Genomic DNA, 48,516 nt, shown 5'->3' with positions numbered 1-48,516 from the left:
CCAAAGCCCCAGTCCCTCGTTTATAAATAGTTGATCGCGGTTCGGCGGCGAACACTTCCAAAGCCCCAGTCCCTCGTTTATAAATAGTTGATCGCGGTTCGGCGGCGAACACTTCCAAAGCCCCAGCCGCGAGGCGGGCGCACGCTCGCTGCGGTCCTCAGTCGCTCGTTTCACTCGCTCCTTGCGGTCCTTGCGTCGCCTGCGCCCGCCTCGCGGCTGCCCCTTTGAGTCCCACCCCGCACAGCACCGCAACCGCACCTCACACCTCCCCAGCCTCGTCGGCCTCCCTCCGGTCGGCCGACTCCCTCGCGCGTGCTGCTCGCGGCCAAGGGCCGCTCGCAGGCACGCGCCACCGCCTCGTTTATCTATAAATCGTGTCCACGCAGGGTCAAGGACGCATCCGGCTACGAATCGACCACGCTCGACGGATCGCTCGCACCCGCCTCGTCCGCGACGCGCCCGGGGAGGAACGAGCCGGTCTCCCGGCGGACGCCGAGGAGGAGGACGCAGCCGGCGAGCAGCGGGAGGACGGCGCAGGCGGCGTAGATGGGCGTGAACCCGACCGCCTCGATCAGCGGGAGCGACACCATGGGGCCGAGGCCGCCGCCCACGTCGCCGAGGACGTTGTTCGTCCCCGAGGCGCGCCCCATCCGCTCGTCGGGGGTCAGGTCCGCGAGCAGGGCCATCATCGGGCCGCTCGTCCCGCCCTGCCCGGCGCCGATGAAGACGCAGGCGAGGCCTAAGGAGACGACCGACCCGGCCCGCGCGAGCAGCAGGAACCCGACGAACGAGACGGCGAGGAACGTCAGCAGGATCGGCGTCCGGGAGTCGCGGGTGTCGGAGATCCGGCCGCCGGCGAGCATGAAGACCGCGGCCGAGACGACCGTGCCCGCCATGAACAGCCCGGAGGTCCCCTGCGGGGCGAGCCCGAACAGCGAGATGTCGTTCGCGCCGAGGAACAGGACGAGCGTCGAGAACAGCGCGCCGATGTACGCGAACATCAGCCCGAAGTTGACCAGCCCGACGGTCACGGCGGGCACGGCGGTGTCGACCTCCCACGGCTTGATCGAGTCCCCGGAGCGGTCGCTCGTGACGTGCGTCTCCGGGACGTAGCGGTGGGCGACGACGCTGGCGGTGAGCGCGAACGCGGCCGCGACGACGAACGCCGCGACGTTGCCCGCGATCGCGGAGACGATCCCACCGAGCACGAGGCCGGCCGGGAACCCCATCGTGATCCCGCCGCGGACGATCCCCATGTTCGTCCCCCGCGAGCCGCCGTCAGAGAGGTCGGCGGCGATGGTGTACGCGGTCGCGAACACCGCGGCGGAGCCGAGCCCCCACAGGATCCGTGCGATCAGGAACCAGGTTTCCGGCGCGACGGCCGCCGCCAGCGGAGCGAACCACTCCTCGGCGCCGACGGTCACCGGGCCCGCCGCGAGCGTCGGTAGCGAGGCCGCGAGGGGACGGAGCGACTCCGCGGGCGGCATCACGAGCGCGACGACGTAACCGAGCGTGGCGACCCCCTCGACGAACAGCCCGACCACGAACGGCTTGCGCGTCCCGTATCGGTCGACGAGGGCGCCGGCGGGCGCGTTCGCGACGAGCCGGACCCACCGGTTCGCGGAGAGGATCACGCCGACCATAAACGCCGAGATACCGAGGACCGCACCGAGGTTCGGCAGGATCGGAAAGACGACGCCGCCGCCGAAGCCGACGAAGAACGTGCTCGCGATCACCGCGAGCAGCACCGGCGGCGGCCGCTCGAACCCGAAGCGGGTCATTCCGTGTCTCCCGCGGCGCCGTCGCTCTCCGACCCGTCCCGGTCCCGCCGTATGGATTCGATCCCGGCGTCGAGCGGCGGCAGCTCGACGCCATCGACGAGCAGCGGCCCCACGGTCCGCCGGAGCGCCGCCTCGGCGACCTGGCGGGTGTAGCCGTCGGCCTCGTCGCCGCGTTCGGCGCCCGCGAGGGTGATCTGTCGGGTCCGCGCGCCGTCGAGAGTCGCCACGAGCAGCGCCGCCGTCTCCTCGACGTCGACGTCGCGGAAGACGCCGGTCTCGATGCCGTCCGCCAGGATGTCGGCGACGGTCCCGCGGAGCAGCCGGTCGCTACGCGCCAACTGCTCGCGGATCCGTTCGTTGAACGGCCCCTGCGTGCGCAGTTCCAACAGCGCGATGTGGAACGCCTCGCGGTCGGCCTCGTCGGGGGCGAAGACGAACCACCCGACGAACTGGACCAGTCGGTCGACGGGCGGGTCGTCGGCGCGGGCCGCGATCCGGTCCTCGGAGTCGGAGATGACGTACTCCAAGAAGGCGACGAGCAGGTCCTCTTTCGTGTCGTAGTGGTAGTGAAGCAGCGACTTGCTCTTCGAACACTCGTCGGCGATGTCCTGCATCGTCAGGTCGGCGTAGCCGTGAGCGCGGAGGGCGCTGTACACTCCGTCCATGATCTCCTCCGCCGCGCTCGGCGCGTCGCTCATTGACTGACTAGTCAGTCAACGATCGGTAAATCCCTATCGGTCGGAGCCGTTCCACCGGACCCGCTCGCCGCTGCCGCGGCCCCGCCGCTCGGCGGCCGAACGCGCTCCGGCGCGGCCGCTCCGGGAACGGGTACAGTCGAAAAGCCGATTCGCCTCGGTGTCGTCGCCGACTTACAGACGGGTGAGGTTCGTGGCGCGCGGACCCTTGTCCGCTTCCTCGATGTCGAACTCGACTTCCTGACCCTCCTCCAGGTCCGGACCGCCGACGTCCTCCATGTGGAAGAACACGTCCTCGTCCGCGTCGTCAGTCGAAATGAAACCGTAGCCGCCCGTGTCGTTGAAGAAGTCAACTTCGCCTTTCGCCATTGCGACCGTAGAAGCGGGAGTGGGACATATAAGGCTTCCGCGACGGGCCGCGGCGTGGAACGGTGCGGTCCGACGGCGGGACGACGCCCGCGGGCGGAGTCGCGACACCTCCCGCGATCCGGCGTCGAGACGCCTTTCCGGCCCGACGGAGCGCTCCCCGGATTTCCGAGACGCGGGAGCGAGCGCCGCCGTGTTAGTAACTACTATACGACCCCGGTTCAGAACCGTTAGTATGAGTCAGTCGTACAATCGAGGCCTCATCGAGGACTTCGGCCGTTGGCGGGAGTTCGAGGCGGGGATGTGGGCGTGGATATTCCACAAGTTCACGGGATGGGTGCTCATCGGGTACCTGTTCACGCACATCGCCGTGTTGAGTACGGGGATTCCGGCCGCCGGTGCGAGCGAAGCGGCGATCGCCGCGGGGAACGACGTGTACACCCAGACCATCGTCTCGCTGGAGGGGCTGCTGCTGGTTCGCATCCTAGAGGTCGGCCTGCTTGCCGTCGCCGTCTTCCACATGCTCAACGGGACCCGACTACTGCTCGTCGACCTCGGTATCGGGCTGGACGCACAGGACAAGAGCTTCTACGCGTCGCTAATCTTAACCGGAGCGATCACCGTCGCGTCCGTGCCGACGTTCATCGCGGGGGCGTTCTGAGATGGCCGAGCGCTACTCCTCGTTCCAGTCGGGCGGTCGGATGTGGCTGCTCCAGCGGGTCACGGCGGTCTTCCTCTTAGTCGTGTTGGCGTTCCACTTCTTCCTGCTTCACTTCGTCCACCACGCCGACGAGGTGTCCTTCCTCGCCAGCTCCGCCCGGATGGAGCAGCTGAGCTACTACTCGCTGATGATCCTCTTCCTCGTGACCGCGACGTTCCACGGGGTCAACGGCGTCTACAACGCCTTGGTGAACCAGGGGCTCACCGGCACGAAACGCACCGTGATCAAGTGGACGCTCGTCGCCGCGAGCGTCGTGTTGATCGCGCAGGGAATCCGCACCGCGAACGCGTGGGCGGGAATCGGACTCTACTGACCCGACAATGAGCACGCAAATTCCGAAGCAGACCGAGGAATCGAGCGAGACCGACGCCGAGACGGAGCCGGCCTCGAAGGGCGACGAGCGCCGCGCCGAGAAGCGGCGCCGCGCGGCCGAGCGCCGCGAGCAGCGGCAGGCGGAGGAGGCCGAGAAGGCGGCCGCCGACGAGAGCACGGTGGAGCTGAAGGTGTTCCGCTACGACCCGCAGGTCGAGGGGAAACAGGAGCCGCGGTTCGACACGTTCCACGTCCCGTTCACGAAGGGGATGACCGTCCTCGACGCGCTGATGTACGCGCGCGACACGTACGACTCTTCGCTCACGTTCCGGCACTCCTGCCGGCAGGCGGTGTGCGGGTCCGACGCGATGTTCGTCAACGGCGGCCAGAAGCTGGCGTGTAAGACCCAGATCTCGGACCTCGAAGAGCCGGTCCGCGTCGAACCCCTCCCGCACGCCGAGGTGACGAAGGACCTCGTCGTCGACATGGAGCACTTCTACGACCAGATGGAGGCCGTCGAGCCGTACTTCCAGACGAACGAGTACCCGGACGGCGAGCTCGAAGAGCAGCGTCAGGACCGGGAGAACCGCGAGAAGATCAAGATGTCCACGCGCTGTATCTGGTGTGGCGCGTGTATGTCCTCGTGTAACATCGCCGCGGGCGACAACGAGTACCTCGGGCCGGCCGCGATCAATAAGGCGTACCGGTTCGCGATGGACGAGCGGGAAGGCGAGGATATCAAACAGAAGCGCTTGGAGATCATCGAGCAGGAACACGGGGTCTGGCGGTGTCAGACCCAGTTCTCTTGTACGGAAGTGTGCCCGAAGGACATTCCTCTCACCGACCACATCCAGGAGCTGAAACGCGAGGCGGTCAAGAACAACCTGAAGTTCTGGTGAATCGAATCTAAAACGACTCCCGGTGATCCCGACAGACAGTATCAAGGGACTCCGGAACCTACGAAATTACATCCCAACAATGTACGAACACGACGTCGTCGTCGTCGGAGCCGGCGGGGCGGGACTCCGGGCGGCGATCGCGGCACAGGAAGCGGGCGCGGACGTGGCGATGGTGTCGAAGCTCCATCCCGTCCGGTCGCACACGGGCGCGGCAGAGGGCGGCATCAACGCGGCGCTGCGCGACGCCGACTCCTGGCAGGACCACGCCTACGACACGATGAAGGGGTCCGACTACCTCGGTGACGCGCCCGCGGTCGAGGCGCTCTGTCAGGAGAGCCCCGAGGAGGTCATCCGCCTCGAACACTGGGGGATGCCGTTCTCCCGCGAGGACGACGGCCGCGTCTCCCAGCGGCCGTTCGGCGGCCTCTCGTTCCCGCGCACGACCTACGCGGGCGCCGAGACCGGCCACCAGATGCTCCACACGATGTACGAGCAGGTGGTCAAACGCGGGATCACGGTGTACGACGAGTGGCACGTGATGGACCTCGCCGTCACCGACGAGGACGACCCCGCGGAGCGGACCTGCCACGGCGTGGTCGGGTACGACATCCAGAGCGGCGAGATCAGCGGCTTCCGCGCGAACGACGGCGTCATCCTCGCCACGGGCGGGATGGGGCAGGTGTTCGACCACACCACCAACGCGGTGGCGAACACCGGCGACGGCGTCGCGATGGCGTACCGCGCCGGCGTCCCGATGGAGGACATGGAGTTCATCCAGTTCCACCCGACGACGCTGCCGTCGACGGGCGTTCTCATCTCCGAGGGCGTCCGCGGCGAGGGGGGTATCCTCTACAACAGCGAGGGCGAGCGGTTCATGTTCGAACACGGGTACGCGAACAACGACGGCGAGCTCGCCTCCCGCGATGTCGTCTCGCGCGCCGAACTGACCGAGGTCAACGAGGGGCGCGGCATCGAAGACGAGTACGTCCACCTCGACATGCGGCATTTAGGCGAGGAGCGCATCCTCGACCGGCTGGAGAACATCCTCCACCTCGCTGAGGACTTCGAGGGCGCCGACGGGCTCACGGAGCCGATGCCGGTCAAACCCGGCCAGCACTACGCGATGGGCGGTATCGAGACGAACGAGTTCGGCGAGACGGTGATCGACGGGCTGTACGCGGCCGGCGAGTGCGCCTGCGCCTCCGTTCACGGGGCGAACCGTCTCGGCGGGAACGCGCTGCCCGAACTCATCGTCTTCGGCAAGCGCGCCGGCCGTCACGCCGCCGGCGAGGAGATGGGCGAGGCCGAGGTCACGACCGGCCGGTCCAGCGACTGGGAGCCGGCCGACTACGAGTTCGGCGTCGAAGTCGGAGACACCGGCGGCTCGGGCACGGCCGCGGCCGACGGCGGCGCGGTGGCGACCGACGCCGAGGGCGTCCTCGGGGCGGCCGTCGACCGCGCGCAGGAGCGCGTCGAGGAGCTGCTCTCCCGGAAGGGACGCAACCACGCGGAGATCCGCTCCGCGGTCCAGGAGACGATGACGGACAACGTCAACGTGTTCCGCGAGGAGGGCCGGCTCGAGGAGACGCTGGCGGACCTCCGCGAGGCCCGCGAGGCGTACGAGGAGGTCGCGGTGTCGGACCCGTCGCGGACGTTCAACACCGACCTCATCCACACCATCGAGACGCGGAACATCCTCGACCTCGCGGAGGCGCTGACGATGGGCGCGCTCGCCCGCGAGGAGTTCCGGGGCGCTCACTGGCGCAAGGAGCATCAGGAGCGCAAGGACGAGAACTGGCTGAAACACACGCTCATCTCGTGGAACGACGGCGAGCCGGAGCTGTGGTACAAGCCGGTCGTCCTCGAGGGCGAGAACAAGACGTACGAGCCGAAGAGTCGCTCGTACTGAGCCGGTCGCCAACGCCGGGCAGCTCGCGACGCGGCGGTCCCGGTGCGGGCCTCGCCGGGCGCCGTCGCGGGCTCCGCCGCGCCTCGCCCGATCGATCCGGATCGTTCACGGTTTGCTATCCGTCGACGATCGAAATCTGGCGTCGATATTCGTCGATTGAGCGTTCGTCGATCGACGTACTCTCCTCGAATATGCCGTTTTCGCCGGAGGCAATCGCTTTTCGAGCCCCTTCTGGAGTTTCGACGAACGTTGAAATGGGGGTTTATTATCGTCGAACTCAACGGATCGGACAAGATGTTAGAAACCGAAACCGCGTCCGCGACGGCCCCGGCGCTCCCCCGGGAGCTCCAGTCGCCCCGCGCAAAGCTCGTGTACCTCTACCTGACCACGAACGGCGACGCCACGGTCTCGGAGATGGGCGAGTCGCTCGGGATGAAGAAGCTCTCCCTGTACAGCATCCTGAAAACCCTCCGCAGCGAGGGGCTCGTCGACTGCGACGGCGACTGTTACGTGCCGAACTGACGCGGCCGCTTTCTCGACGCGGGATCGACGGGGAGACCCGCCTCGCGTCGGAGCGTTTAGGGGCGCGGAACGCTCACACCGACCGTGGACGCGAACCAGACGGAGTTCGAGAACCCGTTCGCGATGGACCCCGACTGCGAGAACTGCGACGAGCTGTGCGGCGCGCGCGAGCGCGTCGTTCACGGCTACGGCGACGTCGGCGCCGAGTTCCTCGTGGTCGGGACGGCGCCGACGGCGGCCGCCGAGCGCAACGGCGTCCCCTTTACCGGCGAGGGGGGCGGCGAGCGCGTCCAGTCGATCTTCGGTGACCTCGGCTTCGTCCGGTCGGAGTCGGACGCCGCGGAGCCGGACGTCCGGAACGTCTTCTTCACGAACCTGACGCGGTGTCGACACCCGGACCGCGACCCGACGGATCGCGAGGTGGATACCTGTGAGCCCTTCCTCAACGCGGAGATCCGGATGATAAACCCGCAGATCATCGTGCCGGTCGGCGAGCGACCCCTCCGCGAGCTGGCCGTCGAGTACACGACGCGCCGGCCGGACTCCTTCGACGTCGACGCCGAACACGCGACGACGGTCCGCGGGCGCGGGTTCGAACTGGTGCCGATGAAGGAGCCGGCGGAGATGAGCGACGCCGAGGCCGACGCCTTCCGCGATCACATGCGCGAGAACGTGTTGAGCCGCGACTACCGGCAGACGAAGGGACGGCAGAGCCGCTGAGCCGGCGGAGCGTCGTTCGCCGCCGCGCGCCGTCGTCGTTCAGTCGTCGAGGTCGACGTCGTCTAAGATTCCCTCGGTCGCCTCCTTGCTGTCGGCGCCGAACGCGCAGTCGACGAGGATGTGCCCGCCGAGCGTCGACGGCGAGATCACCTGATCGGCGCCGGCGCGGCGGAGCTTGTCGACGTTCTCCCGCTGGGTCACCGCCGCGACGATCCGCACGTCCGGGTTGAGCTGACGGGCGGTGAGGATGGCGAGCGCGTCGCGCGCGTCGTCTTCGGTCGCGGCGACGACCGCGCGGGCGCCGTCGAGGTTCACCCGTTCGAGCGGATCGACGTCGCTGGGGTCTGCCGTGAACACCGGGATGTCGCGCTCCGCGAGCCGCCTCGCGGCGGTCTCGTCGGGCGTCACCACCGCGTAGTCGACGCCGTCGCGGGCGGCGAGCTCTTCGAGTATCGGTTCCGTCAGGTCCCCGTAGCCTAAAACGAGGACGTGGTCGTCGAGGAGGTCGATCTGTCTGTCGGTCATTTTTCCGAGCGCCTTGGAGAGCTGCGCCTCGATGGCGGGCGTGAGGAGGACCCCGAGCGCCACCGCGAAGGCGGCGACGTTCATCACGAGCGAGGAGAGCACGAACAGCTGCGCGATGTCGGCGGCGGCGCCGGGTTGGGGGTAGACGTCGCCGTAGCCGACGGTCGAGGCCGTGACGACGGTGAAGTAGAACGCGTCGACGATGGTCTCCACGTTGGTGAACCGGTCGCGTAGCGCGTACGTCCCGACCGTTCCGTACGAGACGGCGGTCACGAGCGCCGCGCCGGCGGCGAGCTGGGTCGGCGACGGCGAGAACTGCCTGTCGAACCGACGACGGTTGTAGACCAGCGCGGGCACCGAGAGGACTGACAGCGCCACGAGCGGGAACGACAGCACCGACGCCTGCATCAGCCCCTGAAGCGCGGTCAGCGGGAGCAGGATCGCCGTGGAGTACCAGCCGACGCGGTAGCCGTTCTTCAGCGCGAAGCCGCTCCCGAGCATCGAAAAGCCCGTGATCGTCCCCGTGAAGCCGACGGTCTGGCGGACGAAGTCGGGGACCAGCGGGGCGAGCGGGCCGGAGACCCCCAGCCCGCCGATCTGGGCGAGCCCGGCGAGGATCGACAGCACCGCGACCGCGAACGTCAGGAGGATCGACGCTCGGACGGTCACCCAGTCCCGGGTCAGCTCCATATCCCCGCGTCGCCGAGACCGGACTTAAGCCCCGCGAGGCGCACGTGGCGGTGAATCGTCGCGTCGTCGGACCCCCGCGCCGACACACGTTTAACCGCGCCGCCGGTTGGGGGGCGTATGTCGCTGCCCGTCGAGATCGTCTTCGGCGTCTACCTCGGCGTCATCACCGGGATCGTTCCCGCGCTGGTGGCCGGAGTCCTCGGGTTCGTGTTCAAGTACGTCACCGACGTGACTATTCCCGGGCTCGGGGTCGTCGTGTTGTCGCTCGCGATCGCCGGCGTCAACGGCGGGCTGCTCGCGCTCAACGACGAGACGATCCGGTCGTCGGAGCGCGCGCCGGCGATCCTCACGGCGATCGTCGTGGTGCTGATGCTCTCGATGTACGCCCACGCGCAGGGGGACCGGCTCGGCGCTACCGTCCCCAAGCGGATCTCGCTCAAACAGCTCCGCGACCGGACGCTCTCGACCGACGTGATCGAGCTCGTCGGGGGCCGCGGGCGGGTCTCCGTCGAGGTGACGGGGGAGGTGAACGACATGGAGGGGTACCCGTCGCTACCGGCCGACACGCGCCGAGCGATCGTCGACGGCGACTGGACGTTCCCGGCCGACCTCCCGCTCGCGGAGCTCGAAGCCCGGCTCGCAGAACGGCTCCGGACCGAACTCGACCTGGCGGACGTGGCGGTCCGGATCGACGAGCAGGCGCGGGCGACCGTCTCCGCCGCGCCGCCGGCCGGAGCGCTCTCGAAACGGGTGCCCGACGGGAAGCGCGCGGTGTCGGTGTCGGCGCTCGTGCCGACCGGTATCGCCCGCGGCGACGTGGTCCGGGTGATCACTCCGGACGCCGACGTCGAGGGGGCGGTCCTCGCCGCGCGATCGAGCGGGAAGCCGGAACCGGGGGCCGCCGCGACGCCGGAACCCGCTCCCACCGCGGGCGACGACCCGGACGCGGACGACGACCTCCGGGCCGACGGCGGCGAGGCCGCCGTCTCCTCCCCGCCGGCCGCGACCGCGCCCACGACGACCGGCGGTGAGGGGCGAGTGACGCTCGCCGTCGACCGCTCGCAGGCGACGGCGCTCCTCGGCGTCGACCGCGGGCGCGTGCTGGTGCTGTCGCGAGGCACTCGCCGCGAGTACGAGCTCACGGCCCTGCTGCGGCGGGCCGGGAAGCGGTTCTGGAAGGTGTCTGTCGTCGACGGCGGGCCGCTCGACGGCCACACCATCGGCGAGGCCGAGGTCCGCGAGGCGTACGACGTGGCCGTCCTCGCGGCCCGTCACGAGTCGTGGACGATCGCGCCGAGCGGATCGCAGTCGCTGTCGGCGGGCGACGCCCTGTTCGTCGTCGGGAGCCGCGACGCCCTCGACCGGTTCACGGAGGCGGCGGCGTGACGCTCGCGCTCGCCGCCGCCGCGGACGCGGTCGTCGCGGGGGTCGACCTCGGCACCGCCGCCTCCCCTCTCGCCGCCTCCCCTCTCGCCGCCTCCCCTCTCGTCGCTTCCCCCCTCGCCGCCTCCCCTCTCGCCGCCTCCCCTCTCGCCGCCTCCCCTCTCGCCGCCGCGGTCGACGTCGGCTTCGCACGCCCTCGACAGGCGGCGGTCACCCTCGTCACGTTCGCGGTCGTCGCCGCTCTCGTCGCGGGGGGCGCGGCGCTGGCCTACCGCTGGTACTTCCGCGCGGAGATACCCGAGGGAGTGACCGGTCTGATCGGCGTCTCCGTCGTCGCGTTGTACCTCAACACGACATCGCTTGGGTCGGTCGCGGTCGGCGACAACCCCGCCCTCCTAGCGCCCGAGAGCGTGTTCTTCAACCTCGTCTCGCTCGGCGTCGCGGCGGTGACGGCCCCCGTCGGCCGGTACGCGGGCGACCGGCTCGCGGTCGACGTGTTCGCGCTCTCCGGGGCCAAGCAGCTCGAAGGGGAGCTGAGCGGCATCGTGCGCGCGGTGGGGCGGTTCACGGCGGTGACGCTCCCGCCGGCGGACGACATCGCCGACATGGACACGTACGACCCGGTTTCCCCGGAAAAGAAGGCGGAAATCGCCGAGACGACCCTGCTCTTCCCGCGAAAGCTGTCGGCGGCGGAACTCCGCGAGCGGCTCGTCGCCCGGCTCAAAGCCGAGTACGGCGTCGGCTACGTCGACGTCGACCTCGACGCGGACGGGTCGGTCGAGTACTTCGCGGTCGGCTCTCGCGCCGCCGGGCTCGGTCCGACGCTCGCGCCGGGTTCGGCGGCGGTCGCGGTGGCGGCCGACCCCCCGAACAACGCCACCGCCGGCGACACGGTCCAGCTGTGGCGCGACGGTCCGGAGCCGAAGCGCGTCGCGACGGGCGAACTGCGGGGGGTCGCCGGCGACGCCGTCACCGTCGCGCTCGACGAGTCGGACGCCGAACCGCTGACGGACGAGGGCGACTACCGGCTCGTGACGCTGCCCGCGGAGCCGCGGGCGGACCGGGAGTTCGCCTCGCTGCTGCGGAACGCGGACGAGACGATGGCCTCCGTCACCGTCGGGGCGGGGAGCGACCTCGACGGCAGCACCGTCGGCGAGGTCGGGGCCGTCGTCGCCGCGGTCCGTCCGGCCGACGAGTCGGTCAGACCGATCCCGCCGCGCGCCTACGCCTTCCGCGCCGGCGACCTCGTGTACCTTGTCGGCCGCCCGGACGCGATCCGTCGGTTCGAGACGGCCGCAACGGCGACCGCCGGGAGTACCGGGACCGAGGGCGCGGACCCGGCGACCTCCGCGGACGGACCCGTCGGGGACTCCCGCGACGCCGACGTCGCCGCCGACTCCGACGGGACGCAACGCTCTTGAGTCGCCCGCGCGGGGATCCGCGTATGGAGTGGAAGCTGTTCGCCGACCTCGCGGAGATCGCGGGCGACCGCGCGGTGACGGTCGACGCGGAGCCGGGCGACACGGTCGGCGACGCGCTCGACGCGCTGCTGGACGCGCACCCCGACCTCCGGGACCGCGTTATCGAGGACGAGACGGTCGCCGACCACATCAACGTCCTCCGGAACGGGCGCAGCGTCCGCCACGACGAGGGGTTCGACGCGACGCTCGAAGCGGGCGACGAACTGGCGCTGTTCCCGCCCGTGAGCGGCGGGACCGTCGGGCGGTAGACCGGTCGTTTCAAACGCACGCCGCCCCCATCGGGAGCCATGACCGACAGCGACGAGGGGACGCGAGGCGAGACCGGGGACGCGGGCGACGACCACGCCGCGGACGCCCACGGCGACCACGGCCCGCACCGCGAGGAGTTCCACGAGGACCCGATGGGTCACACCCGCGCGACCGCCGGGATGACGGTGAGCGAACTCGTCGACGGCTACGGCGACGCGGGGATCGGCGCCGCCGCGGTCAACGAGGCGGGAGACGTGCTCGCGGAGATGTTCGCGAACGAGGACTGTACCGTGTTCTGCTCGCTCGCTGGCGCGATGGTCCCCGCCGGCATGCGCCGGATCGTCGCCGACCTCATCCGGGACGGCTACGTCGACGCCCTCGTGACCACCGGGGCGAACCTCACCCACGACGCCATCGAGGCCATCGGCGGGAAACACCACCACGGCCGGACCCACGATCCGGAGAAGAGCGCCCGCGAACACGACGAGGGGCTCCGCGACGAGGAGGTCGACCGCATCTACAACGTCTACCTTCCCCAAGAGCACTTCGCCGAATTCGAGGGGCACCTCCGCGAGGAGGTGTTCCCGGCGCTGGAGGCCGACCGCGGCGCCGACGCCGAGGGCGGCGGCGAGAGCGACGGACCGAGGGACGGCGCGGTCTCGATCGCTGACCTCACGCGCGAACTCGGCCGCGCGAACGCCGCGGTCAACGAGCGCGAGGCGATCTCGGAGGGGCCGGGCGTCGCGGCCGCCGCCTACGAGTGCGACGTGCCGATCTACTGCCCCGCGGTTCAAGACTCCGTCCTGGGGCTTCAGGCGTGGATGTACGCCCAGACCGCGGAGTTCACGCTCGACGCGCTCGCGGACATGACCGAACTGACGGACCTCGCGTTCGACGCCGACGACGCCGGCTGTCTGCTCGTCGGCGGCGGCGTCCCGAAGAACTTCACGCTCCAGACGATGCTCGTCACGCCGCGTGCCTACGACTACGCCGTCCAGATCACGATGGACCCGGAGGCGACCGGCGGGCTCTCCGGCGCGAGCCTCGACGAGGCGCGCTCGTGGGGGAAACTGGAGAAGGACGCGCGCAACGCCTCGGTCTACGGCGACGCGACGGTGATGCTCCCGATGCTCGTCGCCGCCGCCCGCGAGCGCGTGGAGTAGGAGCGCGAGCGCAATTCTGACCGCGTCATTGATTATAAATCGATCCGCGGTGGCGCGTGCCGGTGAGCGGCCGACAGGCCGCGAACCGCACGCGCGAGGTCGTCGGGCTTCGCCCGACTGCCAGAGGCGCGTCGCGCCTCGCTGTCGCCGGCGCGACGCGCCGGCTGCCAGCGGGACCTTCGGTCCCTCGCTGGAGTCGGCCGACCGGAGCGAAGCGGAGGGAGGCCGACGAGGCTGGGGAGGCGTGAGGTGCGGTTGCGGTGCTGTGCGGGGCGGGACGCAAAGGGGCAGTCACCGGCGGCAGAGCCGCCGGTTGCCCATGGCGCGTAGCGCCACGCTGTCGCGAGGGCGAAGGCGCGCGACGCAAGGACCGCAGGCGCGAACGGAGTGAGCGCCGAGGACCGCAGCGAGCGCACCGAGCTCTCGCGACTGGGGCTTTGGCGGTGCCCGTCACCGGCGATCGGTTTCCCTATCCAACTAAGCGGTCGAAAACGTCCACCACGTCGGAGCCGAGTTATCCTCGCGTGTCCAGATCCATCGCCTCGGCGAGCAGCGCGTGCGACTCCAGGGCGGCCTCGTGGTCGGGAACCGTGTGCTGGATCATCACCTCGTCGACGCCGACCCGGTCGGCCAGCTGCTCCAACAGCCCCGAAATCGTCTCCGGGCTCCCGGAGATCGACCGCGGCCACTCGTCGTCGTCCAGCGTCGCGGGCGTCGGCTCGGGCGCGCCGCCGAGCTCGTCGACCGCCTCCGCGACGGTCGGCGTCTCGTCGCCCAGTTCCCCCCGTTTCATCCGGCGGAACGTCGCCTCCGCGGGGGCGCGCCGCCGGGCCGCGGCCTCGTCCGTCTCCGCCGCGACCGCGTTGACCGCCACCAGCCCCCGCGGCTCGTCCAGCCCCCCGAGCCCGCCCTCGGGGTCGAACGCCTCGCGGTAGGCCGCGAACGCGCGCTCGGCGAAGCCGGGGCGGATGAAGCCGGCGAAGCAGTAGCGGAGCCCCAGTTCGCCGGCGATCTCCCCGCTCGCCGGGCTCGACCCCAGTACCCACGGGACGGCCGGCCCCGAATCCGAGCCCGGCACCGAGAGGTCGGCGTACGCGTGGTCCTCGGGATAGGCGTCCCGGAGGTGGTTCACCACGGCGGTGATCCGCTCGCGGTGGTCCTCGTTCGGGCTCTCGACGCGCCGGTCGGTGCCGAGCGCGCGGTCCGAGGCGGGCGAGCCGTTCGCTCGGCCCATCCCGAGGTCGACGCGGCCGGGCGCCAGCCCGTCGAGGACGCCGAACGACTCGGCCACGTTGAACGGGCTGTAGTGGTTCAGGAGGACGGCGCCCGAGCCGATCCGGATCGAGTCGGTCGCGCCCGCGAGCCGCCCGAGCAGCACCTCGGGCGTGGTGCCCGCGAGGCGGTCGCCCATTCCGTGGTGTTCGGCGACCCAGAACCGTTCGTAGCCCAGCCGCTCGGCCTGTTTCGCGGCGTCGACCGTGTTCGCGAACGCGTCCGCCGCGGTGCCGCCGCGGGGGACCGGCGAGAGGTCGACGACTGAGAGGTCCATGTCCGCGGTCGGCGACGGTCGCGGGAAACGGTTTGGGTGCCGGCGGCGTCGTGGCGGACCGCAACTGGATCCGGTGCGGTGGCGCGTGCCTGCGAGGCCGCCCCGCGGCCGAGCGGCACGCGCGAGGGACGCGGTGAGCGCTCGAAGAGCGCGAACCGCGAGGCTGGGGAGGCGTGAGGTGCGGTTGCGGTGCTGGCGGGGCGGGAATCAAAGGGGCAGCCGCGAGGGCGAACCACGGCGACGCAAGCACCGCAAGGAGCGAGCAGCGCGAGCGACTGAGGGGCGCAGCGAGCCGCGCGAGTCCTCGCGGCTGGCGCTTTGGAGGCGGCCGCCGCCTCGTCGCCGACTAGTACCCGACTACCAGACGCGCAGCTGCGCGAGTAAAAGCGAGAAGAAACCGGAGAGACCGCGTCGTCAGTTGTCGCCCGTCTTCGACTGCCAGGCGTAGTCGCGCCGGGAGGCGGACTCGCCGAAGCCGCACGAGGAGCAGCGCTCCTTCTTGACGTGGTAGGACTTCTCGCCGCAGCGGCGGCACTTCACGTGGACCGTCTTGTTCTTCTTTCCCTGAGAGGGCGTACCTGCGCCGGTCATGCTTTGATGGTGACGACGTTATCGCCGCGTATAATCGTTGTGTCTTCGATCGCGACCGCGAACTCGCCGTCGAGGTCGTCGTCGACGCGGTCGTCCACGTCGGACTCGGGCTCGATAACGACGTTCATGTGCTGGTCGTAGCCGCCGAGGACGCCGTAGTAGGTCGTGCCGTCCTTCAGGTGTACCGTCACGGGCTCCTCGAGCGACGCTTCGAGCACGTCGAGGGGTCGTCCACTCATTGTCCGTACCGCGGCACCTCGCGGTAATAAAAATACCGGGACGCGGGCCTCGAGGCCCGTCGGTTCGACGCGAGTCGGTCGCCACGCCCCCCGGTCACTCCAGCCGCTCCCGCACGAACTCGGCCGCCGCCGGGACGGCGCTCGCGTACAGGTCGACGTACGCCAGCTCCGCCTGCGTCCGCCGCACCGAGCCATACCCCTGCTCGATCCGGTCGTCGACGTACTCGACCGCCTCCAGCCCGGGCCGGACGAGCCGCGTCGCCAGCGGATCGCTCGTCTCGACCGCTTCGCGCACGGCCGATTTCGCTCGTTCCGCGGCCGATCGCACGGCGGTCTCCGACGGGACCTCGCGGTGCTGTCCGTCGCGGATCTCGTCGACGGCTCCTCGCAGCGCCTCGATCGCGGCCAGCGCGACGCCGGCCTCCACCACGGCGGTGGCGTGGTCGCCGGCGTCGGCCGCCCGCTCGACGTCCTCGACCGCCCGCTCGACGCGTCCGTCGATCGCGGTGTACAGCTCCTGTGCGACCGTCCCGCTCAGGTCCCCGTCGCCGGGCGCCTCCTCGCCCCCGACGCGCTCGCGGACGGTCGCCCGCGTCCGGATCACAGACCCTCTCAGCTCGTCGGCGGCCGCGACCAGCGACGCCCACCGCGGCGACGGCTCGTCGCGCTCGTTCAGGAACGCCTGGCGGAAGGAACCGGCGTCGGTCACGGCCGCTCGCGCGCGCTCGACGCGAGCGACCGCTTCGCCGGCTCGGAACGGCTCCGCGATCGGGTCGGCGGGGTACGTCACGCGAGGTTCGACGTATCTCGCGCACTCCGAGAGCAGCGACTCGACCGGCTCGTACGCCAGCACCGCCTCCGCGGTCGATCCGGCCCGGTACGCCAGGTCGGTCGCGAGCGTCCCGCGGTCGTCCCGGACCGCCCGGCGCCGAGCTGCCAGGGCGGGGGCGTCGTCGCTCCCGGTGGCCGCCCGGTACTCCCCCCGGACGGCCGCAGCGTCCTCTCGCCGCCGTCGCCAGGCTGCGAGGGTATCGACCGGCCAGCCGTCGGGAATTTCGGCGTTCGCGCGCCGGAGCGCGCGTTCGCGGTCGCCGCCGATCGCGGACGCGACCGCGGCGTTGGGGAGGTTCGGTTCGGCCGGGACCTCGGCGAGCATCTCGCGCGTCCGCGTCTCGTGGGTCTCCGCGAGCGATTCCGGGACGGTCACGGGGAACGGCGACGCCGGCCAGTCGACGGATCCGACGACGTCCGACGGAAGCGACGCCGGGACCTCGTCACGCGCTCCGTCGTCGGTGAACGGGAGCCCCGAACACCCGCCGATCGCCGCCGCGCCAGCGGTCGCGACACCGGCGAGGAACCGACGGCGCGAGCTCGACCGTCCCGTCATGCGTCGTCACCGGATTCGGACGCGGTCGACGCGTTGAACACGGTCGGCGGTTCCCCTCGCCGGCAGGACCCCCTCATGCCGCTGCCGCTCCCGGTCGAGCGCTCGGCGGCGACCGGGAGCCGGATCGCGAACCCGACGGTGTGGACCTCGTCGCCCTCGCACTCGACGTCCGCCGGACGGTACGTCTGACAGAAGTTCGCGTGGGGGTGGAGGTCGCCGTCCGCGAGCTCGTCCGGCTCGACGGAGACGGACCGGAACCGGACCTCCCGACAGGCCCGCACCGGCATCGCGAGGAGGTACGCCGACGCCGACTCGAAGTCGGTCGCGGCGAGGAACGACCGGAGCCGCTCGCCCGGGTCCGTCTCGGCGAACGTGAGCTCCGCGAGGTCCTCGTCGGCGACCAACACCCGGCGTGCGCTGCGGCGCTGGAACGCGCGCTCGTCGGCCGAGAGCGACGGGAGTTCGCCGTCCGACGCGACCAGCGCGCGGCCGTCCTCGTCGCGCGCCTTCGCGAGCTCGTAGCCGTCGATCGGTCGGTCGCTTCTGCTCGGATAGCTGTTCGACGCGGAGTCGCTGCCGGCGCAGCCGGCCAGGGCGGCGAGCCCGGACGCGGCCGCGAGGAGGGCGCGGCGGCGGGGAACGTCTGGCATCGTCGACGATCCGACCGAAAGCGTGAAACGCTTTGTGGGTCCCGTCGCGCCCGCTGGCCCCGGCTCCGACGCGAACCGCGGCCGCGCGACCGAACCCGGGAGTTTTTAACGTGGGCGGGAGTACGCCGAGGTACCACACTCCCGCGGGACACGGTGAGTCGCGACGACTCGGCCGTAGCGGGGCCTCAACGACGCACGGTACGACGCAGCGCTGACGGCTCCTTGCGGGGTTTCAGTGAACGACGCCGATCACGGCGTTCGACACGCACACACCATGGAAATAGAAATTGCGACACTCGGCGGTTACGAAGAGGTCGGTCGACAGATGACGGCGGTCCGCGCGGGCGACGACATCGTCATCTTCGACATGGGCCTGAACCTCAGTAAGGTCCTCATCCACGACAACGTGGAGACCGAGAGCATGCACAGCCTCGACCTGATCGACATGGGCGCCATCCCGGACGACCGGGTCATGAGCGAACTCGAGGGCGACGTTCAGGCGATCGTCCCCACCCACGGCCACCTCGACCACATCGCGGGGATCCCGAAGCTCGCCCACCGCTACGACGCGCCGATCGTCTCCGCGCCGTACACGATCGAGTTAGTCCGCCAGCAGATCGAAGACGAGGGGAAGTTCCAGGTCGACAACGACCTCGTGAAGATGAAGCCGGGCGCCTCGATGGCGATCGGCGACTCCGAGCAGGTCGAGATGGAGTTCGTCAACGTCACCCACTCGATCATCGACGCGATCAACCCGGTCCTCCACACGCCCGAGGGGGCCATCGTCTACGGCCTCGACAAGCGCCTGGACCACGACCCCGTCATCGGCGACCCGATCGACATGGAGCGGTTCCGCGAGATCGGCCGCCAGGACGAGGGCGTCCTCGCGTACGTCGAGGACTGTACGAACGCGGGCCGCAAGGGCCGCACGCCCTCGGAGTCGTACGCGAAGAAGCACGTCGAGGACACGTTCAAATCGATGGAGGATTACACGGGCGGCATCGTCGCCACCACGTTCTCCTCCCACATCGCCCGCGTGAAGACCCTCGTCGAGTACGCCCGCGAGATCGGCCGCCAGCCGGTCCTCCTCGGGCGCTCGATGGAGAAGTACTCCGGCACGGCCGAGCGGCTCGACTTCGTCGACTTCCAGGGCGACGTCGGCATGTACGGCCACCGGAAGTCGGTCGACCGCGCGTTCAAGCGGATCATGAAGGAGGGGAAGGGGAACTTCCTCCCGATCGTCACGGGCCACCAGGGCGAGCCGCGCGCGATGCTCACCCGTATGGGCCGCGGCGAGACCCCGTACGAAATCGACGACGGCGACAAGGTCGTCTTCAGCGCGAGCGTCATCCCGGAGCCCACCAACGAGGGCCAGCGCTACCAGTCCGAACAGCTGCTCCGGATGCAGGGCGCGCGCCTCTACGACGACATCCACGTCTCCGGCCACCTCCGCGAGGAGGGCCACTACGAGATGCTCGACGCGCTCCAGCCCCAGCACCTCATCCCCGGCCACCAGACGCTGAAGGGCCGCTCGCCGTACGTCGACCTCGCGAAGTCCCAGGGGTACAAGCTCGGACGCGACGTCCACGTCACGCAGAACGGGAGCGTCATCCAGCTCGTCGAATGACGAGCGAGACGAAGGAGGCGCGGGTGCTCGACGCCATCCGCGAGCGGCGTGATCTCGTCAACGCCGCTATCGACGAGGAGCTGCCGGTACAGGAGCCAGAGCGGCTGTACGAGGCGACCCGGTACATCCTCGAAGCGGGCGGGAAGCGACTCCGCCCGACGGTGACGACGCTGGCCGCGGAGGCGGTCACCGGCACCGAGCCGTTGGGCGCCGACTTCCGGGCGTTCCCGTCGCTCGACGGCGACGACGTCGACGTGATGCGCGCCGCGGTCGCCATCGAGGTGATCCAGTCGTTCACGCTGATCCACGACGACATCATGGACGAGGACGACCTGCGGCGGGGCGTCCCCGCGGTCCACGAGGCGTACGACGTCTCGACGGCGATCCTCGCCGGCGACACCCTCTACTCGAAGGCGTTCGAGTTCATGACCGAAACGGGTGCGGACCCGCAGAACGGGCTCGAAGCGATGCGGATGCTCGCGTCGACCTGTACGGAAATCTGCGAGGGGCAGGCGCTCGACGTCTCCTTCGAGAGTCGCGACGACATCCTCCCCGAGGAGTACCTAGAGATGGTCGAGCTGAAGACCGCGGTGCTGTACGGCGCGTCGGCGGCGACGCCGGCGCTGCTGCTCGGCGCCGACGAGGAGGTGGTCGACGCGCTCTACCGGTACGGGATCGACTCCGGGCGCGCGTTTCAGATCCAAGACGACGTGCTCGACCTGACGGTCCCCTCGGAGGAGCTCGGCAAGCAGCGCGGCTCCGACCTCGTGGAGGGGAAAGAGACGCTCATCACTCTCCACGCCCGTCAGCAGGGGATCGACGTCGACGGGCTCGTCGAGGCCGACACGCCCGCGGAGGTGACCGAGGCGGCCATCGAGGAGGCGGTGGCGACCTTGGCGGAGGCCGGATCCATCGAGTACGCCCGCGAGACGGCCGAGGACCTCACCGCGCGGTCGAAAGGACACCTCGAAGTACTCCCCGAGAGCGGCTCTCGGAGCCTGCTCGAAGACTTGGCGGACTACCTCATCGTCCGCGGCTACTGATCGGTTGGGTCGCTGAGCGGTCGGGTCGCCGGACAAGCCGGTCACGATTCAAGTGCCGGCGGTTCGGGCCGCGACGGACACGGCTTTACCCGCGGCCCGCGTTCGGCCGACCGTGTCACGGTACCGAGACGCCGCGCTGTTTTTCACGCTCGCTCTGCTGTGGGGCGGCTCCTTCGTCGCCATCGAGGTCGGCCTCGCCTACTACCCGCCGGTGTTGTACGCCGCGTATCGCTTCTACGTGGCCGCGCTCGCGCTGATCTCGTACGTCCTGCTCACGCAGGAGGACCCGTTCCCGCGGACCCGCGGGGACCTCGCCGCGATCGGGTTCAGCGGCGGGCTCTCGGTGGCCGCGAACAACTCCCTGCTGTTCGTCGGCCAGCAGTACACGACGAGCGGCATCGCCTCGATCACCTACAGCCTCGTCCCCATCGCGACCGCGGCGGTCGCGACCCTGTGGATCGGCGGCGCGGACCTCGACGCGCGCGGCGCGGTCGGTGTCGTCCTCGCGTTCCTCGGCGTGGGGCTCGTCGCGCAGCCGGACCCCGCGACCCTCGGCGGCGGCGTCGCGGTCGGCGTCGGGCTGATAGCGATCGGCGTGGTCGCCGTCGCGGTCGGCAGCGTCGGCCTCCGGACCGTCGAGACCTCGTTCTCCAGCGTCGCGCTCACCGGGTGGGCGATGGGGTTCGGCGCGCTCGCGATCCACGCGCTCAGCCTCGGTATCGGCGAGAGCCAGCGGCTCCCGTCGACGGTGCCGCGCGCGCTCCTCGCGCTGGCGTTCCTCGGACTCTGCTCGTCGGCGGTGGCGTACACCATCTACTTCACGCTGCTCGACCGGCTCGGTCCCTTCGAGATCAACCTCGTCTCGTACGTCGTTCCGATCGTCGCGACCGTCGCGGGCGCCCTGCTGCTCGCCGAGCCGGTGACGCCGTTCACCGTCGCCGGCTTCGTCGTCATCGTCCTCGGATTCGGCCTGCTGAAGCGCCGCGAGATCGCCTCGGCGGCGGCCGGGATCCGGTTCCCGGGGTGAAAGAGAAGCGTCGCGGCCGCAGCGCGTCGAGTTAGCCGTGTCGAGCCGCACGGGCCGCACCGGATCGCATCGCGCTCCGCGGGGCCGCGGAGCGCTACGCGGTCGCGTTCCCGGACGGATCGGTCGGTTCGGGCGTCGGCGTCGCCCCGCCGGGCGGGACCGCTCCGCCGGGCGGGACTGCCCCGCCCGGTCCGGTCGGCGGCCCGAACGACACGTCGGGGTTCTCGCCCGTCACGAGGAAGTCCGCGACGTTGCCGATCAGGACCCCGTTGTCGGCGCGACCGGCGTTCTCCGGTTCGAGGAAGCTCGAGTCCCCGACCACCGCGAGCGAGTCGCTTCTGACCGCGACGCCGTAGGAACCGGCCTCCCGAGTCGTCGACAGCCGGGACGTCTCCGCGGTGGCGAGCGACGCCGACCCGTCGGCGACACCGACGGGCGCGGCGCCGCGGAGGACGACGCGTTCGACGCCCTCCGTCAGCGCCCCCGGCCCGGTCGGCTCGACGAGCACGCTGAGGTAGTTCGCGTCGTTGTTCACCATGTCGTACACGTAGCCCGCCTCGCCGTAGACGCCGAACGGCGAGCCGAAGTCGGTGAGCGCGCCGGCGCCGCCCGGATCGCTCGCCACGAGCGTCCGGCCGCCGGCCTCGACGAACGACTCCACCGCGTCGGCGTCGGGCCCCGACAGCGCGCCGGGGTTCGTGGTGACGAACGCGTCAGCGTCCGAGAGTATCGTCGAGAGTCGCTGGCGGCTCGTGACTCCGCCGTAGAACCGGACCTCGTGGCCGCTCTCGACGAGCGCCGCGGTGAGCGGCGCGACGCCTCGTCGGACCCCGCCGAGCGTTCCGATGTCCGCCTCCGCGGGCCGATCGGCGTCTTCGATCGGCAGGATCGACGTGCCCCCGCCGAGCCCGGCCGTTCCGCCGCCGAGGTGGACGACGACCGTGTTCGACGGCTCGTCGCTCTCCATCTCGACCGTGCCGCCCTCGCTGACCGTCTCCGGTTCGACCGCGTCCAGCTGCCAGTGTTCGCTCGCGACCGGCTCCGTCTCGGGCGGCGCGTCGTCGAGGACGACGCCCCCGACGGCGGCGGCGCCGACGACCGCGAGGAAGACCAGCGCGAACGCGCCGACCGTCGTTCGCAGGTCGACGCTCATACGCCGTCACCTCCGTTCGCCGCGGCCGCCGCACCGATTCTTTCGGTCGCCGCGGCCGAGCTGTTGCCGGTCGCGGTCGCTTCGTCCCCGACCGCCGCGTCGCCGGTCGTCGTCCTCGCGTCCGCCGCGTCGCCGGCCGCGGGCAGCCGCCCGGTGTAGCTCGTCATCACGATGTCGTCGCCGACGGTCTCGTCCCACGCCTCCGGTGCGACCGCGAGGATGAGCCCGTCACCGAGCTCGTCGTTCGCCCCGTCGGCGACGACGACCGTGCCGTCGTCGCGCCGTAGCAGCGACAACCCGCCGGGGATGCGGCTCTCGGTGCGGCGGGTGTCGACCGCGTAGTCGTCGAGCCCCGCTTCGGCGGCGGCGTCAGCGACCGCCCCGTCGACGAAACCGAACCGGTCTGCGAAGCCGTTCGCGACCGCCTCGGTGCCGAGGTACGCGTCGGCGTGCGCGATCGCCTCGCGGTCGAGTTCGATCTCGTCGCCGCGCTGTTCGATCACGTTCGCGATGAAGAGGTTCGCGAGCGTCTGTCTGCGCTCGCGTTGCGTGTCCGGGTCGCTGCCGGCCTTGTCCGGGCCGGTCGTCCCCGCGTTCGGCCCGCTCGGAGCCGGCGCGGTGCCGGCGACCCCGACGCTGCCGACCGCCTGGGCGGAGGGCGCGACGTAGATCCGGTCGGCGGGCGAGATGGCGAGGTACGCGCCGGACGCGCCGAGCGTGTCGACGGCGGCGTACACCGGCATCACCGACGCGGTGCGGTCGACCGCGGCGTACATCCGCTCGCTCTGCGCGGGCAGGCCGCCCCCGCTGTTGACCTCGAGGACGACCGCCTCGATCGACTCGTTCGTGCGGGCGTCCCGCAGGTTGTCCTCGACGTGTTGGGCCGTCCCCGAGTCGATGGTGCCGTCGATCTCGATCACGGCGACGGTCCCGTCCGGCCCGGTCACGGCGCCGTACACGCCGGGCGCGACGAGCAGCCCCGCGGCCACCGCGAGCGCCGCGGCGATCCCGACCGCGTGTCGGGTCTCGATCCGGTCGAGCGGTGACGCGGGCGGATCGGCCGCGGTCGGTCGGTCGGTCGCCGGCGTCGAGCGCGTGGCGGTCGGTCGGTTGCCCGTCGCATCCGCGTCGTCCGTCGCATCCGCGTCGCCCGTCGCATCCGCGTCGTCCGTCGGTTCGTCAGGCATCTTCGAAGGCCCGTCTTCGGAGCTCATCGATTCGTCCTCGTTCGATACCGCTGTCGTGGCGTGGTGTGTTGTCGCGTCGTCATCGTGGGTTCGCCCGCGCGTCGGTCACCGCTCGATACGTCCGCATCGCTTTCGGGGTCGGCGCCCCCGCGGTCGACGGCGTCGCTCACGCGTCGGCCACCTCGATCGGATCGCCGACGGTCCCCCCGAACAGCGAGGCGTGAGCGGCGAAGAGGTCGCCGTCGGCCGCGGCGTCGACGATCACGGTCCGCCCGTGTCGCGTGACGGTCGCGTCCGAAAGCGAGGCGTCGCCCTCCCGCGCGGCCCGCGCGACCGCCTCGGCCGTCTCCCTGTCGAGTCGTCGGGGGTCCGCGACCGCGCCGTACCGCAGCGCGACGCTCGGTTCATCGGGGTCTTCGTCCCCGTCTGTGCGTCCCTCCGCGGACTCTCCGCCGACCACCCGGAGCGACGCCCCCACCGCGCCCGCCGCGTCGACCGCGGTGCGGAGTTCGTCGGGGCCGTCGGCGAGCAGGCTCAGCAGGCGGTCGCGAGCGTCCGGCCCGAGGTCGACGCACACCGTCGCGTCGCCGCCGAGCAGCGAGGGGAGCGGCCCGTAGCTCGCGGTCGCGCCCGCTCGTCGCCGCGGTCCGCCGTCGATTCCGGCGTCGCGGTGCGTCGCGGCGACGGCGGGGGTCGGACCGTACGCGCCCACGAGTTCCCCGCGCCTCACGGCCACGGCTGCCCCGAGGCCTCGCGTCCGAAACCGGACGAATCCGGAACCGTCGTCCGCCTCGCGAACGACCTCTGGATCCCCGTCGAGCTCCGCGACGAGCGCGGCCGCGTCGACGTCGCCCACGGCGACCGCGCACCCTTCCGGGCCGTGCGCGGTGAGCGCGGCGCCGCCGGTCGCCTCCCGCAGCTCACCGAGAGAGACGCTCTCGTATCGGTCGAGGAGTCGACGGACCCGGCTCCCGACGCCGCTCGGGAGGCCGGTCGCCGCCAGGACCGCCGGATCGATCCGACCGGTCGCGACGGTGTCGACAGCGGCTGACGCGACCGCGGCCGGGTCGTAGGTCCCGGCGGCGACCGCCGAGCGCGGCGCGTCGGCCCCCGCGCCGGTGCGGTCGCTCGTCGGGTCTCGGTCGGTCGCTCCGCCGTCGCTCGGTCCGCCGCCGATCGCGGCCGGTTCGACCCCGAGGGTCGCGTCGGGCGGCGGCCGGCCGACCAGCGCGTCGATCGGGTTCCCGACTCCCAGCCCGGCCGTGACGAGCGCCGCTAGGCGCTTCGCGAACGTTCGCTTGGAGGGCATCGTTTCGTCTGCTTCGTGACAGGTAATAATAGTACCGGACAGCGGCAGTCGGCGGTCGGTCCGTCGTCGGTCGTCGCTCAGTTCCGGTCGTCGCTCAGTCGTCGAGCGCGCGGACGTCGTCGAGTATCTCGACGGCGTGGTCCTCCGGAGAGGCTCCCTCGTACGCGAGGACGACCGTGCCATCGCCGTCGAGGACGTACGTGTTCCGGAACACGCCGTCGAAGGTGTTCCCGAACATCCGCTTTTCGCCGTAGGAGTCGTACGCGCTCGACACCGTTCCGTCGGGGTCCGAGAGCAGAGTGAAGGGGAGGTCGTACTCCGCGGCGAACGGCTCGAGATCGTCGACGGGGTCGTCGCTGATCCCGACGACGGCGACGTCGGCGTCCTCGAACGCGTCCCACTCGTCGCGGAAGCCACACGCCTCGGCGGTACAGCCGGGCGTGTCGGCGCGCGGGTAGAAGTACACCACCGTGTGGCTGGCCGCGGTCGGGTCGACGGTGACCGTCTCGCCGCGGTGGTCGGTGAGCGTGATCTCGGGTGCGGAGTCGCCCGGCTCGAGCATACGGATCGACGCCCCTCGAACGGGTTAGGCGATTCGGTCCATTTTTACCGGATACCCGCATCCTACCCGTATCGATGACGTGGCAACCGACGCCGTACACGGCCCCGTTGCTCGTCGCGGCCGTCGCGTCGTTCGGATTCGCCGCGTACGGGGTCGCCAACCGCTCGCGAGGCGGTCGCGCCCTCCTGTGGAGCTTCGTCGGCGTCGCGAGCGCCGGCGGCGTCTGGTCGCTGGCGTACGCGGCGCAGCTGTCGGCGACCTCGCTCGGCGCCACGCTGTCCGTCAACCGATTCGTCTGGCTCGGCGCCGCCGGGCTGGCGGTCGCGTGGCCCGCCTTCGTGCTGTCGTACGTCGACCGGGCCGCGTGGCTCGGTCGCCGCCGCTTCGCGCTCTTCTGGGTCGTCCCCGTCGCGGTCGCGGTCGCCGTCTGGACGGTCGGCGTCGACCCGCTGTTCTACGCCGACCCGGCGCTCGTCGACGCCGGCGGCTACCGCGTCGTCGAGTACGAGCCGACGCCGGCGCTGCTCGCGTTCGTCGGCTACACCTACGCGGTCAACCTGTTCACCTTCGCCGTCCTCGGCTACGCCGCGGTCTCCAGGGACGGCGTGTTCCGCCGGCAGGCCGCCGTCCTCTTCGTCGCCGGCGTCGCGCCGCTGGCGCTCGGAGCGGCCGGCACCGCGGGAGTCGTCGGTCCGGAAAACGGGTTCGTCGACTTCACGCCGGTCGCGTTCAGCGGGACCTCGGCGCTCCTGGCGTGGGTCGTGTTCCGGTACCGGCTGCTCGACATCTCGCCGATCGCCCGCGACGCGGTGTTCGCGAACCTCTCCGACGCCGTCGTCGTCTGCGACGCCGACGGCCGGGTGGTCGATCGAAACGACCCGGCGTCGGCGCTGTTCCCCGACGTCGAACTCGGCGCCGGGGCCGAGGAGGCGTTCGACGACCTCCCCGCGGTCGCCGAGGCGGCCACCGGCGAGGCGTCGGACGACGAGTTCCGCGTGACGCTTCCCGGGGACGATGCGCCGCGGTTCCTGACGGTCGACGTTCACGACATCACCGGGCCGGGGACGGTCCGCGGCGGGACGGTCCTCCTGTTCCGCGACGTCACCGAGCGGGAGACGCTCCAGCGGCGCTACCGCGCGCTCATCGAGAAGTCCCCGAACGTGATCGCCGTCTGCGGCGACGACGGCCTGCTCCGATACGTGAGTCCGTCGATAGCGCGGTTGCTCGGTCACGAAACGAGCGAGGTGGAGGGACGCCCGGTCATCGACTTCGTCCATCCGGAGGATCGGCGCGAGGCGCAAAAGGCGTTCGAGCGCGCGTTCGAGGACGCCGAGCCGCAGTCGCTCACGCACCGAATCGCCCACGACGACGGCAGTTGGCGACGGTTCGAGACGGTGATCGAACGGCTGTTCGCGGACGGCAGCGAGGTCGTCATCACCGCGACCGACGTCACGGAGACGAGGCGGTACGAACAGCGGCTTCAGGTGTTGAACCGCGTGCTTCGACACGATCTCAAAAACGACACCAACGTCATCGGCGGGTACGCGGACCTCCTGCGCGACCACGTCGACGAGGAGGGCGACCCGTACCTCGACATCATCGACCGGAAGGTCAAGACGCTGACCCACCTCAGCGATCAGGCCCGCGAGATCGACGTCGCGCTCCACAGCGACGCGGGGCGGACCGATATCGACCTGGCCGCGCTCGTCGACCGCCTCTGCGACTCGCTGGCGTCGTCGTTCCCTCGGGCGACGGTGACGGTGTCCGTCCCCGACTCCGCGGTCGTCTCGGCGGACGAACTGCTGGAGTCGGCCGTCCGGAACGTGTTGGAGAACGCCGTCGTCCACAACGACGGCGACGACCCGCACGTGGAGGCGACGGTCGTCGCCGACGGCGACCGCTTCCGGATCGACGTGGCCGACGACGGGCCGGGGATCCCGCCGATCGAGCAGACGGTGTTCTCGGAGGCCCGCGAGACCGCGCTCGAACACGCGAGCGGACTCGGCCTCTGGCTCGTCCACTGGATCGTCACGGAGTCCGGCGGCGACCTCGAGTTCGACACCCGCGAGCCGACCGGGACGGTAGTTCGGATCTGGCTCCCGCGAGCGAACGGCGAAAACGGATAACCGGGCTACGCGTGGACGCGCACGACGTGCCCGCCGCAGCCGCACTGCTCGACGTACTCCCAGTCGACGTCGCCGCCGAGTTCCGCGTCGAGCGCCTCGAAGAGGTACTCCTCGGGGTGGCCGTGGTCGCCGTGGGTGACGAGGTTGACGCGGTTGCCCGCGGCCGTGTGTTCGACCGCCTCGATCGCCTGCCGGACGAGTAAGTCGCGGTCCTCGGCGTGTTCGGGCCCCTCGAGGTTCGCGGACCACGAGTTCTCGTGGACGTGGTCGGTCACCGGGTCCGCGCCGTGTTCGTGGTCGTGGTCAGCGGGTGTACTCGACATATACGACGGTAGGAGGCCCGGCCCCGTAGGCCTTCGAGCGAACATGTTCGATCGGAACCCCGGCGTTCGAGCGCGGTCCCCGAACGTCTTCGGGAGGAACTATACGCCGGCGTGGCCCGGCGATCGGTCACGTGAGCGCCGACCCATTCGACGACGCCGACGAGCGTCTGGACGCCCGCGAGATAGACGGCGAACCGTTCGGCGACATCATGGCCGCGCTCGACGGCCTCGACGACGGCGAGTCGCTCTGTCTGGTGAACAGCTTCGAGCCGGCCCCGCTGTACGGCGTGTTAGAAGAGCGCGGCTTCGCCCACGAGACGGCGAACCCGGCCGACGACGAGTGGTACGTCGAGATCACGCCCGCCTGATCGGAGGTGCGGTCGACCGCCCTCCGCAACCTCTTTGCGCGCGCTCGTCGAATCCGGGTCTATGAGTCACGGACCCCTAGACGAGGGCGCGGTCGAGAGCTACCGCGAGGCCGGCGCGGTGTTGGTCGAGGCGATGAACGAGGCGCGCGAGATGGTCGAACCGGGACGGACCCACCTCGAGGTCGCGGAGTGGACGGAGGACTTCGTTCGCGAGCAGGGGGCCGGCCTCGCCTTCCCGGTGAACGTCAGCGTCGACCCGGAGGCGTCGCACGCGACGCCCGGCCGCGACGACGAGACGGAGTTCGGCCGGGAGATGGTGTGTCTCGACGTGGGCGTCCACGTCGACGGGTACATCGCCGACGCCGCGGTGACGGTCGACCACAGCGGGGCCCCGGAGCTCGTCGAGGCCGCCGAGATGGCGCTGGAGGCCGCGCTCGACGAGGCCGCCCCGGGCGTCGAGGTCGGCGTCGTCGGGCGGGCGATCGAGGACGTGATCCGCGGGTACGGCTACACGCCCGTCCTCAACCTCTCCGGCCACGGCGTCGAGCGCTACGACGCCCACACCGGCCCCACGGTGCCGAACCGGGGGGTCGACCGCTCCGTCGAGCTGGAGCCCGGGCAGGCGGTCGCGATCGAGCCGTTCGCCACCGACGGCCGCGGGAAGGTCGGCGAGGGGACCGACGAGGAGATCTTCGAACAGCAGGGCTCAGCGAGCGTGCGCGACCGGCGGGCGCGACAGGCGCTCGAGGAGATCGAGGGGTTCGACGACCTCCCGTTCGCGGCGCGGTGGCTGGAGACCGACCGCGCGGAGATGGCGCTCCGTCGCCTGAAACAGGCGAACGCGATCAAGGGGTACCCCGTGCTGAAGGAGGACGACGACGCCTTGGTGAGCCAGGCGGAACACACCCTGCTGGTCACCGAGGACGGCGTCGAGGTGACGACCGCGGGCATCCACGGCTTCGACGACTGATGGATCGGATCTTCGCGCCGTGGCGGATCGAGTGGGTCGAGCGCGACGCCGACCCGATCGACGGCTGCCCGTTCTGCGTCCTGCCCGAGCGCGAGGACGCCCGCGAGGCCCGGATCGTCGCCCGCAGCGAGCGCAACTACGTCCTCTTGAACAACGCGCCGTACAACCCCGGTCACGCGATGGTGGTCCCGGACGCACACGTCGAGGATCCGACCGACCTCGACGACGCCACCCTGCTCGACCACACGAAGCTGAAGGCGGCGACGCTCGCCGCGCTGCGCCGCGACCTGGACCCGGACGGCGTCAACACCGGCCAGAACCTCGGCGGCGACGCCGCCGGCGGCTCGATCGATCACCTCCACACGCACGTCGTCCCGCGGTGGAGCGGCGACACGAACTTCATGCCCGTCACCGGCGACACGAAGGTGATTGTGGAGGCGATAGAGCGCACCTACGACCACCTCCACGCGGGGTTCGCGGCCGACGAGAACGCAGTCGACTCGGGGGACGCCGACGGGGGCGACGCGGTCGAACTCGCGTTCGACGTCTGAGTCGACGGCGTCGATTACTTATAAACAAGCGGTGCGGTGGCGTCGCCGGCGGCTCTGCCGCCGGCTGTAAGAGGCGCGTCGCGCCTCCCTGCGTGCCTGCGAGCGGCCGGAGCGAAGCGGAGGCCGCGAGGAGCACGCGCGACGAGGCTGGGGAGGTGTGAGGTGCGGGGCGGTGCTGTGCGGGGCGGGACTCAAAGGGGCAGTCGCGAGCAGGCCGTAGGCGACGCAGGCACCGCAGCGAAGGAACGGGGTGACTGAGCGAGGAGCACAGCGAGCGTACGGCCTGCTCGCGACTGGGGCTTTGGCGGTGGTCACGGTCGATCTACTGTCGATTATCTATAAGTAAACGACCGTGGCTCTTGAGGTATTCACCGCGGCGTCGTCGATCACCTATCTCGGATCGCCGGATCCGACTCGGTTCCCGTCACCCCTCGGTACTTATTAGTACACCAGCTCGCCCGAAATGAACTTCCGGGTGCGCTCGTCTTCGGGGTCCTCGAAGATCTTCTCCGTCGCCCCCATCTCCGTGATCCCGTCGTCGAGCAGCACCGCGACGCGGTCCGCGACCCGCTCGGCCTGGTGCATGTCGTGGGTCGCCACGACGACGCCGATGTCCCTGTCTCTCGCCTCTCCGATCGCCCCCTCGATGACGGCGGTGTTCCGCGGGTCGAGGTCCGAGGTGGGCTCGTCGAGGAGCAGGGCGTCGGGGTCGTACGCCAGCGCGCGGGCGAACGACACGCGCTGAGCCTCGCCCCCCGACAGCGAGTCGGCGGGCTGATCGGTCTTGTCGGCCAGCCCCACGACCTCCAGGGACTCTTGGACCGCGTCGGCGGCGCCGTTCAGTCGGAGCATCGAGGCGATCCGGTCGCCCCACGAGCGCCGGACGCGGAGCCCGTACTCGACGTTGCGGGCGACCGTCCCGTCGAAGAGGCTCGCCTCCTGGAACACCATCCCGACGCGGCGGCGCAGCGCGAGCCGCTCGGCCTCGTCGACCGCCCACGCGTCGGTCCCGTCGAGCGTCACGGTCCCCTCGTCCGGCTCCAGAGACAGGGCGAGCGTCCGGAGCAGCGTGGTCTTCCCGACGCCCGAGGGGCCGATGATCCCGACGACTTCGCCGGCGTCGACGTCGAGCGAGAGGTCGCGGAACACGGTCTCGTCGCCGTACGACTGCGACACGTCCGTCGCGCGGAGCATTAGTCCGTCACCTCCGGGCGCATCAGCTCACCACCCCGCGACACATCAGCTCACCACCCCGCGACACATCAGCTCACCACCCCGCGACACATCAGCTCACCACCCCGCGACACATCAGCCCGCCACCCCGCGGTCACCGAAGCGGACGACGACGGCGTTGACGGTCAACACGAGCGCGACCAGCACGACGCCCAGCACCATGGCGGTCTCGTACTGCCCCTGTCGCGCTTCGAGCTGGATCGCGGTGGTCAGCGTGCGCGTCTTCGAGATGCCGCTCGCGCTCGTGATGTTCCCGCCGACGATGAGGACGGAGCCGACCTCGCTGATCGCGCGGCCGAACCCGGCGAGCACCGCGGTCGCGATCCCGTACCGGGCCTCCTTGATCACGACCAGCGCCACGTCGATTCGCGTCCCGCCGAGGACGCGAGCCGCGTCACGGACCCCGTCGTCGACGCCGCTCACGGCCGCGAGGCTGATCGCGGTGATCGGCGGCGTCGCGAGGACGAACTGCGACATGATCATCGCCTCGCGGGTGAAGATGAGGTCGAACGTGCCGAGCGGTCCCTGGTTGGAGACCGCGAACAGCACGACTAGCCCGACGACCACGCTGGGGAACCCCATCCCGGTGTTGACGACCGACTTCACGAACCCCTTTCCCGGGAACTCCGTGAGCCCGATCGCGACGGCGGCCGGCACGCTCACGAGCGTGCTCAGCGCCACCGCGGAGAGGCTCACGTACAGCGAGACGACGACGATGCTCCCGACGTAGCCGTCCCTGAACGAGACGCCGAGCAGCGCCGGGATCAGCGGGACCGTCGACTCGACCGGCACGGCTACGCGTCGTCGCCCTCGCTACTCCAGCCTTCCGGAACGTACTGCTGGAAGTCCGGATCCTCGGAGACCGCCCGCGGGAAGAACAGCTGCTCGCCGTTCACTCGGTACTCCGAGATGGCGTTCTGGACGGCGGGACTGGTGATCCAGCCGATATACGCCATCGCGAGGTCGTAGTTGGCGTTCTCGTGGACGCCGGGGTTGACCGCCATGACCCCGTACGGGTTCGCGAGGATCTCCGGGCCGCCCTCGATCGGTCCCTGAACGAGGATCGTGAGGTCGATCTCGGAGCGCTGCGAGATGAAGGTGCCGCGGTCCGAGAGGGTGTACGCGCCCTGTTGGTTCGCGATGTTGAGCGCCTCGCCCATCCCCGTGCCGGTCTCCTGGTACCAGTCGCCGCCCGGCTCCGTGCCGGCCGCCTCCCAGAGGTTCAGCTCCTTCGTGTGCGTGCCGGAGTTGTCGCCCCGCGAGACGAACGTCGCCTGCGCTTCGGCGATGGCGGTGAGCGCGTCCGTCGCGGAGCTCATCCCCCGGATCCCCGCCGGATCGCTCTCGGGCCCGACGATCACGAAGTCGTTGAACATCAGGTCGCGGCGGTTGATCCCGTACCCGTTCCGCATGAACTCGTCTTCGAGTCCGCGAGCGTGGACCATCACCACGTCGGAATCGCCGTTGCGCGCCGTCTCGAGGGCCGCACCCGTTCCCTGTGCGACCGCGTCGACGGTCACGCCGTACATCTCCTGAAAGTCCGTGTGGATCGCGTCGAGCAGTCCCGTGTCGTAGGTGCTGGTCGTCGTCGTGAGTGTCAGCGTCTCGCCGGCGACGCCGATCGACTCGCCGCCGCTCCCGCTTCCGTTCCCCCCGTCACCGCCGTCCGTCGACGAGCAGCCGGCCGTGCTCGCGATCGCTCCGGCACCCAGCGCCGCCACGAACCGCCTTCGTTGTATCGGCATAGAGACAACGATAGGTCGATGCCACATATAAGTTCCGTGCCACGGCTAAGCGACGGCGCGCGGGCGGCCGAAAGCGCCAATACGGGCCGACCGCAACCTCGGCACATGAGAGAGCCGACCGAAGCCGGTCCGGACGCGGCGGCGGGGCGCGGCCGCGCTGCGCTCGTCGAGGGCGGCGTCGAGTTCGACGACCGCGACGCCGCCCTGCTGCGCGCGGTCGACGCGACGGGGTCGGTCGCCGGCGCGGCCTCGGACCTCGGTCGTTCCCGCTCCCGCGCCCTCTCCCGGATCGAGACGCTGGAGGGCGCCTACGGGACCCTCGTCGAGCGTCGGCGGGGCGGCGAGGGCGGCGGCGGAAGCCGGCTCGCCGCGTCGGGCCGGTCCCTGCTCGACCGCTACGACCGGCTCCAGGCGGTCCTCGCGGCGACCGCGGCGGTGCCGGAGACGGTCCTCGACGGCACCGTTACGGCCGTCGACGGCGAACTCGCGGTCGTCGACACCGCCGTCGGAGAGCTGTCCGGACTCCACGGCGGGGACGGGGACGGCGCGGACGGAGGCGCCGAGAGCGGCGGGAGCGGCGGGATAGCCGCCGGCGACGCGGTTCAGGTCCGGATCGGCGCCGACGCGGTCACCGTCAACGACGCGGCCACCGCGGTCGACCCGGACGCGACGAGCGCGCGGAACCGCCTCGACGGGCGAGTCTCGCGTATCGATCCCGGCGAGACGGTGTCGACGGTACGGATCGCGGTCGGGGCGGCGGAGGGCTCGGACGACGCGCCCGACCCCGACACCGAAGTCGTCGCGCTGATCACCGCGGAGAGCGTCGACCGGCTCGATCTCGCCCCCGACGACCCGGTCTCGATCCGGTGGAAGGCGACCGCGACGCGGCTGGTCGCGCTCGCGGAGTGACGCGGCCCGCGGAGACGCCCCGAGTCGCCGCGCCGTGGCAATCGCTCCCGCGCAAGCGAACGGTTTTTGCGTCGACCGACGGGAGGGGTGGTATGGACGAGGACACCCCAGAGGGGACGGCGACGGGCGACGACGGACGCGAGTCCGCCGGCGCCCGCGGGCCGTCGACGCCTCTCCGGACCGACGGCGGGACCGAGCGCGCGGACGAGCCGGCCGAGGACGTCGCGCTCGACCCGTGGGGCTCGGCGTCGGTCGGGGACTACGCGGACCTCTTCGCGGAGTTCGGCATCGAGGCGTTCGACGAGGTCGCCGACGACGTGCCGGACCCGCATTACCTGATGCGTCGGGGCGTCATCTTCGGGCACCGCGAGTACGACGCGGTCGCGGAGGCGATGGCGAACGACGAGCCGTTCGCGGCGCTGTCGGGATTCATGCCCACCGGCGACCCGCACATCGGTCACAAGCTCGTGTTCGACGAGATCATCTGGCACCAACGGCAGGGCGGCGACGCGTTCGGACTGATCGCCGACCTCGAGGCCCACTCGGCGCGCGGCATGTCGTGGGACGAGATCGACGAACACGCCCGTAACTACCTCCTCTCGCTGCTCGCGCTCGGCTTCGACGCCGAGGAGGGCGAGCTGTACCGCCAGTCCGACAACCGCGCGGTACAGGACCTCGGCTTCGAGCTCGGCTCCAAGGCGAACTTCTCGGAGTTCGAGGCGATCTACGGCTTCGACGGCGAGACGAACGTCTCTCACATGCAGAGCGTGATCACCCAGACCGCGGACATCCTCTACCCGCAGCTCGTCGACGAACCGAAGCCCACCGTCATCCCGGTCGGGCCCGATCAGGACCCCCACGTTCGGCTCACTCGCGACCTGGCGACCCGGGTGCGCTACTTCAAGGTGACCGAGGCGTTCGCTTCCTTCGAGCTCGACGATGAGGAGCGACAGCTGGTGCGGGCCGCCTACGACGCGCTCGCGGCCGCTGCGGGCGATGCGGCCGCCGCCGGCGCCGAGACCGACGTGCGCTGCGAGGACGCCGCCGAGTGGCTCGTCGACTACGAGCCGCCGGAGAGCGACCGCGAGAGCGTCGACCTCGCGGCCGCGAAGGAGACCGCGCTCGACAAGCTCCGGGCCGGCGGGAAAGAGCCGCTCCGCCCCCGCGTGCGCTTCTTCGACCGCAACGCGACCGACGAGGCGTTCGAGGCGCTGATCGAGGCGGTCGACGGCGAAAAGCGCGTCTTCGAGGGCCACGTCGACGCGTTCGACCTCGCTCGCGACGAGGCCGAGTCGATCGCCCGGGAGGTCGAGATCGACCACGACGGGTTCGGCTTCCGGCAGCCATCCTCGATCTACCACCGGTTCATGACCGGGCTCACCGGCGGGAAGATGTCCTCCTCTATCCCCGCCAGCCATATCTCCCTGCTCGACGACCCGGAGGACGGCTACGACAAGGTGAAGGCCGCCACAACGGGGGGCCGCGACACCGCCGAGAAGCAGCGGGAACTCGGCGGCGAGGCCGACGAGTGCCCCGTCTACGAGCTGTACGCCTACCTGCTCGCGGGCGACGACGACGAGCTCACCAAGACCGTCTACTCCGAGTGCGTCAACGGCGAGCGCCTCTGTGGCGGCTGTAAGGAGCAGGCCGCGGAGCTCATGCGCGAGTTCCTCGAAGACCACCAGGAGAAGCGCGAGGAGGCCGAGGAACTGCTCGACGACCTCGACATCGACCTCGACTCCGACCGGCGCGGCACCGGCGGCGAGCACTGAGGCGTTTCGTGGCCGGGTCGCAGGCCGATTTCACACGTCATTTATAAATGAACAGTGCGGTGGCGCGTGCCCGTGAGCGGCCGCCATCGGCGGCCGCGAACGGCACCGCGCGAGGGAGTCAGTCGCCCGAAGCGGAGCGAGGGCGACTGACGAGGCTGGGGAGGCGTGAGGCGCTGTGCGGTGCGGGGCGGGACTCAAAGGGGCAGCCGCGAGGGCGCAGTAGGCGACGTAAGCACCGCAGGGAGCGAACGAAGTGAGCGACCGAGGAGCACAACGAGCGTACTGCGCCCTCGCGGCTGGGGCTTTGGAGGTGTCCGCCGCGGATCTACTGTCGGTTGTTTATAAGTAAGCGACTGGGGCTTTGAAGCCGTTCTCCGCCGATCCGCAACCAATATTTATAAGTACCAGCGATCGACCTACAGCTCGCTTTTCACGTACGCGCCCAGCAGCCCGCCGAGCGCGCTCAGTACCACGGAGTACGCGACGCCGCCCAACACGATGAGAGCCGCGACGACGACGATCCCCCCGGTCGCGAGGCCGACTTCGAGCGGGAACCCGAAGACGCCCAGGAACGGAAGGATCACCAGCGCGAGCAGCAGCAGCCCGACGATCGGGATCGCGGCGATCGCGCCGGAGAGCGCGCCGACTCGGAGCCCGTCGTCGCCGTTCAAGTACCCGGCGACCGCGCCGCCGAGGAGGGGTGAGACGCCGGTGAACGAGAGGACGGCCGACGCGATCGCGCCGACCACCGCGTTGAGGAGGGTGTTCTCGGTGTCCATGCGCGGTCAGACTCCCGGCGGCGGCATACGTTTTGCGAAGACCGGCGGCGGGGTCGGCTCGCGCCCGGCACGACCGACCGCCGAGCGAGGCGATAGTTTATGGGGCGGGCGCCACCTCTCACGGGTATGAGCGAGGAGGAGACGATCCACGTCGCGGACGCCAGCGAGGGGATCGGCGGCGACGCGACGGCGGACCCCGGCTCCCCGGTCGAGCTCCCGGTCGTCGACGTGCTCACCGGCCGATCGTTTATCACGGGAAAAAGCGGGTCCGGGAAGAGTAACACCGCGTCCGTCGTCATCGAGAACCTGCTCGACAGCGGATTTCCGGTTCTCATCGTGGATACAGACGGCGAATATTATGGTTTAAAAGAGGAGTACGAGATCCTCCACGCCGGCGCCGACGAGGAGTGCGACATCGTCGTCTCTCCCGAACACGCGGAGAAGCTCGCGAACCTCGCCTTAGAGCAGAACGTCCCGATCATCTTGGACGTCTCCGGCTACCTCGAAGAGGAGACGGCGAACGAGCTGCTCTTAGAGGTCGTCAAGCAGCTGTTCGCGAAGGAGAAGCGGATGAAGAAGCCGTTCCTGCTCGTCATCGAGGAGTGCCACGAGTACATCCCCGAGGGCGGCGGGATGGACGAGACGGGCAAGATGCTGATCAAGGTGGGCAAGCGCGGCCGGAAACACGGGCTCGGCATCGTCGGGATCAGCCAGCGCCCCGCGGACGTCAAGAAGGACTTCATCACCCAGTGCGACTGGCTCTGCTGGCACCGGCTCACCTGGGACAACGACACGAAGGTGGTGGGGCGCATCCTCGGCTCGAAGTACGCGAGCGCGGTCGAGGACCTTGGCGACGGCGAGGCGTTCCTGATGACCGACTGGGACGAGTCGATCCGCCGGATCCAGTTCCACCGTAAGGAGACGTTCGACGCGGGCGCGACGCCCGGGCTCGACGACTTCGAGCGCCCCGAGCTGAAGTCGGTTTCCAGCGACCTCGTGGGCGAGCTCCAGTCCATCTCCGACGAGGAGGAGCGTCGCGAGTCCGAGATCGCCGACCTCAGACAGGAGTTAGAGAGGAAAGACCAGCGGATCGCCGACCTCGAACGCGAGCTGGAGGAGGCGAAGGACCTGAGCAACATGGCCGACCAGTTCGCGCAGGCGCTCCTCGGCAAGGCCGAGGCGCCCTACCGCAGCGGCGGCGGGCCCTCCTCGACGGGCGCCGAGCGACCCGACGCCGCCCGCGACGCCGACGACGCCGCCGACCAGTCCGTTCTCAAGTCGTACGACGAGGCGGTCGCCGCGACCGAAGCGACCGAGGGGAACGCGGGCGAAGCGGACTCCGGAACCGCGACCGAACCGGACGCCCCGGCCGCCGACGGCGGCGACGAGATCGACGCGGACGCCGACGCCGCGGGCGCGGACACCGCGGACACCGCGGACGCCAACGCTGCGGACGCTCCGAGCGCCGATCCCGCGACCGAGGGGGAGGCGGGCCCGCCGGACGACGTCGACCCCGTCACCCGCGACGACGTGGCCGAGAGCGCGCTCCGGTTCGACGACGCGATCGAGCTCGGAACTCGGGAGGCGGTGATCGAGGAGCTCCGCTCGCGCATCGAGGCGCTCCCGGAGCTCTCGCGCGGGATGCTCCGCCACTACCGCCGCGAGGGCGCCAGCGACCCCGTCGCGGCCCACATCGACGCCGGCGGCGACGGCGACTCCGGCCACGCCTACAGCCGTCACCGACCCGTCCGGCGCGCGGGACTCATCCGCCACGCCGGTCGCGGCCACTACGCCTACGCGGTCCCGGACCTCGTCCGCGAGGCGTACGCCGACCGGCTCGACGAGGCGCAGGTCGACGAGATCGTCCGCGCCGTCGAGAGCGTCTTCGTCCCGCCCGCCGAACTGAGCTACCCGGCGGACGCCGACCCGTCCGAAGTCGACGACGTGGAAGTCACCGGGGACGGCGACGGGGCCACCTTCGCTGACGCCGACGGCGCGGTCACCGGCGACGAGGAAGCCCCCGCCGACCGCGACGGAACCGCGACGGACGTCGAGGCCGGTGAGACCGACGAAGCCGACGGCACCGAGACGCCGACCGACGCCGGGCTGAGCGACGCCGCCCGTCGGTTCGCCGAGCGCTCGGACCGCTGAGTTCGACCCGGGACCAGCGGCGCTACCGTCTCCCGGCCTCGCCGGTCAGAACGGTAGCGAGAGGTGGTCGCTCGGCACCGCGTTGCGCGCGGTCACCTGCGGGTCGACCACCTGGCTGATCTCCAGGCCGCCGACGAGGCTCGAAAAGAGGTACGCCTCGGTGCGCGAGAAGCCGTGGTGGTGCGTCAGTAGGTCCAGCATGTCGCCGTTCGCCAGCTCGACCGCCTCCTCCATCGTCTCGGCGCTCGCGAGCGTCTTCACCGCGTCGCCGGTGTCGAGGAGGGGCCGGTCCGGCGAGACGGCCGGATCCTCGATCACCGAGAGCGTCACGTCGATCTCGGTGGCTATCTCGGCGCCGGTCCCGCACATCTCGCCGTCGGCCATCGCGGCCTTCGCGTCGCCCATCGCCAGCATCGCGCCCGACTGAAAGACCGGGAAGTAGACGGTCGTCCCGCCGGTCACGTCGGTCGTGTCGAGGTTTCCCCCGTGGTCGTCGGGCGTAAGCGTCGAGACCGTCTCCCCGTCCGTTGCCACGCCGATCGTCCCGATCACGGGCTCGATCGGGACGTCGATCCCCTCGAAGTCGATCGTGCCCGCCGCGTCGCCGCCGCTGCCGTCGGCTCCGCCGCCCTCGACCTCGGTGATCCGCGTCGCGGGGTGGTCGATATCGGGGTCGTCCTGAAGGAGGCCGAACCCGGGCGCGGTGAGCACGCGGCCGCGGTCTTCGGCGACGCGCACGTCCTCGATCTCCACCGCGAGGACGTCGCCGGGGCTCGCGCCCGCGACGGCGATCGGACCGGTGGCGGCGTTTACCTCTTCCGGGATCGCGTCGAGCAGGTCGCCTTCCTCTCGAATCTCGCTGTTCAGGCTATCGACCGTCTCGATCGTCAGCGACTCGCCGTCGGCGGCCTCGTAGACGGGATCCATCTCCGGACCGAACTCGTACACGTGGCCGTCGCGATGTGAGACGACTTCTCGTGTCATCGGCTCCCGCTCCGCGCCCCGAGAGCAAAAATCCCCGCGGCGGGTCCTCGCGGAAGCGATCGCAGAGTCGCCCGATTGGGAACTCGGCACAATACGAATCGAACGCCGACGAGATCCGATCTCGGCTCGTCCGTGTCGCGCTCGTCGAGTGGCGACGGTGTCGGCTCGCGTTTCGGATCAGCTCTCGGGGGCGGCGCGCTCGGGGCGGTCGTACTTCTCCTCGAACTCTCCGATGAGCCGGCCCATCTTCGCGTACCAGTCGTTGAGCATGCGCTGCATGTCGTCGGCGATCTGCGACGGGTCCGTCGGACTGTACACGTGATAGTACCCGCCCTGCTCGTAGTTGATCTGCTCTTTCTGGATGAAGCCGGCCTTCAGGAGCCGTTGGACCGCGCGGTAGGCGGTCGAGCGCTCGCGGTCGACGCGCTCGGCGACCTCGTCTATCGTGAGCGACTCCTCCGCCGAGACCAGCGTCCGGTAGCAGTCCTTGTCCAACTGCTTCAGGCCGTGGAAACACTCGAGTAACCCCTCGCACTCCATGTCCCGCTGGAGCTGTTCGGACATCGAATCGGGCATTTTACGCGAGAAAAGAGGCTCTCCGTCGATAAAAGTGTTGTGTGTAAAAAGCACAATTCCACGGATTCGGCCGGGCGGACGGTCGTCGACCGCGACGCCGTCGACGGAAGCCGGGCCGAAACGGGGTCGCTACTCCTCGTCGGCGTCAGCGTCGTCGGCGTCAGCGTCGTCGGCGTCCGCTTCGTCGTCGTCGGCGTCGAGACCCGCCGCCTCGAACGCGGCCTCGACCTCCTCGACCGGGACCGTCCGGAAGCCGTCGGCCTCCGTCACGGTCGCGACCGCGAGGTCCGAGGGCTCGAACTCGTCGTCGTGGGCGGCCAGCGCCGCGACGGCGAGTTCGATGCCGGCCTCGAGCGAGAGGTCGTCGCTCCACTCCTCCTCGAGGTGGCCTTGGATCTCCTGGCGGCCGCCGCCGATGACGGTCGCCTTCCACTCGTTGGGGGTGCCCGAGGGGTCGGCGGCGAACAGGCGCGGCTCGCCGTCGTCGATGCCGCCGATGAGGAGGGCGGCGCCGTACGGCCGGGTACCGCCGCGCTGAGTGTTCTCCTGGATGTGGTCGGTGACGAACTTCGTCAGCGTCTCGACGCCGACGGGCTCGCCGTATCGGAGGCGGTTCCCCTGCGACTGGCGGCGTGCGAGGTCGATCAGCTGGCGGGCGTCGGCGACGTGGCCCGCGCTCGCGGTGCCGACGTGGTCGTCGAGCTTGTGGAGCTTCTCGATGCTCTCGGCCTCCATCAGCGACGAGGAGGGGCGGGACATCGCGACGAAGACGACGCCGTCGGTCGTCCGGACGCCGACGCTCGGCGCGCCGCGAGAGACCGCCTCCCGGGCGTACTCCACCTGGTAGATTCGACCGTCCGGCGAGAACAGCGACGTGCCGCGGTCGTACGCCTGCTGGTCGTTGTTCCCCATCATCGTCGATCACCCGCTCGCGCGGTGTCGCGCTCGCTCATTACCGCTCCTTACGCCGCGGCGTTGAAAAAGCATCCGTAACCGGTACGTCTCGGAGCCTCCGCAACCCCGGGTCCGGCGGCCCGCCGGTCGCCGGAACGGTCCTTCCGGAGAATCACCTCGCGTCCGTCGCTAAGCGGCGACGCGGCCCCCGGTTCCGCCGGCGACGGATATATCCACGCACGTCGCGTAACGCGCATGACATTGACGCTCACACGAACCACAGCCGCGCTGTTGGCCGCGCTGACGATCCTGTCGGCCGTCGGCGGGGCGTTCGCGGTCGGCGGGGCGGCGGCGGTACCGGACGCGCGGATCACCGTCGGGGAGATCGACGTGTCCCCGAACCCTCCGACCGCCGGCGAGCGGACGGCGCTGAACGTCACCGTCTCGAACTCCGGGGGAAGCGACGCGGCGGCGAACGTCACCGCGGTGCGCGTCCGCGACGCCGACGGAGACGTGCTCGACAGCGTCTCGGGCGTCGGCGCCCTCTCCGCCGGCGACTCGCTCGACGCGACGCTCTGGACGACGTTCGCGGAGCCGGGTGAGAAGCGGCTCACCGTCGAGGCCGTCGCGAACCAGTCGACCAGCGGCGAGTTCGTCACCGTCACCCGCGACACCGTGATCGAGGTGCGGCCGATCGAGGTTGCGCTCGACCTCCGGACCCGCGCGCTCGACCCCGAGGACCTCCGGAGCGACGACGGGAGCCAGGGCGCGGCCGCCGACCTCGGCGTCGGCGGCATCCAGGGCATCTTCGGCGGTGGCGGCGGCCTCGACGCGAGCACCGACGGGCGGCAGGGCGAGGCGTCGCCGCCGGTCCCCGACTCGCCCGTCGAGGTGACCGTGGTCAACACGGGCACGACGACCGCCGATCGCGTCAGCCTCCGCGCCGTCGGGACCGCGGTCGACGGCGGCGGAACCGGCACCCCGGGCGACGCCGGCGCCGGAGGCGAGGGTGACGAGACCGTCTCCGCCGGCCCGTTCGTCGTCGGGGACGTGGCGCCCGGCGAGGAGCGGCAGGTGATCGTCGACCTCGGGCCGCTCGACCGGCGCTCGGAAGTGACGGTCACCGCGACCTTCCGCGCCGACACCGACGCGCGCGACGACCGCGGGGCCGACCGCACCGCGGTGTCGACGGTGACGTACCCGGTCCGCGAGGCGACGCCGACCGTGACCGACGCGACGGTCCGCGATGGGGAGGACGGCGCGGTCGTCGTCGACGCCAACCTCGGTAACGCGGGCAGCGGGGAGATGACGGGGGCGGTCGTCTCGGTCGGCGACGCGCCCGGCGTCGAGCCGACTCCAGCCGGCGGCGAGTACTTCGTCGGGACGCTCGGCGCCGGCGACTTCGTCGGCTTCGAGCTCGAACCGACGGTGAACGCCTCGGTGGCCGAGGAGATCCCGATCCGCGTCACCTACACCGAGCGCGGCGTCCGGTACACGGAGACCCTGCCGGTAGCGGCGCCGGAGCCGGCCGACGAGACCGATACCGGCGGCGCGCTCGGCCGGATCGGCGTCGGCGGCGTGGGATCCGCGGGCGCCGTCGCGGGCGGTCTCGCGCTCGTCGGTCTCGCCGGCGCTGTCGGCGCCGCGGTCAGGAGCGGACGTATCGGCGGCTCGACGGGACGACGAGACGGGTCGGCGCCGTGAGCGGGGACTCCGCGGACGGACGGACGAGCGACGCCGACGCTTCCCCGAACGATCGTGTCGACGTTCCCCCGAACGATCGTGCCGCCCGCGACGCCCCCGTGCGCGACGACTACGGCGTCGCGCTCCGGGGCGTGGTCAAGCGGTACCCGAGCGGGGGCGGCGAACCGGTCGTCGCGCTCGACGACGTCGACTTCGCGGTCAGGCCCGGCGAGTTCGTCGCGGTCGTCGGCCCCAGCGGCTCCGGGAAGTCGACGCTGTTGAACGTCCTCGGGCTGCTCGACGACCCGACCGCGGGACGGCGACTCCTCGACGGCACCGACGTCACGAGCCTCTCGGTGGCCGAGCGCACGCTGGCGCGCAAGGAGTCGATCGGCTTCGTCTTTCAGGACTTCCACCTGCTGCCGACGCTGACCGCCGTCGAGAACGTCGCGATGCCGACCGCGTTCGACCCCGGCGACGCGAGCGACCGAGCCGCCGACCTGCTCTCCCGGTTCGGGCTGGGCGACCGGCTCGGCCACGAGCCGAGCGAGCTCTCCGGCGGTCAAAAGCAGCGCGTCGCCATCGCCCGTGCGCTGATCAACGAACCCGCCGTGCTGCTCGCGGACGAGCCGACGGGGAACCTCGACACCGACACGGGGAAGTCGATCCTCGCGGAGTTCGAGCGCGTCAAGGCCGAGGGCGTCGCCGTCGTCGCGGTCACGCACGACCCGCTCGTCGAGGAGTACGCCGACCGCGTCGTCGACCTCACCGACGGGGTGTTGACGGGCGGGCTTCCGGACGACGGGGGATCGGGGGTCGACGACGAGACGGAAGCCGGCGACGGTGCGGAAGCCGGCGACGGGGCGGAAGCCGACGACGGGGCGGAAGCCGACGACGAGGCGGACCCCGCGAGTAACCGGACCGACTGGGGTGGCAGATGAGCGGTGAGAACCGATGAGCGGCGGTGAGCCATGACCGACGGGAGTCGGAACGCGAACGGTCTCTCCGGTTGGCTCCGGGGGTGGCGCCCCGCGGTGTCGATGGCGTCGCGGAACCTCCGGCGAAATCGGGTGCGGACCGTGCTGGCGGTGTTGGGCGTCTGTATCGGCGTGCTCGCGGTCGCGGCGCTCGGCATTTTCGGGAACGTCCTGGCGCTTGGCGCCGACGACGCCATCGGCGACATCGGCACGCAGGTCGTCGTCTCCCCGAACACGGACGCCGGCGTCGAGTCGCTGTCGGACGCGGACGTCGCGTCGATCCGACGGGCGGTCGGCGAGCCCGCGGTGATCCCGCTGTACTCCGACAGCGCCACGGTCGCGCGGCAGGGCGATCAGACGTTCGCGACGGTGTACGGGATCGAGGAGCCCGCGCTCGCGTACGAGGCCGCCGAGGGTCGGCTCCCGGAACGGCACCGACGGGGCGCGATCCTCGGCGCGGGCATCGCCGAGGACCTCGGCGCCGGCGCGGGCGACACCGTCGAGATCGCGGGCTCGCAGGTGCGGGTGATCGCGGTGTTGGTCGAGAGCCAGACGTTCAGTCCGGTGGCGCCCGACGACGCGGTCTTCCTGCCGGAGTCGGCGTTCTCGGCCGACGGCTACGCGCAGGCGCTCGTCGTCGCCGACTCGGGCGCCGAGGCTCGGGCGGCCGCGGACGCGATCCGCGAGGCGGTGAACGCCCGCGAAAAGCGGGTGGACCTGTTCGAGTTGGCCGCCCTCGTCGACGAGATCAACGAGTTCTTCGACCTCCTCTCGACGTTCCTGCTCGGCCTGGGCGCCATCTCGCTGGTCGTCGCGGGCGTCTCGATCCTCAACGTCATGCTGATGAGCACCGTCGAGCGCCGGCAGGAGATCGGCGTGATGCGCGCCGTGGGGGTCGCGCGCCGCGACGTGTTGCGCGTCCTGCTCGCGGAGGCCGGGCTCATCGGTGCGGCCGGCGCCGCGGCCGGCACCCTGCTCACGGTCCTGCTCGTCGCCGGCCTCGTCGCCGCGACGCCCGCGGTCGACGCCGCGCTCGTGCTCGACCCGACGAACGGGTACTACCTCCTGCTCGCGCTCGGCTTCGGCGTCGGCGTCGGGATCGTCAGCGGCGCGTACCCGGCGTGGAAGGCGGCCAACGAGCGGCCGGTCGAGGCGCTGCGGAATTGAGCCGAGACCGACCGAGAGATCCACGCCTTCGCTCGACTCGTCAACCGAACGGCGCGCCGGCGAGCGCCCGCGGGGCGCGAGCCGACCGCGAGGGAGTCAGTCGCCCGAAGCGGAGCGAGGGCGACTGACAGGGCGAGAGCGAAGCTCTCGCTTGCAGCCGGACGTAGTCCGGCGACGAGGCCGGGGAGGCGTGCGGTGCTGTGCGGGGCGGTGCGGTGAGGGGCGGGGCGGGGCTCAAAGGGGCAGTCGCGAGGACGAAGACGGGCGACGCAAGGACCGCAGGAGCGAACGAAGCGAGCGACGAGGACCGCAGCGAGCCCATCGAGTCCTCGCGACTGGGGCTTTGGAAGCGTTCCCCGTCGAGACTCGACTGATCATGGCCCCAGATCGACTTCTGCGTGCGGCGGGACGACCGACGACCACGGCCCTCCGAGACGTCCGCACGTCACCGCATCTCATCGGCGACGCCCCGGCGAGAGGACTGCTCGCGCTGGGAGTCGTCGGCCTCCCCCTGCTCGCCTCTCTCGGATTCGCGTTCGGGCTGAACACCGGAATCTCCCTGTGGTAGATCGCGCTGGCGCTCGGGATCGCCGTCGCGGCGGGGGATCGCGAGTGCGGGCGTCGTCCCGACCGTCGGCTCGCTGTGGCTCGTCGGCTGCTGGTGGTTCGCGTTCCTCCGCTCGTCGGTTATATCACGGGTAACTGGACGGGCGCGGGCCGGTACACGTATCCGCGAATGCTGGGATACGGGTACCAATCCGCGCGTAGGGAGCTGCTCGGCGGAATCGAACTCGGCGTCAGACTCGGGCTGCAGTTCGCGGTCGTCGCCGGGCTCGCCGGGTACCCGGTTGGGATGGCTATCGGTCGACTTTCGACGCATACAAACGAATCTCGATAGGCGCAGCCGCCCGCTTATAAACAGTTGACTCTGGATCGACGGCGAACACTTCCGAAGCCCCAGCCGGGAGGGCGGCGCACGCTCGCTGTCGTTCGAGACGCCGAGGGCGTCTCGTGGTGACGAGAGAGCGAAGCTCTCTCGAACCACGCTCCTCGTCGCTCGTTTCACTCGCTCCTGCGGTGCTTACGTCGTCATCAGAACGCTTCGCGTTCTGATTGGCTCACGAGAGCTTCGCTCTCGTGAACGCCTGCGCCGCCCTCCCGGCTGCCCCTTTGAGTCCCGCCCCGCGCCGCACAGCAACCGCACCTCACACCTCCCCAGCCTCGTCGCCGGCGGCGACGCCGCCGGCTGCCAGAGGCGCGTCGCGCCTCGCTGCCGCTCGCTCCCTCCGGTCGCTCGCGGCGTCCCCCGCGCGTGCGACTCGCAGCCTGATGGCTGCTCGTCGGCACGCGCCACCGCAGTTTTAATTGAAAAAAATCGCCGCCCTGCCGAAGACGCCTCTCTAAACGCCGCGGCCCTGGAGCTTCTCTTCCTCCTTCATGTCCTCGTTGGACTGGCCCTTCATCCCCTTCCCGGTGCCGCTCGCGATCCGGGCGAGCTCGTCGGGGTCGTCCCAGTTGTTGACGGCCTCGACGATGGCGGTGCCCATCGCCTCGGGGTCCTCCGCGCCGAAAATGCCGGATCCGACGAAGATGCCGTCGCAGCCGTGGTACATCATCAGGGCGGCGTCCGCGGGCGTCGCGATGCCGCCGGCCGCGAAGTTGACGACCGGGAGCCGGCCGGCCTCGGCCGTCTCGTGGACGAGGTCGCGCGGGGCGCCGTGTTCTCGGGCCCACTTCTCGCGCTCCTCGTAGTTGAGGCCGCTGAGCGTGCGGATCTGGTTTTTGATGGTGCGCTGGTGTTTGACCGCCTGGTTCACGTCGCCGGTGCCGGCCTCGCCCTTCGTCCGGATCATCGCCGCGCCTTCGCGGACCCGGCGGAGCGCCTCTGGGAGGTTGCGCGCGCCGCAGACGAACGGGGAGGTGAAGTCGCGCTTGTCGGTGTGGTACTCGTCGTCGGCGGGCGTCAGCACCTCGGACTCGTCGATCATGTCGACGCCGAGCGACTCCAGGATCTCCGCCTCCTTGCGGTGGCCGATCCGCGATTTGCCCATCACCGGGATCGACACCTCGTCGATGATCTCCGGGACGCGCTCGGGGTCGGGCATCCGCGCGACGCCGCCGCGCTTTCGGATGTCCGCCGGGACGTGTTCGAGGACCATCACCGCGACCGCGCCGGCGTCCTCCGCGATGCGGGCCTGTTCGCGGTTGACGACGTCCATGATCACGCCGCCCTTCTGCATCCGCGCGAAGCCGCGCTTGACCAGCTCGGTCCCCCGCTTCAGCTCCTCCAGATCCGTTGCCTCTGGCATGGATACAGGTTGGGTCGCCGGCCACTTAACGGGTCGCTTTCGGGCGGATGGACCGGCCGAAACGCGCGTTCGCGGCCCGTCCAATCACCGCGCGTGGGACCCGTCCGATCACGGCGGGCCGGGCCGGACGGCTCGCCGCGCACGGTGCCCGATCGATCGCCGCGTGCCTCGCCACCGCAACCGCGAAGTCCCTCCCCGTTCAAAGCCCGTCCGTGACCACCGGAGCCATCCTCGCCGGCGGGCGCTCGACGCGCTTCGGCGACGCCGACAAGGCGGTCGCCGAGCTCGCCGGCGTGCCGATGATCCGCCGGGTCGCGGACCGGCTCGCCGGAGCGGACGACCCGGTCCCGCCCGGCGCCGACCGCGCGGCCGGCGGCGACCCGGTCGTCGACGAGCTCGTCGTCAACTGTCGCCCCGATCAGCGCGAGGCGATCGCCGAGGCGCTGGCCGGGTTCCCGCTCCCCGTCCGCTGGGCGCTCGACGACGAGCCCGACCTCGGGCCGCTGGCCGGGATCCGGAACGCCTGCCGGGCCGCGACCGACCCGTACGCGGTCGTCGTCGCCTGCGACATGCCGTTCGTCGACCCGGGCTTCCTCGACCACCTCCGCGAGGCGGCCGCCGACGCCGAGGCCGCGGTCCCGCGGCTGGAGGACCGCTGGTACCAGACGACGCAGGCAGCGTACGCGACTGGCCCCGCCGCGGCCGCCTGCGACCGCGCGCTCAACCGCGGCGAGCGGAAGGTGCTCGCGCTCGTGGACCGAGTCGACGAGGTCGTCGTCGGCGACGAGGCTATCCGGTCGCTGACGACCGAGCGCACCTTCACGAACGTCAACACGCGGGAAGAGCGGGACGACGCCGAGCGGGCGATCGCCGCCGCGGTCGACGCGGAGTGAGCCGTCGCCTCGCCTCTCGGAACCTCGTACGCCTCCGCGCTACTTTTTCAGGACCTCGTACGGCTCCGCGCTATTCCTTGAGGACCTCGTACGCCTCGTTGAGTCGCTTGAACGCCTCCTCGTCGCCGTCCTCGCCGTCCGGGTGGAGCCGCTTCGCGCGCTCTCGGTAGCGCCGCCGGACCGCCTCGCCGTCCGCCGTGCGGTCGAGCCCGAGCGTCTCGTACGCCTCGCGCTCGGTCATCCGGTCGGCGGCGGGCGCCCTGTCGCGGGGGTCGCCCGTTCCGGACGCGCCGGAGCCGAACCGCCCTCCGGCCCCGCGGGCACCGCCGCACGGAACCGCGTGGGTAACAAAGAGGGGCGCCAGAT

At 70.8% G+C, this 48,516-nt stretch carries 49 protein-coding genes; 24 read left to right on the top strand and 25 right to left on the bottom strand.

The window, feature by feature from the left end:
* Positions 1-404: 404 nt before the first annotated feature.
* The 3 genes from EXE45_RS01980 to EXE45_RS01970 form a co-directional block, all read right to left on the bottom strand.
* The gene (locus tag EXE45_RS01980; protein WP_137693382.1) at positions 405-1,781 is read right to left on the bottom strand and encodes an MFS transporter; all 1,377 of its coding nucleotides are present in this window, start codon (positions 1,779-1,781) and stop codon (positions 405-407) included.
* Positions 1,778-2,479: a TetR/AcrR family transcriptional regulator gene (locus EXE45_RS01975; protein WP_092920122.1), complete on the bottom strand. Its 702-nt coding sequence runs from the start codon at positions 2,477-2,479 to the stop codon at positions 1,778-1,780. The genes EXE45_RS01980 and EXE45_RS01975 overlap by 4 nt, the downstream gene beginning before the upstream one ends.
* Positions 2,480-2,650: 171 nt before the next feature.
* Positions 2,651-2,845: a cold-shock protein gene (locus EXE45_RS01970; RefSeq protein WP_006628233.1), complete on the bottom strand. Its 195-nt coding sequence runs from the start codon at positions 2,843-2,845 to the stop codon at positions 2,651-2,653.
* Positions 2,846-3,077: 232 nt separating this feature from the next.
* Here EXE45_RS01970 and sdhC point away from each other — a divergent pair, with 232 nt between their 5' ends.
* The 6 genes from sdhC (at position 3,078) to EXE45_RS01940 (ending at position 7,925) form a co-directional block, all read left to right on the top strand.
* Positions 3,078-3,503 carry a succinate dehydrogenase, cytochrome b556 subunit gene (gene sdhC, locus EXE45_RS01965; RefSeq protein ID WP_092920123.1) on the top strand — a complete coding sequence of 142 codons (426 nt, stop codon included), beginning with the start codon at positions 3,078-3,080 and terminating at the stop codon, positions 3,501-3,503.
* Position 3,504: 1 nt separating this feature from the next.
* Positions 3,505-3,876, top strand: a complete 372-nt coding sequence (locus EXE45_RS01960) for a succinate dehydrogenase hydrophobic membrane anchor subunit (protein ID WP_092920124.1) — start codon at positions 3,505-3,507, stop codon at positions 3,874-3,876.
* A gap of 7 nt (positions 3,877-3,883) precedes the next feature.
* Positions 3,884-4,774, top strand: coding sequence for a succinate dehydrogenase/fumarate reductase iron-sulfur subunit (locus EXE45_RS01955; protein WP_092920125.1), 891 nt, complete (start codon positions 3,884-3,886; stop codon positions 4,772-4,774).
* A gap of 79 nt (positions 4,775-4,853) precedes the next feature.
* Entirely contained in the window at positions 4,854-6,683 is a 1,830-nt protein-coding gene (locus EXE45_RS01950) for an FAD-binding protein (RefSeq protein WP_137693381.1), read from the top strand.
* A 294-nt stretch (positions 6,684-6,977) separates the two neighbouring features.
* Entirely contained in the window at positions 6,978-7,205 is a 228-nt protein-coding gene (locus tag EXE45_RS01945) for a TrmB family transcriptional regulator (protein ID WP_092920127.1), read from the top strand.
* Positions 7,206-7,289: 84 nt separating this feature from the next.
* The gene (locus tag EXE45_RS01940) at positions 7,290-7,925 is read left to right on the top strand and encodes a uracil-DNA glycosylase family protein (RefSeq protein ID WP_137693380.1); all 636 of its coding nucleotides are present in this window, start codon (positions 7,290-7,292) and stop codon (positions 7,923-7,925) included.
* A gap of 39 nt (positions 7,926-7,964) precedes the next feature.
* Here EXE45_RS01940 and EXE45_RS01935 read toward each other — a convergent pair whose 3' ends face one another.
* Positions 7,965-9,140, bottom strand: coding sequence for an NAD-binding protein (locus EXE45_RS01935; RefSeq protein WP_092920129.1), 1,176 nt, complete (start codon positions 9,138-9,140; stop codon positions 7,965-7,967).
* Positions 9,141-9,257: 117 nt separating this feature from the next.
* Between EXE45_RS01935 and EXE45_RS01930 the strand changes: the two genes are divergently transcribed.
* Genes EXE45_RS01930 through EXE45_RS01915 form a run of 4 tightly spaced genes read left to right on the top strand, consistent with a single transcriptional unit; the run spans position 9,258 to position 13,416 of the window.
* Positions 9,258-10,526 carry a potassium channel family protein gene (locus EXE45_RS01930; RefSeq protein ID WP_137693379.1) on the top strand — a complete coding sequence of 423 codons (1,269 nt, stop codon included), beginning with the start codon at positions 9,258-9,260 and terminating at the stop codon, positions 10,524-10,526.
* Positions 10,523-11,944: a cation:proton antiporter regulatory subunit gene (locus tag EXE45_RS01925; protein ID WP_137693378.1), complete on the top strand. Its 1,422-nt coding sequence runs from the start codon at positions 10,523-10,525 to the stop codon at positions 11,942-11,944. Before EXE45_RS01930 ends, EXE45_RS01925 begins: the two co-directional genes overlap by 4 nt.
* Before the next feature lie 23 nt (positions 11,945-11,967).
* A complete protein-coding gene (locus EXE45_RS01920; RefSeq protein ID WP_137693377.1) occupies positions 11,968-12,252 on the top strand; it encodes a ubiquitin-like small modifier protein 1 in 285 nt (94 codons plus the stop codon).
* Positions 12,253-12,291: 39 nt separating this feature from the next.
* Complete coding sequence (locus EXE45_RS01915) at positions 12,292-13,416, top strand: deoxyhypusine synthase (protein ID WP_137693376.1); 1,125 nt, start codon at positions 12,292-12,294, stop codon at positions 13,414-13,416.
* A 514-nt stretch (positions 13,417-13,930) separates the two neighbouring features.
* Here the strand turns inward: EXE45_RS01915 and EXE45_RS01910 are convergent.
* The 5 genes from EXE45_RS01910 to EXE45_RS01890 form a co-directional block, all read right to left on the bottom strand.
* A complete protein-coding gene (locus tag EXE45_RS01910; protein ID WP_137693375.1) occupies positions 13,931-14,965 on the bottom strand; it encodes an LLM class flavin-dependent oxidoreductase in 1,035 nt (344 codons plus the stop codon).
* Positions 14,966-15,379: 414 nt separating this feature from the next.
* The gene (locus tag EXE45_RS01905) at positions 15,380-15,556 is read right to left on the bottom strand and encodes a 50S ribosomal protein L37e (RefSeq protein WP_006112801.1); all 177 of its coding nucleotides are present in this window, start codon (positions 15,554-15,556) and stop codon (positions 15,380-15,382) included.
* A complete protein-coding gene (locus tag EXE45_RS01900; protein ID WP_092920135.1) occupies positions 15,553-15,795 on the bottom strand; it encodes an LSM domain-containing protein in 243 nt (80 codons plus the stop codon). Before EXE45_RS01900 ends, EXE45_RS01905 begins: the two co-directional genes overlap by 4 nt.
* A gap of 94 nt (positions 15,796-15,889) precedes the next feature.
* The gene (locus tag EXE45_RS01895; RefSeq protein WP_137693374.1) at positions 15,890-17,182 is read right to left on the bottom strand and encodes a hypothetical protein; all 1,293 of its coding nucleotides are present in this window, start codon (positions 17,180-17,182) and stop codon (positions 15,890-15,892) included.
* Complete coding sequence (locus EXE45_RS01890) at positions 17,179-17,832, bottom strand: hypothetical protein (RefSeq protein ID WP_137693373.1); 654 nt, start codon at positions 17,830-17,832, stop codon at positions 17,179-17,181. The genes EXE45_RS01895 and EXE45_RS01890 overlap by 4 nt, the downstream gene beginning before the upstream one ends.
* Before the next feature lie 274 nt (positions 17,833-18,106).
* Here EXE45_RS01890 and EXE45_RS01885 point away from each other — a divergent pair, with 274 nt between their 5' ends.
* The 3 genes from EXE45_RS01885 (at position 18,107) to EXE45_RS01875 (ending at position 21,529) form a co-directional block, all read left to right on the top strand.
* Positions 18,107-19,459 (top strand): ribonuclease J, encoded by a 1,353-nt coding sequence (locus EXE45_RS01885; RefSeq protein ID WP_092920482.1) that lies wholly within the window; start codon positions 18,107-18,109, stop codon positions 19,457-19,459.
* A complete protein-coding gene (gene idsA3 / locus EXE45_RS01880) occupies positions 19,456-20,502 on the top strand; it encodes a geranylfarnesyl diphosphate synthase (protein WP_137693372.1) in 1,047 nt (348 codons plus the stop codon). Before EXE45_RS01885 ends, idsA3 begins: the two co-directional genes overlap by 4 nt.
* Positions 20,503-20,614: 112 nt before the next feature.
* On the top strand, positions 20,615-21,529 hold the full coding sequence (locus tag EXE45_RS01875) for a DMT family transporter (RefSeq protein WP_092920139.1): 915 nt from the start codon (positions 20,615-20,617) through the stop codon (positions 21,527-21,529).
* Positions 21,530-21,623: 94 nt separating this feature from the next.
* Here the strand turns inward: EXE45_RS01875 and EXE45_RS01870 are convergent, their stop codons facing one another.
* The 5 genes from EXE45_RS01870 to EXE45_RS01855 all read right to left on the bottom strand — a co-directional run bounded on the left by EXE45_RS01870 (position 21,624) and on the right by EXE45_RS01855 (position 25,740).
* Positions 21,624-22,682, bottom strand: a complete 1,059-nt coding sequence (locus EXE45_RS01870; protein ID WP_137693371.1) for a hypothetical protein — start codon at positions 22,680-22,682, stop codon at positions 21,624-21,626.
* Positions 22,679-23,896: a S49 family peptidase gene (locus EXE45_RS01865; protein WP_137693370.1), complete on the bottom strand. Its 1,218-nt coding sequence runs from the start codon at positions 23,894-23,896 to the stop codon at positions 22,679-22,681. Before EXE45_RS01865 ends, EXE45_RS01870 begins: the two co-directional genes overlap by 4 nt.
* Positions 23,893-24,039, bottom strand: a complete 147-nt coding sequence (locus tag EXE45_RS19560; protein WP_158294249.1) for a hypothetical protein — start codon at positions 24,037-24,039, stop codon at positions 23,893-23,895. The genes EXE45_RS01865 and EXE45_RS19560 overlap by 4 nt, the downstream gene beginning before the upstream one ends.
* Positions 24,036-25,178, bottom strand: a complete 1,143-nt coding sequence (locus EXE45_RS01860; protein ID WP_137693369.1) for a hypothetical protein — start codon at positions 25,176-25,178, stop codon at positions 24,036-24,038. Before EXE45_RS01860 ends, EXE45_RS19560 begins: the two co-directional genes overlap by 4 nt.
* 94 nt (positions 25,179-25,272) lie before the next feature.
* Complete coding sequence (locus EXE45_RS01855; protein WP_137693368.1) at positions 25,273-25,740, bottom strand: peroxiredoxin; 468 nt, start codon at positions 25,738-25,740, stop codon at positions 25,273-25,275.
* A gap of 74 nt (positions 25,741-25,814) precedes the next feature.
* Here EXE45_RS01855 and EXE45_RS01850 point away from each other — a divergent pair, with 74 nt between their 5' ends.
* Entirely contained in the window at positions 25,815-27,866 is a 2,052-nt protein-coding gene (locus EXE45_RS01850; protein WP_137693367.1) for a histidine kinase N-terminal 7TM domain-containing protein, read from the top strand.
* Between the two features lie 5 nt (positions 27,867-27,871).
* Here EXE45_RS01850 and EXE45_RS01845 read toward each other — a convergent pair whose 3' ends face one another.
* Positions 27,872-28,189 carry a CGCGG family rSAM-modified RiPP protein gene (locus EXE45_RS01845; RefSeq protein ID WP_137693366.1) on the bottom strand — a complete coding sequence of 106 codons (318 nt, stop codon included), beginning with the start codon at positions 28,187-28,189 and terminating at the stop codon, positions 27,872-27,874.
* Positions 28,190-28,320: 131 nt separating this feature from the next.
* Here EXE45_RS01845 and EXE45_RS01840 point away from each other — a divergent pair, with 131 nt between their 5' ends.
* From EXE45_RS01840 to EXE45_RS01830, 3 genes are all read left to right on the top strand, one after another.
* Complete coding sequence (locus tag EXE45_RS01840) at positions 28,321-28,557, top strand: DUF2249 domain-containing protein (RefSeq protein ID WP_092920146.1); 237 nt, start codon at positions 28,321-28,323, stop codon at positions 28,555-28,557.
* Between the two features lie 61 nt (positions 28,558-28,618).
* Positions 28,619-29,527: a type II methionyl aminopeptidase gene (map, locus tag EXE45_RS01835; protein WP_137693365.1), complete on the top strand. Its 909-nt coding sequence runs from the start codon at positions 28,619-28,621 to the stop codon at positions 29,525-29,527.
* Complete coding sequence (locus EXE45_RS01830) at positions 29,527-30,078, top strand: HIT domain-containing protein (RefSeq protein ID WP_092920148.1); 552 nt, start codon at positions 29,527-29,529, stop codon at positions 30,076-30,078. Before map ends, EXE45_RS01830 begins: the two co-directional genes overlap by 1 nt.
* 441 nt (positions 30,079-30,519) lie before the next feature.
* On the opposite strand, the gene EXE45_RS01825 is transcribed toward EXE45_RS01830, so the two are convergent.
* The 3 genes from EXE45_RS01825 to EXE45_RS01815 form a co-directional block, all read right to left on the bottom strand.
* Entirely contained in the window at positions 30,520-31,272 is a 753-nt protein-coding gene (locus EXE45_RS01825) for an amino acid ABC transporter ATP-binding protein (protein WP_137693364.1), read from the bottom strand.
* Between the two features lie 114 nt (positions 31,273-31,386).
* Complete coding sequence (locus tag EXE45_RS01820) at positions 31,387-32,103, bottom strand: ABC transporter permease (protein ID WP_092920150.1); 717 nt, start codon at positions 32,101-32,103, stop codon at positions 31,387-31,389.
* A 2-nt stretch (positions 32,104-32,105) separates the two neighbouring features.
* Positions 32,106-33,056 (bottom strand): substrate-binding domain-containing protein, encoded by a 951-nt coding sequence (locus EXE45_RS01815; RefSeq protein ID WP_137693363.1) that lies wholly within the window; start codon positions 33,054-33,056, stop codon positions 32,106-32,108.
* A gap of 105 nt (positions 33,057-33,161) precedes the next feature.
* Between EXE45_RS01815 and EXE45_RS01810 the strand changes: the two genes are divergently transcribed.
* Positions 33,162-33,965, top strand: coding sequence for a TOBE domain-containing protein (locus EXE45_RS01810; RefSeq protein ID WP_137693362.1), 804 nt, complete (start codon positions 33,162-33,164; stop codon positions 33,963-33,965).
* A 92-nt stretch (positions 33,966-34,057) separates the two neighbouring features.
* A complete protein-coding gene (locus tag EXE45_RS01805) occupies positions 34,058-35,737 on the top strand; it encodes a tryptophan--tRNA ligase (RefSeq protein ID WP_137693361.1) in 1,680 nt (559 codons plus the stop codon).
* 416 nt (positions 35,738-36,153) lie between these two features.
* Here EXE45_RS01805 and EXE45_RS01800 read toward each other — a convergent pair whose 3' ends face one another.
* The gene (locus EXE45_RS01800; RefSeq protein WP_092920154.1) at positions 36,154-36,516 is read right to left on the bottom strand and encodes a DUF5518 domain-containing protein; all 363 of its coding nucleotides are present in this window, start codon (positions 36,514-36,516) and stop codon (positions 36,154-36,156) included.
* Positions 36,517-36,642: 126 nt separating this feature from the next.
* Between EXE45_RS01800 and EXE45_RS01795 the strand changes: the two genes are divergently transcribed.
* Positions 36,643-38,667, top strand: coding sequence for an ATP-binding protein (locus tag EXE45_RS01795; protein ID WP_137693360.1), 2,025 nt, complete (start codon positions 36,643-36,645; stop codon positions 38,665-38,667).
* Between the two features lie 45 nt (positions 38,668-38,712).
* Here the strand turns inward: EXE45_RS01795 and EXE45_RS01790 are convergent, their stop codons facing one another.
* From EXE45_RS01790 to psmA, 3 genes are all read right to left on the bottom strand, one after another.
* Positions 38,713-39,651 carry an acetamidase/formamidase family protein gene (locus tag EXE45_RS01790; RefSeq protein WP_137693359.1) on the bottom strand — a complete coding sequence of 313 codons (939 nt, stop codon included), beginning with the start codon at positions 39,649-39,651 and terminating at the stop codon, positions 38,713-38,715.
* A gap of 177 nt (positions 39,652-39,828) precedes the next feature.
* Positions 39,829-40,227: a helix-turn-helix domain-containing protein gene (locus tag EXE45_RS01785; RefSeq protein ID WP_092920157.1), complete on the bottom strand. Its 399-nt coding sequence runs from the start codon at positions 40,225-40,227 to the stop codon at positions 39,829-39,831.
* A 129-nt stretch (positions 40,228-40,356) separates the two neighbouring features.
* Complete coding sequence (psmA, locus tag EXE45_RS01780) at positions 40,357-41,142, bottom strand: archaeal proteasome endopeptidase complex subunit alpha (RefSeq protein ID WP_174548981.1); 786 nt, start codon at positions 41,140-41,142, stop codon at positions 40,357-40,359.
* A gap of 234 nt (positions 41,143-41,376) precedes the next feature.
* Here psmA and EXE45_RS01775 point away from each other — a divergent pair, with 234 nt between their 5' ends.
* From EXE45_RS01775 to EXE45_RS01765, 3 genes are all read left to right on the top strand, one after another.
* Positions 41,377-42,825 (top strand): CARDB domain-containing protein, encoded by a 1,449-nt coding sequence (locus EXE45_RS01775; protein ID WP_199233585.1) that lies wholly within the window; start codon positions 41,377-41,379, stop codon positions 42,823-42,825.
* 98 nt (positions 42,826-42,923) lie between these two features.
* Complete coding sequence (locus EXE45_RS01770; protein ID WP_137693465.1) at positions 42,924-43,745, top strand: ABC transporter ATP-binding protein; 822 nt, start codon at positions 42,924-42,926, stop codon at positions 43,743-43,745.
* Between the two features lie 30 nt (positions 43,746-43,775).
* Complete coding sequence (locus EXE45_RS01765) at positions 43,776-44,948, top strand: ABC transporter permease (protein WP_137693358.1); 1,173 nt, start codon at positions 43,776-43,778, stop codon at positions 44,946-44,948.
* Positions 44,949-45,393: 445 nt separating this feature from the next.
* On the opposite strand, the gene EXE45_RS19555 is transcribed toward EXE45_RS01765, so the two are convergent.
* Together EXE45_RS19555 and pdxS are read right to left on the bottom strand one after the other, a co-directional pair.
* Positions 45,394-45,828: a hypothetical protein gene (locus EXE45_RS19555; protein ID WP_158294248.1), complete on the bottom strand. Its 435-nt coding sequence runs from the start codon at positions 45,826-45,828 to the stop codon at positions 45,394-45,396.
* 520 nt (positions 45,829-46,348) lie between these two features.
* Positions 46,349-47,257 carry a pyridoxal 5'-phosphate synthase lyase subunit PdxS gene (pdxS, locus tag EXE45_RS01755; protein ID WP_092920160.1) on the bottom strand — a complete coding sequence of 303 codons (909 nt, stop codon included), beginning with the start codon at positions 47,255-47,257 and terminating at the stop codon, positions 46,349-46,351.
* 212 nt (positions 47,258-47,469) lie between these two features.
* Between pdxS and EXE45_RS01750 the strand changes: the two genes are divergently transcribed.
* Positions 47,470-48,150 carry a molybdenum cofactor guanylyltransferase gene (locus tag EXE45_RS01750; RefSeq protein WP_092920485.1) on the top strand — a complete coding sequence of 227 codons (681 nt, stop codon included), beginning with the start codon at positions 47,470-47,472 and terminating at the stop codon, positions 48,148-48,150.
* Between the two features lie 70 nt (positions 48,151-48,220).
* Here EXE45_RS01750 and EXE45_RS01745 read toward each other — a convergent pair.
* Positions 48,221-48,516, bottom strand: a 296-nt coding sequence (locus EXE45_RS01745; protein ID WP_158294247.1) for a DnaJ domain-containing protein, incomplete at its 5' end; no start/stop codon positions are given.

Source organism: Halorubrum sp. SP9 (assembly GCF_005435015.1).
Classification (GTDB): Archaea; Halobacteriota; Halobacteria; order Halobacteriales; family Haloferacaceae; genus Halorubrum; species Halorubrum sodomense.
Note: the sequence above shows the minus strand (reverse complement) of the source record. Positions and strands in the feature narration are given on the sequence as shown.

Coding starts and splice junctions, on each gene's coding strand:
- EXE45_RS01860 (WP_137693369.1), bottom strand. CDS start 25,178: ATGCCCTCCAAGCGAACGTTCGCGAAGCGCCTAGCGGCGCTCGTCACG.
- EXE45_RS01935 (WP_092920129.1), bottom strand. CDS start 9,140: ATGGAGCTGACCCGGGACTGGGTGACCGTCCGAGCGTCGATCCTCCTG.
- EXE45_RS01885 (WP_092920482.1), top strand. CDS start 18,107: ATGGAAATAGAAATTGCGACACTCGGCGGTTACGAAGAGGTCGGTCGA.
- EXE45_RS01970 (WP_006628233.1), bottom strand. CDS start 2,845: ATGGCGAAAGGCGAAGTTGACTTCTTCAACGACACGGGCGGCTACGGT.
- EXE45_RS01790 (WP_137693359.1), bottom strand. CDS start 39,651: ATGACACGAGAAGTCGTCTCACATCGCGACGGCCACGTGTACGAGTTC.
- EXE45_RS01870 (WP_137693371.1), bottom strand. CDS start 22,682: ATGAGCGTCGACCTGCGAACGACGGTCGGCGCGTTCGCGCTGGTCTTC.
- EXE45_RS01895 (WP_137693374.1), bottom strand. CDS start 17,182: ATGACGGGACGGTCGAGCTCGCGCCGTCGGTTCCTCGCCGGTGTCGCG.
- EXE45_RS01890 (WP_137693373.1), bottom strand. CDS start 17,832: ATGCCAGACGTTCCCCGCCGCCGCGCCCTCCTCGCGGCCGCGTCCGGG.
- EXE45_RS01810 (WP_137693362.1), top strand. CDS start 33,162: ATGAGAGAGCCGACCGAAGCCGGTCCGGACGCGGCGGCGGGGCGCGGC.
- EXE45_RS01915 (WP_137693376.1), top strand. CDS start 12,292: ATGACCGACAGCGACGAGGGGACGCGAGGCGAGACCGGGGACGCGGGC.
- EXE45_RS01795 (WP_137693360.1), top strand. CDS start 36,643: ATGAGCGAGGAGGAGACGATCCACGTCGCGGACGCCAGCGAGGGGATC.
- EXE45_RS01800 (WP_092920154.1), bottom strand. CDS start 36,516: ATGGACACCGAGAACACCCTCCTCAACGCGGTGGTCGGCGCGATCGCG.
- EXE45_RS01945 (WP_092920127.1), top strand. CDS start 6,978: ATGTTAGAAACCGAAACCGCGTCCGCGACGGCCCCGGCGCTCCCCCGG.
- EXE45_RS01845 (WP_137693366.1), bottom strand. CDS start 28,189: ATGTCGAGTACACCCGCTGACCACGACCACGAACACGGCGCGGACCCG.
- sdhC (WP_092920123.1), top strand. CDS start 3,078: ATGAGTCAGTCGTACAATCGAGGCCTCATCGAGGACTTCGGCCGTTGG.
- EXE45_RS01785 (WP_092920157.1), bottom strand. CDS start 40,227: ATGCCCGATTCGATGTCCGAACAGCTCCAGCGGGACATGGAGTGCGAG.
- EXE45_RS01775 (WP_199233585.1), top strand. CDS start 41,377: ATGACATTGACGCTCACACGAACCACAGCCGCGCTGTTGGCCGCGCTG.
- EXE45_RS01865 (WP_137693370.1), bottom strand. CDS start 23,896: ATGAGCTCCGAAGACGGGCCTTCGAAGATGCCTGACGAACCGACGGAC.
- EXE45_RS01960 (WP_092920124.1), top strand. CDS start 3,505: ATGGCCGAGCGCTACTCCTCGTTCCAGTCGGGCGGTCGGATGTGGCTG.
- map (WP_137693365.1), top strand. CDS start 28,619: ATGAGTCACGGACCCCTAGACGAGGGCGCGGTCGAGAGCTACCGCGAG.
- EXE45_RS01900 (WP_092920135.1), bottom strand. CDS start 15,795: ATGAGTGGACGACCCCTCGACGTGCTCGAAGCGTCGCTCGAGGAGCCC.
- EXE45_RS01910 (WP_137693375.1), bottom strand. CDS start 14,965: ATGGACCTCTCAGTCGTCGACCTCTCGCCGGTCCCCCGCGGCGGCACC.
- EXE45_RS01855 (WP_137693368.1), bottom strand. CDS start 25,740: ATGCTCGAGCCGGGCGACTCCGCACCCGAGATCACGCTCACCGACCAC.
- psmA (WP_174548981.1), bottom strand. CDS start 41,142: ATGATGGGGAACAACGACCAGCAGGCGTACGACCGCGGCACGTCGCTG.
- pdxS (WP_092920160.1), bottom strand. CDS start 47,257: ATGCCAGAGGCAACGGATCTGGAGGAGCTGAAGCGGGGGACCGAGCTG.
- EXE45_RS01825 (WP_137693364.1), bottom strand. CDS start 31,272: ATGCTCCGCGCGACGGACGTGTCGCAGTCGTACGGCGACGAGACCGTG.
- EXE45_RS01805 (WP_137693361.1), top strand. CDS start 34,058: ATGGACGAGGACACCCCAGAGGGGACGGCGACGGGCGACGACGGACGC.
- EXE45_RS19555 (WP_158294248.1), bottom strand. CDS start 45,828: ATGCGTCGAAAGTCGACCGATAGCCATCCCAACCGGGTACCCGGCGAG.
- idsA3 (WP_137693372.1), top strand. CDS start 19,456: ATGACGAGCGAGACGAAGGAGGCGCGGGTGCTCGACGCCATCCGCGAG.
- EXE45_RS01765 (WP_137693358.1), top strand. CDS start 43,776: ATGACCGACGGGAGTCGGAACGCGAACGGTCTCTCCGGTTGGCTCCGG.
- EXE45_RS01980 (WP_137693382.1), bottom strand. CDS start 1,781: ATGACCCGCTTCGGGTTCGAGCGGCCGCCGCCGGTGCTGCTCGCGGTG.
- EXE45_RS01955 (WP_092920125.1), top strand. CDS start 3,884: ATGAGCACGCAAATTCCGAAGCAGACCGAGGAATCGAGCGAGACCGAC.
- EXE45_RS01905 (WP_006112801.1), bottom strand. CDS start 15,556: ATGACCGGCGCAGGTACGCCCTCTCAGGGAAAGAAGAACAAGACGGTC.
- EXE45_RS01850 (WP_137693367.1), top strand. CDS start 25,815: ATGACGTGGCAACCGACGCCGTACACGGCCCCGTTGCTCGTCGCGGCC.
- EXE45_RS01920 (WP_137693377.1), top strand. CDS start 11,968: ATGGAGTGGAAGCTGTTCGCCGACCTCGCGGAGATCGCGGGCGACCGC.
- EXE45_RS01815 (WP_137693363.1), bottom strand. CDS start 33,056: ATGCCGATACAACGAAGGCGGTTCGTGGCGGCGCTGGGTGCCGGAGCG.
- EXE45_RS01950 (WP_137693381.1), top strand. CDS start 4,854: ATGTACGAACACGACGTCGTCGTCGTCGGAGCCGGCGGGGCGGGACTC.
- EXE45_RS01830 (WP_092920148.1), top strand. CDS start 29,527: ATGGATCGGATCTTCGCGCCGTGGCGGATCGAGTGGGTCGAGCGCGAC.
- EXE45_RS01930 (WP_137693379.1), top strand. CDS start 9,258: ATGTCGCTGCCCGTCGAGATCGTCTTCGGCGTCTACCTCGGCGTCATC.
- EXE45_RS01975 (WP_092920122.1), bottom strand. CDS start 2,479: ATGAGCGACGCGCCGAGCGCGGCGGAGGAGATCATGGACGGAGTGTAC.